The following is a 47,665-nucleotide window of genomic DNA, read 5'->3' as shown; positions in this document are numbered from 1 at the left end:
CCAGCCGGAGACCGTGGCCCCCTGCGGTCGGCCGCCGCGCACGAACGGCGGGAAGCCGGGGTACCCGGCATCGGCCGGCGCGTCCTCGGCGGTGTACAGCGGACGGGCACGGAGCCCGTCCTGGAGCTGGGTGGTGAGCGCGTCCTCTGCCTGCTCGCCGGTCACGTGCTGCGAACCGGATTTGCGCAGGACGCCTTCGACAAGGCGCTGCCACTGCTCACGGGTCGCATCAGGGAACTCGGCGGCCAGAGGAAGCCCTTCGGGCAGGACCGTCATGAGGAGAGGTTAAGGGCCGTTAGCATCGCCGCAGCAGAGGACGCGGGTGTGATCTCCCACTCGTTGCACTTCACGCCCTGTGAGGTGTCGCACACAGCCGGCGGAGCCCGTCGGCCGGCCCCTGTTTCGGCGGTGCCGGAAGCGGTGAGAAGGGGAGGAGCGGCACGGCGGGCCGGCCCCGGGCAGTGCCGCGCGACACCTGGGCCGTACCCGCCCGCCGCCGGCTGACGGGCGCTCACGCCCTTCCACCGTACGGCGGGGGCTCGACGGGCGGGCCCGTGATCCAGCAGGGTGAGGACATGAACAGCAGCGTGCGGACGGCGGGCGGTCCCGTCACGGGCCGGCGGCGCCGGCTCCGCTTCGCCGGACCCGGCCAGGCCCGGGCCGGCCGGGAGTTCACCGCTGCGGCGCTCCGCGGCTGGGGCCTCGACGACGCCGGGGAGTTCGGGAACGACGTCCGCCTGGTCGTCTCCGAGCTCGTCGCCAACGCCTGCCGCCACGCCGACGGCGCGACCGGCCTGCTGCTCGTGCTCACCGACCGCACCCTGCGCATCGAGGTCGCCGACGAGGGCACCGGACTGCCGGAGCACCGCGCCCCGCACAGCCCCGCCCGGCCCGGCGGCCACGGGCTGCACCTGCTCGACCGGCTCGCCGTCTGGGGCGTCGCCCAGGCCACCGCCGGCAAGACCGTCTGGGCGGAGATCACCCTCCCCGCGCCGCCCGGCTGACCCTCCCTCCGGACGCTGCCGGAACCTCCGCGTGGAAACCGCGGCACCGGGTAGCCGAGCGGCGATCCCGCGACCGCGGGCACCGTGACCCCAGGAGGGGACCATGCCGCTGATCGGTGACGCGCCCGTCGTCCGCGAACCCGCCGCACCCCCCGCACCGGACGCCGCGCAGAAGGCCGTACGGCTGCGCCGCCGCCTGGAGCGCCTCATCGGCATCGCCGCCACCGAGGGCAACGCCCTGCACCCCCTGCGCAACGGCGACGAGATCTTCCCCGCCATGCTGGAGGCCGTGGCCGCCGCCGAACGCACCGTCGACATGATGACCTTCGTCTACTGGCGCGGCGCGATAGCCGAGCGTTTCGCCGAGGCACTGGCCGAGCGGGCCCGCGCCGGGGTGCGGGTGCGCCTGCTGCTCGACGGCTTCGGCGCCCGGCTCATCGAGAGCCGGCTGCTCGACCTGATGGCCGCGGCGGGCGTCGACATCGCCTGGTTCCGGCGGCCGCTCCGGCTCTCGCCGTTCAAGCAGAACCACCGCTGCCACCGCAAGGTGCTGGTGGTCGACAGCCGGGTCGCCTTCACCGGCGGCGTCGGCATCGCCGAGGAGTGGTGCGGCGACGCCCGCGACGAGCGCGAGTGGCGCGACACGCACGTGCGGGTCGAGGGCCCGGCGGTCGACGGGATCGCCGCGGCCTTCGCCCAGAACTGGGCCGAGTGCCGGGAGGTGCTCTTCGACGAGGCCGACCTCTTCGACGGCCACCGCCCGGCCGGGAAGGCCGTGGTGCAGGTCGTCCGGGGCTCCGCGTCGGTCGGCTGGCAGGACCTGCAGACGCTGCTGCGCACCGTGCTGGAGTCGGCCGAGGAACGGGTCCGCCTGACGACGGCCTACTTCGTGCCGGACAAGTTCTTCGCGGGGCTGCTCGCCGCCACCGCCGAGCGGGGCGTGGAGGTCGAGATCCTGCTGCCGGGCCGGCACACCGACAAGCGGGTCTGCCAGGTCGCGGGGGAGCGCTACTACGAGCAGCTGCTGGCCGCCGGCGTGCGGATCCACCACTTCGATCCCACGATGATGCACGCGAAGATCATGACCGTGGACGGCGTGGCCGCGCTGATCGGCTCGTCCAACCTCAACCGGCGCTCGCTCCAGCACGACGAGGAGGTCGTGCTGACCGTCCTCGACGAGGGCTTCACCGCCGAGCTCGACCGCGACTTCGACCACGACCTCACGCGCAGCACCCCCATCGAGGAGTCGCGCTGGCGGCACCGCCGCAACCGCCAGGTGCTGCTGGAGCTCCTGACGGCGCCCGTCCGCCGCTTCCTCTGAACGCCCGGCCGGGGCCCTCGTCCCCGGGGGCCCCGGCAGGGCCGCCAGGGCTCGGGCAGGGGCTCGGCGGGCAGGGCTCGGCGGGCGGGGCTCAGGCGGCCGCCGGACCGGCCACCGGGCCCTCCAGCCGGATCGTGGCGTGCACGATCTTGCCCGGCCGGGCGGTGCGCACCCCCCACTCCTGGGAGACGGCCTGCACCAGCGCCAGCCCCCGGCCGGACACCGCGTCGGGATCGGGACCGCGCAGCACCGGGCTGCCGGAGCCGCCGTCCTGCACCTCGATGCGCAGGCTGTTCCCGGCGACGCGCAGCCGCAGCCGGACGGGCGGGCCGCCGTGCCGGAGCGCGTTGGTGACGAGTTCGGACACGGCGAGCTCGGCGTCCGCGACCGCCTCGGCGACGTCCGCGCAGTCCCCGCCCGCGCAGTCCCCGCCCGCGCCGTCGTCGGCTCCGGCGTCCGCACCGCGCAGGGCGGCGTCGACCGTCCGGCGCACCAGCGTCCGGGCCGCGTGCGGCGCCCACGGTGCCGCCGGCACCGCCACCGCGACCGCGACCCGGCGGGCCCGTTCCTTCCCGGTCATCCCGATCACCTTCCCGTTGTGTGCGAGGTCTCCTCGGAACTCTGCTTGCCGCGTTCCGGGGCCTCACACGTACGCGGGCCGGGATGCGTCAGGGGCGCCAGCCGAGATGGAGGATGGCCAGGTCGTCGGAGTGCCGGCCGCGGTTGAGCGAGTCGGCCCGCAGCACCAGGTGGTCGAGCAGCCGGTCGGCCGGCAGCGGGCCGGCCGCGCCGATCAGCCCCAGCAGGCCCTCGGTGCCCAGGCGTTCGCGGCCCTCGTCGACGTGACCCTCGATCAGCCCGTCGGTGAACATCATCAGCGCGCCGTCCGCGGGCAGCCGCAGCCGGGTCGCCTCCCACTTGCCGAAGCCCGGCAGCATGCCGAGGGCGATGCCGTGGGCGGTCTCGGCGGCCTCCCAGCCCGTCCCGGTGCGCAGCAGCGGCGCGTGATGGCCCGCCAGGTGCACGGTCGCCGTGGTCAGGTCCGCGGAGAGGGTCAGGGTCGTGCAGGTCGCGAAGACGTCCGGTCTGGTCCGTTCGGCGACCAGCACCTCCTCCAGCAGGGCCAGCAGCTCGGTGTCGCGGTGCCCGGCGAGGGTGAGGGCGCGCCAGGTGATGCGCAGGCACACCCCGAGGGCGGCCTCGTCGGGGCCGTGCCCGCTCACGTCGCCGATGAGGGCGTGCAGGCGGCCGTCGGCGGTCTGCACGACGTCGAGGAAGTCGCCGCCGAGCAGGGCCCGTTCGCGGCCGGGCAGGTAGCGGCTGGTCACCTCCACCGCGGTCGAGGTGAGCAGCGGGGCGGGCAGCAGGCCGCGCTCCAGGCGGGCGTTCTCCTCCGCACGGATCTGGTTCTCGCGCAGTTCGGCGGTGGCCCGTTCGGCCTGCTTGCGGTGCACGGCGTAGCGCACCGCCCGCTGCAGCAGCTGCGCGTCGACCAGGCCCTTCACCAGGTAGTCCTGGGCGCCGGTGGCGACCGCCCGGGAGCCCGCGCCGGCGTCGACCAGGCCGGTCAGCACGATGACGGCCGCGCGGGGCGACGCCTGCTGCACGGCCGAGACCCCGCCGATGCCCGAGGCGTCGGTGAGGTGCAGGTCGAGCAGCACGCAGTCCGCCCGGTGGGCGGCGAGGTGCGCCTGGGCGGCGGCCATGGTGGTGCGGTGCACCAGCGTGTAGCGGAGGTCGGTGTCGGCGAGCATCTCCTCGACGAGGAGGGCGTCGCCGGGGTCGTCCTCGACGAGCAGCACCCGGTAGTGCTCCTCCTCGGGTGCGCTGCGCTGCGGCGGGGCGGCCGGGGCACGGTGCACCTGCGCGGGCAGCGTGCGGTCGCCGGGGATCACCGGAGCACCCCCTTCGCGAGGGCGGCCGTTCCGTCCGCGGTGCTGGCGGGCTGCGGGTCGTCCGCCGTGTCGTCCCGCACGGGCAGGGTGAAGACGATGCGGGTGCCGGGGGTGTGCCCGCGGTCGATGCCGATGGTGCCGCCGTGGAACTCGACGATCTTCTTGCACATCGCCAGCCCGATGCCGTTGCCCGGGTAGGCGTCGCGGGTGTGCAGGCGCTGGAAGATGACGAACACCTTCTCCTCGAACTCCGGCGCGATGCCGATGCCGTTGTCGGACACGGCGACCTCCCAGTTCCGCCCGGCCCGGCCGACCGAGACGTGGACCTTCGGCGGGCGGTCGGGGGAGCGGAACTTCACCGCGTTGCTGACCAGGTTCTGCAGCAGGATGCCGAGCTGGGTGCGGTCGCCCTCCACCGTCGGCAGCGGGTCGTGCGTCACCACGGCGCCGGCCTCCTCCACCTGCACGCCGAGGGCGTCCTCGGTGGAGCCCAGCAGGGCCTCCAGGTCGACCGTCGCGTGGCTCTTGTGGACGCGGCCCACCCGGGAGAACTCCAGCAGGTCGTTGATGAGGGTCTGCATGCGGTTCGCGCCGTCCACCGCGAACGCGATGTACTGCCGGGCCCGGTCGTCGAGCTGCTCCGCGTAGCGGCGCTCCAGCAGCTGGCAGAAGCTCGCCACCTTGCGCAGCGGCTCCTGGAGGTCGTGCGAGGCGACGTAGGCGAACTGCTCCAGCTCCGCGTTGGACCGCTGGAGGTCCGCCGTCTGCTCGGCGAGCCGGGCCCGGGCGCGGTCGGCGGAGGCGATCTCGTCGACCAGCCGGTGCCGCATCGCCTCGACGCTGCGGGCGAGCCTGCGCAGATCCTCCGGGCCGGTCGCGCCGATGGCGTGGTCGAAGTCGCCGCCCGCGACGGCGTCGGCGTCCTCGTTGAGCCGGCCGAGCGGGCCCGTCACCCCGCGGCGCATCGCCTCGAACACGAGGACGGCCAGGGCCAGGATCACCGCGGCGATCGAGCCGAAGACGACGTTGCGCTGCGCGCGGACGTCGTCGAGGGCCCGCCGGTCGTGCACCCGGTCCTCCCGGAGGCCCGCCTGCAGCCGGCCGGTGGCCGTGCGCACGGCGTCGAACGACCGCTTGGCCTCCTCCGCGGAGCTGCCGCTCACGGCGACCGGGGCGCCCGGCGGTGCGGACGCCACCGGGGCGGCCACCTGCCGCTGCCACGCGCCGGCGGCCCGCTGCAGCGCGTCCAGGCTCGCCGCGGCGTCGTCGTCACCCGCCAGGAGGCCGCGCAGCGTGCCCTCCTCCTGCCGCTGGGCGGCCAGCCCCAGGGTGTACGGCTCCAGGAACTCGGCACGGCCGGTCAGGCTGTAGCCGCGAATGCCGGACTCCTGGTCGACGAGCGCGGTCTCCAGGCGGCCGGCGGCGATCAGCGCGGGGGAGGTGCGGTCGACCAGGCGGGTGTTCACCTCGCCGGAGTGCACGAACGTGGCCGCACCCAGCCCGCTCAGCGCGGCGAGGACGGCCAGCGCGACCGTGACGCCCACCCGCAGCCAGCGGCGGGTCGTCCATCTCCGCCGGCCGGCGGAGGACGTGTGGGGGTGACGTGCGTCACCGATGCCGCCGGCATCCGCACCCGAGGACTGGGCCACAGCCGTTCGCCTTCCGATCGTCGCTCGCCCCGGGCCCGGGTGCGAGACCCCCGCCGCCCGGTCCGGCGGCGCACCACACGTTAGCGTCTCGCCCGACGGCGCTTGTCGGGCGAGACTGTCGATCAATAGAGTTGCCGTATGCCGGGTACCCGCATCGCTCGTGTTCTCACGGGTCGTCCCGGGGAAAAGACCGGCGGCGGCGTTCCGGCTCGTCGGTGCCCCGCACGGCGCCGTCCGGGACGGGCCGTCCGACGCCGCCCCTCCGTGGCCCGGCAGGCCGGTGCCCCACCGCCGTCGGGGTGAGGACCCCCGTGCGCCGCCCGACGACCTCGGCCCCCGAACACCGGAGCAGACACATGACCGCCGCCGTGCCTTCCGTCCCCTACCGCGTACTGCTCGTCGAGGACGACGCCGCGGACGCCATGCTCATCGAGGACGCGCTCCTCGACGGCGGTGCCGTCCGAACCATCAGCCAGGTCTCCGACGGCATCGCCGCCCTCGACCACCTCCGCTCGGAGGACGAGGCGCGGCCCGACCTGATCGTCCTCGACCTCAACATGCCGCGGATGAGCGGCACCGAGCTGCTGTCCGTGCTGAAGAACGACGACGACCTGAAGACCATCCCGGTCGTCGTCCTCACCACCTCCGCCGCACCCGACGACGTGTCGACGGCCTACCGCCGGCACGCCAACGCGTACGTCACCAAGCCGGTCAACCTCGACGACTTCACCCGCGCCGTCCGCAGCATCGAGACGTTCTACCGCGAGACGGCGGTGCGCCCCGCGGAGTGACCGCGCCCGGTCCGTGCGTGCCGACCGGGCGCCGCAGCCACCCCGACGGACCGTCCCGCATGTGTGGAACCCGCGGGACCGGGCAGACGCGGTGTCGACCGCGGCCTCCCGGCCGCGCGAGAGAGGAGCCGGCCATGAGTGGCAGCGACAAGGTGCAGAACGTCGCGCAGAAGGCGAAGGGCAAGGCCGAAGAGGCGGCCGGCAAGGCCGTCGGCAACGAGCGACTCACCGCCAAGGGCAAGGCCGATCAGACCGGCGCGGACATCAAGCAGGCCGGTGAGAAGGTCAAGGACGCCTTCAAGGGCTGACACGCGGCAAGGGCGGGGCGTCACCGGCTGCGGTGGCGCCCCGCCGCCGTGCCCGGCCTCCCCCGGCCCCCGGCGGCCCCGCCACCTCGCCCGGCTGCGGGCCGCCCTCCGGGCGTCCGCGGCGCAGCACGGCTGCCGGATCGTGGCGGTCGGCGCGACACCGTTCGGCACCGGCGGGCCCGTGCCCGTCACCTGCGGCGCGCGCCACCGGACCGCCCGCCGAGGGCAACGGCGCCGACCGGCAGCGCGCCCGGTACGCCGGGGGCGGCCGCGACGGCCTCACGGCGGGCCTGCTCGCCGCGGCGGTGACAGGATGAGCCCGGACCCGCCATGAACCGCCCGCCCGCCCCCGAAGGCCCGCCCCGGCAGCCCCGCCGGGCGGCCGGGGTGCTGCGCGCCGTGTGGCGGCGCGGCCGGCAGATCGAGCTGATGCACCGCTCGATGGCGTTCGCCGCCCTGTGCTTCGTCACCGTCGTGCCGCTCCTCGTGGTCGTCGCCGCCGCCTCGCCGACCAGCGGCGCCGGGATCGCCGACTGGATCGTCGACGGCCTCGGCCTCTCCGGGGCGTCCGCCCGCGCCGTGGACGACCTCTTCGTCTCCCGCCGCGAGGTGCTCAGCACCACCACCGCACTGAGCCTGGCCGCCCTCGCCGTCTTCGGCGTCTCGTTCCTCGGCGCCGTGCAGAACGCCTACGAGCGGATCTGGCTCCGGACCCCCGGCGCCTGGCACGCCGCCTGGCGGCAGGTCGTCGGCCTCGCCGCCCTCGTCGCGTACGTGCTCGCCGCGGCCTGGAGCCGCGTGCCGTGGCACGGCACCCCCGCCCAGCCCGCCCTCCAGCTCACCACCGCGCTCGGCGGCGGCGTGCTCTTCTTCTGGGGCCTGCAACGCCTGCTGCTCGGCTCCCGCGTGCCCTGGCGGGCCCTCCTGCCGGGTGCGGTCGCCACCGTGGCCGCCCTGGCCGGACTCCGCGCCTTCTCCCGGTACGTCTTCGCGCCCCTCATCGTCGCCAACGCGTTCTCGTACGGCGTGATCGGCACCGTGCTGGTGGTGCAGTCCTGGCTGATCGGCGTCGGCTTCTGCGTGTACGGCGGCGCCCTCGCCGGGCACGCCCTGCACGGCGCGGCCCGGGTGCCGCGGCGCCGCGGCCCGCGCTGATCCGCCGGTCCGGGGGCGTGAGCCGGGCCGACCGGGGCAGACGGCCGACCCACGGGCGAGCGACCGCGCCGCCCGCGACGGAGAGGGGACCACCGTGGCATCACTGCCGTTCGCCCGGGCCTCGCACGAGGGCCGGCCGTCCGCCGCCCCGGGCGGCCGGGACGCCCTGCGGGCCGCCGGCAAGGCCGGATTCGCCGCCCGCGGCGTCGTCTACGTCCTGGTCGGCCTGCTCGCCGCGGGCATCGCCCTCGGCCGGGAGGCCGACGAGGCCGACCGGCAGGGCGCCCTGCGGGAGATCGCCGCCCGGCCGTTCGGCACCGTCCTGCTGTGGCTGCTCGTCGCCGGGTTCGCCTGCATGACGCTGTGGCGGGCCTCCACCGCCGTCCGCGGCGAGGCCGGCGAGGCCGGCGGGAAGAAGACCGGCAAGCGGCTGCTCAACGCCGGCCGCGCCGTGTTCTACGCCACCGTCTGCTGGGGCACCGCCGCCTTCGCGCTCGGCAGCGGCGGGCAGTCCGGCAGCGACAGCAGCTCCAAGGACTGGACGGCCACCGCCCTCGGACTGCCCGGCGGCCGGTTCCTCGTCGCCGCCGCGGGTGCCGTCCTGGTCGGTGTCGGCGCGGGCATCGCCGTCCGCGCGGTGCAGCGGAAGTTCCTCCGCAAGCTGCGGACCGGCGGGATGGGCCGCCGCACCCGCCGCGCCGTCACCGCCAGCGGCATCGCGGGGAACACGGCCCGCGGCACCGTCTTCGCCGCCGCCGGGGTGTTCGTGCTGGTCGCCGCCGTGCGCTTCGACCCGGACCGGGCCAAGGGCGTCGACGACACCCTGCGCAGCTTCACCGGAACCCCCGCCGGACCGTGGCTGCTCCTCGCCGTCGCGCTCGGCCTGCTGCTCTTCGGCGTCTTCTCGCTGGCCTGCGCCCGCTGGCGCCGCACCTGACCCGCCCCCCCCAGCGCCCAGCGCCCAGCACCCCGCGCCCCGCGCCCACCGACCCCGGAGGCCCCCGCGTGTCCGTCCTCGTCCTGCTCCTCGCCCCGCTGCTCCTCGCCGGCATCCTCGCGCTCGGCGCGCTGCGCCGCCGAACGCCCCGCTACGGGGCCGCCGGGCCGACGTCCGTCGGCGCGACCCGGCGCCGCCTCGCCCGCCGGCACGCCCGGCCCGACGGCGCACGGCAGGACCGGCCCGCCCGCCCCTGAGCGGACGGCCACCCACGACCCGTACCGCACCGCCGGTGGCCCCACCGGCGACCGACCCACGGAGGACGCCCATGACCCGCCCCAGGATCGTCGTGGTCGGCGGAGGCTTCGCCGGCGCGGAGTGCCTGCACCGGCTCGAACGCCGGCTCGCCCCCGCGGACGCCGAGCTGACACTCGTCTCCCCGACCGACTACCAGCTCTACCTGCCGCTGCTGCCGCACGTCGCCTCCGGCATCCTCACCCCGCAGTCCGTCGCCGTGTCGCTCCGCCGCCGTCTGCGCCGCACCGGCATCGTGCCCGGCACCGCCGAGCACGTCGACCCGGCCGCCCGCACCGTCACCGTGCGCCCGCCCGCCGGCGAGCCCCGCACGCTGCCGTACGACCACCTGGTGCTCGCCGCGGGCAGCACCACCCGCACCTTCGACATCCCCGGCCTGACCGACCACGCCTTCGGCATGAAGACCCTCGCCCAGGCCGCCTACCTGCGCGACCACGTGATCGCCCAGCTCGACCTCGCCGCGGCCGCCACCGACGAGACCGAACGCGCCGCCCGGATGCGCTTCGTCGTGGTCGGCGGCGGCTACGCCGGCGTCGAGACCCTGGCCGCCCTGCAACGTCTCACCGCCGCCGCCACCGGCCGGTTCCCCCGGCTCGACCCGCACCTCCTCGCCTGGCACCTCGTCGACGTGGCGCCCGCCCTGCTGCCCGAACTCGGCGACCGGCTCGGCCGCAAGGCCCTCGACACGCTGCGCCGCCGCGGCGTCGAGGTCTCCCTCGGCACCTCCGTGCGCCGCGTCGCCCCCGACGCCGTGGAACTCACCGACGGCCGCACCCTGCCGACCCGCACGCTCGTCTGGACGGCGGGCGTCGCCGCGAGCCCGCTCGTCGCGACCCTGGGCACCGCGACGCTGCGCGGCCGGCTCGTCACGGCCGCCGACCTCACCGTGCCCGGCGCGGACGGCGTGCTCGCCGTCGGCGACGCCGCGGCCGTGCCCGACCTCGCGGTCGGCGGCGACGCCGTCACCCCGCCGACCGCCCAGCACGCGCAGCGCCAGGGCCGCGCCGCGGCGGACAACCTCGTGGCCCGGCTGCGCGGCGCCGCCCCGAAGCCCTACCGGCACCGTGACCTCGGCCTGGTCGTCGACCTCGGCGGCACCGAGGCCGTCGCGAAGCCGCTCGGCGTGGAGCTCTCCGGGCTGCCCGCGCAGGCCGTCGCCCGCGGCTACCACCTGCTGGCACTGCCCACCGTGACCGCCCGCACCCGGGTGCTGGTGAACTGGCTGCTCAACGCCACCACCGGCGACGACTTCGTACGCACCGGCCTGCAGCAGGGCCGCCCCGCGACGATCCCCGACTTCGAGCCCACCGGCCGGCCCGCACGGCCCCGGCCCGCGGAGCAGCCCCGGCAGGGGGAGCCCGTGGGGCCGTGACCGACCCGCCGGCCGGTGCGGGGCTCCCGGCCGGTGCGGCGGTCCGCCGTCCGGGGCGCGGCAGCCCGCATGATGCTGCGCAGCGGCGGGCCGCGATCCGCCCGCACCCTTCGGAAGGCGGAGCGATGACCACCCTGCACGACGTCCTGGCCGCGCACGTCCGCCCGGGCGGCCCGCCCGGCGCGGTGGCCCTGGTCGCCCGCGGCGACGCGGTGGAGGTGGCGGCCGTCGGCCGCACGGAGGCCGGCGGCCCGGTGCCGATGGCGCGGGACACGCTCTTCCGGGTCGCCTCGCTCACCAAGCCGGTCATGGCCGCCGCCGTGATGGTGCTCGTCGAGGACGGCACGCTCGCCCTGGACGCGCCGGTCGCCGAGTGGCTGCCGGAGCTCGCCGCGCCGAGGGTCGTCCGCACCCCGTCGTCGCCGGTCACCGACACGGTGCCCGCCGCCCGGCCGGTCACCGTGGCCGATCTGCTCACCTCCCGCGCCGGGTACGGCTTCCCCGCGGACTTCTCGCTGCCCGCGCTGGCGCCGCTCTTCGCCGAGCTGAAGCAGGGGCCGCCGCAACCGCAGGCCGTCGTGGCACCCGACGAGTGGACGGCGGTGCTCGCCCGCATCCCGATGCTGCACCAGCCGGGCGAGGCGTGGCTCTACAACACCTGCTCCGACATCCAGGGCGTGCTGGCCGCCCGGGCAGCGGGCCGCCCGCTGCCGGAGCTCCTCGCCGGGCGGCTGTTCGGGCCGCTGGGCATGGTGGACACCGGCTTCGCGGTGCCGCCCGCGGAGCTCGGCCGGTTCACCGGCTACTACCGGTCGGGACCGTCCGGCGGTCTCGACCGGGTCGACGGCCCCGACGGGCAGTGGAGCAGCCCGCCGGCGTTCCCCTCCGGCGCGGGCGGCCTCGTCTCGACCGTCGACGACCTGCACGCCTTCGCCCGGATGCTCCTCGCGGGCGGCGAGGCCGCCGACGGCCGGCGGCTGCTGTCCGCGGAGTCGGTGCGGCAGATGGCCACCGACCACCTGACGGCGGCGCAGCGGGAGGCCGGGTCGCTGTTCCTGGAGGGGCAGGGCTGGGGGTTCGGCGGGTCGGTCGACGTCGCCGCCCTCGACCCGTGGAACGTCCCGGGCCGCTACGGCTGGATCGGCGGCACCGGAACGGCCCTGCACGTCACGCCCGCGACCGGCGCCGTCTCCGTGCTGCTCACGCAGCTGGAGCTGGCCGGGCCGACGCCGCCCGCCGTGATGCGGGACTTCTGGCGGTACGCGGCGGCCGCCTGAGCGCCCCGCGGGCCCGGCCCGGGCCCGGCTCAGGCCGGGTCCGGCTCAGGCCGGGTCCGGGTCCGGCTCAGGACGGCCCGGCGAGGCCGAACAACCGCTCCAGGACGACCGCGACACCCTCCTCGTCGTGGCCGGGTGCCACCTCGTCGGCGACGGCCTTCAGCGCGGGGTGCGCGCCGGCCATGGCGACCCCGTACCCGGCCCACTCCAGCATCGGGGTGTCGTTGGGCATGTCGCCGAAGGCGACGGTGTCGAGGCCCCGCAGGCCGAGCCGCCGGGCCGCGAACGACAGCCCGGTGGCCTTGCTGAGACCGGCCGGGAGGATCTCGACCTCGCCCGGTCCCGCCGTCGTGATGCCGACGAGGTGCCCGGCGGCCTCCCGGGCGGCCGCGGCGAGCGCGTCCTCGCCGAGCCCGGCGCACTGGGCGTAGAACTTGCGCACCGGTTCCTCCCAGACCTCGTCGGCGTGCCGGGCGTGGACGACGGGCAGGCCGTCGGCCGGGTCCGGGCGGTAGCCGGGGGCGGCCACCACCCGGCCGTCCAGGCCGTCGCGGTCGGCGGCCAGCAGCAGCGGGCCGACCTCGGCCTCGATCCGGTCGACGGCGAGGCGGGCGAGCCGCCGGTCGAGGGTGACGGAGGCGAGCTGCCGGTGCGCGGCCGCGTCGTAGACCTGGCCGCCCTGCCCGCAGACGGCGAGGCCGGTGTAGCCGAGGTCGTCGAGCACGTGCCGGGTCCAGGCGACGGACCGGCCGGTGGCGACGACGTGCCGGGCGCCGCGCGCCGCGGCCCCGGCGAGGGCGGCCCTGGTCCGCGGGCCGACGGTGCCGTCGGAGCGCAGCAGCGTGCCGTCGAGGTCGGTGGCGATCAGGGCGAACGGCGGCCGGAGGATGCCGGGGGAGGTCACCGGGTCACCCGCCCGTGCTCCGGTAGTGGCGGAGGTTCCAGTTCCACAGCCGCTTGGAGCCGAGGAACAGCAGCAGGCACACCGCCGGCGACCACTCGGCGAGCCAGGCGCTCGGTCCGTGCTGCGGCGCCCGGTCGAGCAGGACGAGCACGGGGAGGTAGGCGACGAACGCGAGCGGCAGCACGAAGGTGAACACCCCGCGCAGGGCGGCCGGGAGGATCGACAGCGGGTAGTTGCCGATCGTCGCCATGATGTCGTCGATCCACTTGCCGACGCCGTGCGCGAACGGCGAGCGCAGCAGCAGCGCCGCCAGCGGCAGCTGCACGGCGGCCTCCAGGAAGACGCCGCCGACGATCGCCGCGCACAGGTAGAGCACGCGCGCGGGCGTCCAGTCGACCGGCGCGGACGACACCGCCATCGCGCAGACGGTGACGCCGACCGAGAAGTCGCCCAGGGCGTTGATGTTGAAGCGGCTGATCAGGATCTGTGTCAGCACCGACATCGGACGCAGGAAGTACCCCTCGACGCGGCCCTCCTCCACCAGCTCCAGCAGTGCGTCGGAGAGGTTGCCGAAGACCATCGTGAAGAGCCCGTGCGACATCAGCCGCATGCCGACGATCAGCAGCACGCCGCCCGCCGGGAAGTCGCCCAGGCCGTCGAAGCGCATGAGCAGCACCGCGGCGAAGGCGAGGGTGGAACTCTGCCACAGGATGCCGAAGACGATCTCGAACGCGAAGTCGCCCGGGTACTCCAGGCGGCCGCGGATGTTCACGGCGGTCGTTCTGAGCACGATCCGCGTGGTGCGCGCGGTGCGGGCGGCACGGCCGCGCCGTACGGGCTGCCGCGGGCCGTCGAGGGTGGTGGTCATGGCTCAGCCTCCTTGCGAGGTCACACGCCGGGCCGCGCGCGACCAGACGAACTTGGTCAGGACGGCGAGGGCGACGACCCAGCAGAGCTCGCGGACCAGCGTCGCGGGGGCGTCCGAGAGCGGGATCCGCCCGACGTAGAGGGAGATGGGGTCGTTGATCGTCGCCGCGAAGGGCAGCACGGAGGCCGTCGTCAGCAGCCAGCCGGGCAGGAACCACAGCGGCACGAAGACCCCGGAGAGGAGGTCCTGCACGAAGCCGTACATGCGGGTCAGGCCGGTGTTGGAGACCAGCCAGAACGTCGCGAGGTCGACGAGCTGGCCGAGGTAGTAGAGGATCATCTGGCCGAGCACCAGGCTGACCGCGAACACCGCGCCGACCGCGGCCGAGGCGGGCGGCCGGACGACGCCGGTGGCCAGCACGACGAGGTAGCCGAGCAGCGCCCAGGCGCCGCCGTACCCCATGTCGCCGATCGCGCGGAACATGTAGTAGCGGCCCGGGGAGATCGGGCGGAGGAACCAGTAGATGATGGTGCCCTCGCGGGTGCGCTGCGGCAGCGAGTCCTTCGAGACCATGCGGTTCGTCCACCGGATGCGGCCGATCAGGATCGCCAGCGTCGCGTAGCCGACCGCCTGGTCGACGTCGAGGCCCGCGACGGGGCCCCGGCCGGCGTACACCGCCGTCCACAGCAGGTAGTAGATGTACACCTGCACGCCGAGCATGAACGGCGCGAGGAAGAACCGGCCGCGGTAGGCGATCGTCTGGTAGAGCGGGACGATCCGCCAGATCCGCCAGGCGCGGCCGCTGCGGCCCGCCCGGGCGGCCGCGGCAGCGGGGGCGGGGGCAGGGGCGGGGGCGGTGGCGCTCATGCGAAGAGGCTTTCGTTCTCGGCCTCGTACGCGGCGCGCATCAGCTCCTCCAGGTCGGTCTCCTCGACGGTCAGCCCCACCACCGGGAACCGGGCGATCAGCGCCCGCACGACGTCCTCCGGGGTGTGGTCGCCCACCGGGGCGACCACCGCCTGCGTGCCCTCGTGCGACACCACCCGGGCGCCCGGCACCTCGACGCGGGCGACCGGCTCGCCGAAGGTGACGTGGACGACCCGCCCGGCGCCGTGCTCGCGCTTCATCTCGTCGAGGGTGCCGTCGAACATCAGCCGGCCGTGGTTGATCAGCAGGACGCGCTCGCACAGCCGCGCGACGTCCGTCATGTCATGGGTCGTCAGCACGACCGCCCGGCCGCGCTCGTGCACCTGCTGGAGCAGGAAGGCCCGGGTGCGCTCCTTCGCCACGACGTCCATGCCGATCGTCGGCTCGTCGAGGAAGAGGATCGCCGGGTCGTGCAGCACCGCCGCCGCCATGTCGCAGCGCACCCGCTGGCCGAGCGACATCAGCCGCACCGGGGTGTCCCAGAACTCCGAGATGCCCAGCACCTGGTCGACGTCGCGCAGCTGCCGGGCGTAGTCGGCGGCCGGGATGTCGAAGATGTCGCGGATCAGGCCGAAGGAGTGCCGGGCGGGCAGGTCCCACCACAGCTGGGTCTTCTGGCCGAACACCGCGCCGATGGAACGGGCGTTCGCCGAACGGTCCTTCTGCGGCACCCGGCCGTCCACCCACACCTCGCCGGAGGTCGGGGTGAGGATGCCGGTGAGCATCTTGATCGAGGTCGACTTGCCGGCGCCGTTCGGCCCGAGCAGGCCCACCAGCTCGCCGCGGCCCACGGAGAGCGACAGGTCGCCGACCACGGTGAGCTCGTCGCGCGCCCGGTCGACGAGCGAGCGGACCGCGGCGAAACGCCCGGTCACCGGGCGCCTGACCCGGTACGTCTTCGTCAGGCCGCGGGTCACGATCGCGGCGGATGTGTCGGGCATTCCTGGTCCCTTCGAGTGCGGAGCCGGACGGGATCGTCCGTCGGTACGTCAGCGCGCGTACAGCGAGCTCAGGGTGGGGATGTCCGGCAGCGCGTCCGGAAGGCCCGGGTGCTCGACGGCGGCCAGACCGGTCTCCCAGGCCTCGCACGCCTCCCCGGCCGGGCCGGGCAGGGCGCCGGGCCCGGGGGGCTGTCTGTCGACGCCGTCCCAGGTGAGACCGTGGAACGGCAGGCCGAGCCGGGCGCAGACCGAACGCACGGCGCTCTCCGCGGCGAGCGGCGCGAGCGTCAGCTTCGACGGGCTCGTCACCACCACCCGTCCGCCGAGGAAGTCGCGGCTGAACTCGTGCGCCACCGTGCCGCTGCTCGGCAGCAGGCCCGACTTGACGGCCGCGTACCCCGACACCGCCCGGACCTCCGCCAGCACCGGCGCGTCCACCACCCGGCGCAGCGTCGTCAGCAGCCGGTGCGCCCACCACCCGGCGAGCTGCCGGGGGTCGCCGTGGCCGCCGTCGAACGACTGGAAGTCGGAGACCAGCCAGGTCGTACCCGCCGGGTGCCCCGTACGGCTGGCCAGGAACAGGCCGTGCTCCTCCCGCTCCGGGAAGACCGCGCCGACCACCGGCAGCGCACCGCGCAGCACCAGCATGAACGACTTGCGGCAGTACACGACCGGCGGCAGGCCCGACCGTGCCAGCAGGGCCGGCGATCCGGCACCCGCCGCGACGACCACGGCCCGGCCGTGCACGGTGACGGCGGTGCCGTCCGGCCGGACGAGCTCCGCCCGGACGCCCGCCGCCTCCTCCGTGACCGCCGCGATCCGGCCCGGCACGGACTCCACGCCCGCGGCGGCGGTGCTCCGGCCCAGGCAGCGCAGGATGTGGCCGAAGTTGTAGGTGAGTTCGTCGCTGCGGAAGCACGACGTGAAGCCCGGCCCGAGCCAGCCGGGGGCCCGCACCGGCCGGACCGGCAGCCCGGAGGCCTGCCAGTACCGTTCGGCCCGCAGCCGGGCCGCCTCGTTGGAGAACGCCACCGTCGCCCCCGGCGTCTCCGGCGTCAGACCGGCCGTCAGCTCGCCCCAGTGCGCGCGGGCGCGCCGGAACAGCGCCGGGAGCTGCGGCTCGTCCGGCCCGTACGCGTAGCCCTGGTGCAGGTAGCCGTGAGACTGCCCGGACTGCCCGCCGCCCAGCCGGTGCTGCTCGACGAGGAGCACGTCGAGCCCGCGCCCGGCCAGCGCGAGGGCCGTCAGCACACCGGCCATGCCGGCCCCGGCGACGACGACGTCCGTACGGAGCGCCGCGGGTCGCCCCGGCGCGGCCGGACGCCCCTCAGCGGACGACATCGAGCGACTCCACCAGTCCCGACGCCTCGGAGATCCGCAGGCGCCACCGCGCGCCGTCCGCGGTCTCCAGCAGCAGACCCGCCGGGCCGTCCGGCACGGCGGAGCGCAGCGGACCGAGCCCGGCCAGCAGCAGCCGCTCCCGCGAGCCGGCGGACGGCGCCACGACGTCGCCGGTGGCGAGGTCGACCCGGACGTCGATGAAGAGCGGGACCGCGACCTCCGCGGTGCTAGGCGGCATCGTCGTCCTCCCCGAGGAGTGCCAGGGCGGCGAGCGTCGCGGAGTCCTGGATGCCGCCGCGGCGCGCCAGGGCGAGCAGCTCGCGGCGGGCGAGCACCCGGACCGCCAGCCCCGCCTCGAACGGGTCGTCACCGGCCGGGCCGCCCGCTCCGGCTGCTCCGCCGGTCACCTCGGCCGCGCCGGTCACCTCGGCCGCGCCGGTCACGTCGGTCACGCCGGGCGGCCCGGCCGCCTCGGCGGTGAACACGTGGCAGGAGGTGGTCGCGAAGCCGCTGCTCTCCGCGAACGAGCCGCGGTGCCGCAGCCCGGTCACGTGCAGCCCGGTCTCCTCCAGCGCCTCCCGGCGCGCGGCCTCCTCCGGCGACTCGCCCGCCTCGATCCCGCCCTGCGGGAACTCCAGCCCCGGCACGCCGCCGAACGTCGGCCGCTGCAGCTCGACGAGGACCAGGCCGCCGCCGCGGCGCACGACCACCAGCACCGAGTCGGGCTTGCTGACCATGTAGTAGGGGTGCAGCCCGCCCGCCGGGTCCTCGTACCGCCGGCACACCACGGAGAACCACGGGTTGCGGTGCACGGTCTCGCTGTCGATCTCTCGCATGGCGGGCCGGCTCACGCCAGAGGGGTGAGGTAGGTCTTCGCGAGGGCGTGCTCGCCGCGGCACAGCCGGGCGTACTCCTCGGCGAGGGCGCGGGCGCAGGCGGCGCCCGGTCCGTGGCCGGCGGGGACGCCGTCGACGGTGTCGACCGGCCGCAGGCCCATCAGGGTGCCGGCCAGCAGCACCTGGCTGCCGTGGAGCTCCTCGCGCAGCACGCCGCGCTCGGAGACGGCGTAGCCGAGGCCGCGGGCGAGGTCGAGGACGATCCGCTTGGTGATCGAGTCGAGGACACCGGTGTCGACCGACGGCACGAGCACCTTCCCGTCCCCGACCAGGAGGATGGCGGCGCCGTCCGCCTCGGCGACGTTGCCCCGGTCGTTGAGGATCAGCACGTGCTCGACGCCCCGCTCCAGCCGCTCACGCTCGAACACCCGGAAGTCCAGGTACGAGCCGCCGGACTTCGCGCCGGCGCCGATCGGGCCGCCGAACCGCCGGTGGCTGCTGACGACCGCCCGCACCAGCGGCGGGCCGCCCGGCGCGTACGGGAAACCGCCGATGTACATCGCGCCCTCGCTGTCGGCGGCGAGGGTCGAACGGCCGCGCGCCGCGTAGAACGTGGGGCGCAGGTAGACGTCGGTGCCGGGCAGCTCCCGGGCGACCGCGGCGAGCGCCGCGCGGACCTCCTCCGCCGAGGCGGGCGCCGGGATGTCGGCGGTCCGCGCGGACCGGAAGAGACGCTCCAGGTGCTCCTCCCCGGCGAGGACGCGGTGCTGCTGCTCCGCGTCGTCCCAGAAGGCCGTGACGCCCTCGAAGACGTTGGCGCCGCGCAGCGCCAGTTCGTCCCAGACGTGGACCCGCGCGTCCTCCCACGGCACGCAGGCCCCGTCGAACCACATGATTCTCTTGCCCATGGCTCCACACCTCGGTGTCCGGGGCAGGCAGCGCCGTGCCCCCAGGGGATTCGGTCAGTGTTCGTCGTCGTGCGGCGGCAGCAGGCGGACCCTGCCGATGTCGAGGCGGGCCCGGCCCTCCGTCCACAGCTGGAAGGGCACGTCGACGTGGTCGAACTCCATGCCCTCCGCGGCGAGTTCGGCGAGCGGGAACTCCAGCGTCGTCCACTCGCCGAACGGCTGCGCGCGCAGCCGTCCGGCGATGTCCAGCGCGGGCTGCTGCGGGTAGTCGTCGTGACAGGCCAGGTGGAACGGCCCCGTCGGAGGCTCGACCACCCGCACGTCGAGGGCCAGCCGGCCGCCCGCCGCGACCAGGCCGCGCAGATCCCGGTGGCTCCCGTCGCGGGACTGCGTGTAGACGAAGGTGCGGGTGCCCTTGAACGACAGCGACAGCGCACCGCAGCCCGAGGGGTGGCTCGCCGGCTCGGCGGAGACGAACGGGGTCGTGGTGCTCCGCCCGCAGGGCAGCTCCCGGGGACCGTGGTCGGTCGCACGGACCCGCAGCACGTACGCGAGATCCCCGGCGGGGCCCAGCTCGACCGGCGCGGTGAGACCGTGCGGCACGCCGGGCCCCGCGTCGTCCGCACCGTCCTCGTCCGGCGGCAGCGCGCCCAGCCGGGTGCCGGCCCCGTCGCCGCGCAGCGTCAGGCCGTGGCCGTACGGGAACAGCGGCTCGTCCGGACCGGTCGGCGCGCTCTCGCCCTCCGGCACCTCGTGGCCGGGGATGTGACGCGGCGTCCGGTTCACCGCGGCCGCGTGCCGCCGGCGCGGCCAGCCGAAGGCCAGCCGCCCCTGGAAGTCGTACGCCCCGGCGCCGTCGGCCGCCGCGAAGAGGAGGTCCGCGATGCCCGTGGCGTCCGGGCCGGGCAGCCACGCGGCGACGAACGCGTCGGAGAGGTTGATCTCCTCGGTCGTGTAGAGCGGCCGCCCGCTGTACATCACCGTGACGACCCGCACCCCGGCCGCCCGCAGCCGCCGCAGCGTCTCCAGGTCACGGGCGTAGGACGGCTTCAGCGCCGCGTACGCGATGCTGCGCCACGGCCTGATGCTGCCGAACATCTCCGCGTACGCGTCCTCGCCGAGCACCACCACGGCGACGTCGTGCGCCGCCGGGTCCGCGTGCTCCAGGAACGGGTCGACCGTGCACCGGTCGGCGCCGACGACCTCCGCCACCGCGGTCGCGAGGGTCGCGCCGCCGGGGAAGTCCTCGATGCCGATGTCGTCGCCCTGCCAGGTCACGGTGTAGCCGCCGGTCTGCTTCTGCACGGCGTCGGCCGCGCCGCCCGTCACCAGCACCCGCGCGGTGCGGGGGAGCGGCAGCGCACCGTCGTCGTTCTTCAGCAGCACCAGCGACTTGCGGACGGCCTCACGGGCCAGCTCCCGGTGCGCGGGCGCGCCGAGCACCGCCGCGTCGCCCGCCAGGGAACGGTCCTGCGGGCGCGGCTTCTCCCACAGCCCGGCGCGCAGCTTGACCCGCAGCACGCGCAGCACCGCGTCGTCGACCCGCTCCATCGGGATCGCGCCCGACCGGATCTCGGCGAGCGCCGCCCGGTGCACGGCCTGCCACTTCTCCCGCGTCGAGATCATCAGGACGTCGACGCCCGCCCGGATGACGTTGCCGGCCTCGCCGTCGCCGCACCCCTCGACGTACGGGTGGGCGTCCCAGTCGCCGATGACGATGCCGTCGAAGCCCAGGGCGCCCTTCAGCACGTCCGTCAGCAGGTAGCGGCTGCCGTGCATCCGGGGTTCGCTGCGCCCGGATCCCTCCCAGCCGCTGTACGAGGCCATGACGGACTGCGCGCCGGCCTCGATGCCGGAGAAGAAGCCCATCGCGTGGACGTTGCGCAGCACGTCCTCGGTGCAGCGGGCGATGCCGCGGTCCTCGCCCTCGAAGGTGCCGCCGTCGCCGACCCAGTGCTTGACGCACGCGAGCACCCGGGTGTCGGAGCGGAGCCCGTCGGTGTCGCCCTGCAGGCCCTCGACCATGGCGCGGGCGTACTGGTGGACGATCTCCGGGTCCTCGGAGTACCCCTCGTAGTGGCGGCCCCAGCGGCGGTCGCGCGGGGTGGTGACGGTGGGGGCGAACGTCCAGTCCATGCCGGTGGCGACGATCTCGCGGGCGGTGGCCTCGCCGATCCGGCGGATCAGCTCCGGGTCGCGGGCCGCGCCGAGACCGATGTTGTGCGGGAAGACGGTGGCGCCGTACACGTTGTTGTGGCCGTGCACCGCGTCGGTCGCCCACATGAAGGGGATGCGGAACGGCCGGTCGCGGAAGGCCTCCTCGGACGCCTCCCAGAACGCGCCGACCGTCTCGGCCCACTCCCGTGCGCCGGCCCGCCGGTTGCCGCCGGGCCACCGGCCGGCGCCGTTCAGCGCGGAGCCGATGCGGTAGGTCCGCACGTCGTCGGCGGTCAGCTCGACGAGGTCCGGCTGGATCATCTGCCCGAGCTTCTCCTCGGTGGTCATCTGCGCGAGGATGCCGAGCGCGGCCTCCTCGACGGCCGGATCCCGGGGGACGTCCGACTGCAGCGCGGGCCATTCCGGAAGGTGGTCGAGCCGGATCACATGATCCTCCGTGACGTGCGGATCCGAGGACGGGTGGTCGTGCGCGGGTGCCGCGCCGGGTGCGGGTGCGGGTGCGGGTGTGGTGCGGGTGAGCACGGCCGGGCACCGGGTGGCGCGGGCCGGGCCGGGCCGGTGCGGTCGGTGCGGGTGCCGCAGGGCGGTGCGTGCGGGTCGCGCAGGCGGTACGGCGGTACGGGCGGTACGGGTGCGTGGCCGGCGGTAAGGAGAGCGCTCTCCGGTCCGCGCTGAACTTTTGCACCCGCCTGAAGGGCTGTCAACCCTGATACGGGGCCGGGTGCGGGGTGGAATTCCCAGGCCGGGGGCCCTGTTCCCGGGCCTTCCGAGGGTGTAGGGGAGAGCGCTCTCCTCTTGGTGCCCCCTTGTGTCGCGGGGTGCCGCCGCGCCCCGCGCGCGCCCGGCGCGCATACCGGGTCCGGCTCTTCCGGGAGGGGCGGGGGAGGTCGGAGTCGTGCCCCCATCCTCTTGACGGTGGCTTTTCTCACAGGTTAAATCATGGCTCGAAGTAACTCGGCGGGCCGCAAATCCGCCCGCCGGGAGTCTTCTTGATCAACCGTCAGCGACAGTGGTGCCGACCGGGCCGTCGGCAGATCGCCCCTGGTGGGGGGCGTGCACCGCCGACGACCGTCCCGTCCGCCCCGCCGTGCCGCCGTGCTGCGCGGCGCGTCCGGCGCCGGTGGATCCATCCCCCGAGCACCACCGACCGCCCGCGCGACGGCCCCCCGCCGCCGCGCCGTGCACCCCGGAGAGCTCGCAGGTGCGCACCCGCCCACCCGCACCCCCGGCTCCCCACCCCCGGCTCCCACCCCGCCCGCCCCGGTGCCGTCCGCGGACCGCCGCGCCGAGCCCGGGGGTCGTCCCCCGGACCCCGGCGGACGACGCTCCACGACCCCTGATGAGAGGCACCTCGTGAACGACCTCAGCGCTTTCCCCGACGACTTCGTCTGGGGCGCCGCCACCGCCGCCTACCAGATCGAGGGCGCCGCCACGGAGGACGGCCGGGCCCCGTCCATCTGGGACACCTTCTCCCACACCCCCGGCAACGTCGACAACGGCGACACCGGCGACGTCGCCTGCGACCACTACCACCGCTGGCCGGAGGACCTCGCCCTCGCCAAGGAGATCGGCCTCGACTCCTACCGCTTCTCCATCGCCTGGCCGCGCGTCGTCCCGCAGGCCGACGGCCGGGTCAACGAGGCCGGCCTGGCCTTCTACGACCGGCTCACCGACAACCTCCTCGAAGCCGGCATCACCCCCTTCACGACCCTCTACCACTGGGACCTCCCGCAGGCCCAGCAGGACCGCGGCGGCTGGCCCGTCCGCGAGACCGCCGAACGCTTCGGCGAGTTCGTCGAGGTCGTCGCCGACCGCCTCGGCGACCGCATCAAGCACTGGGCCACCCTCAACGAGCCGCTCTGCTCCGCCTGGATCGGCCACCTCGAAGGCCGGATGGCCCCCGGTCTCACCGACCTCACCGCCGCCGTCCGCGCCTCCTACCACCTGCACCTCGGCCACGGCCTCGCCGTCAAGGCGCTGCGCGAGCGCATCCCGGACGCGCAGATCGGCATCGTCAACAACCTCAGCCCGGTGCTGCCCGCCACCGACAGCCCGGCCGACCGCGCCGCCGCGCTGCGCATGGACGGCCACGTCAACCGCTGGTGGCTCGACGCCATCCACGGCCGCGGCTACCCCGAGGACATGGTCAAGCTCTACGGCGTCGAACTCCCCGTCCAGGACGGCGACCTGGACCTCATCTCGGCGCCCCTCGACTGGATCGGCCTCAACTACTACTTCCGCCAGATCGTCACCGACGACCCCACGGGCCCGGCCCCGTACGCCCGCATGGTGCCCGGCCCCAACGAGGAGCGGACGTACATGGACTGGGAGGTGCACGCCCCCGGCCTGGAGAGCCTCCTGCTGCGCCTCACCAAGGAGTACGGCGCGCAGAAGATCTTCGTCGCCGAGAGCGGCGCCGCCTACCACGACACCGTCGCCCCGGACGGAACCGTCCACGACCCCGAGCGCACCGCCTACCTGGAGTCGCACCTCGCGGCCTGCGCCCGCGCCGTCGCCCAGGGCGCCCCGCTGGCGGGCTACTTCGTGTGGTCCCTGATGGACAACTTCGAGTGGTCGTACGGCTACGACAAGCGCTTCGGCCTCGTGCACGTCGACTACGAGACCCAGCGCCGCACCGTCAAGAGCAGCGGCCGCCGGTACGCCGAGCTCATCGCCGAGCACCGCCGCCGGACGGCCCGCTGACCGGAGCCCGTCCCCGCACCAGGGCCCGCCCCCGCACCTCGGACACGGTGCGGGGGCGGGCTCGTCACCGTGGTGGGCCGCCGGTCGGGCGGCGGTCCGGCCCGGATCGGCGGTCCGTCACCGGTCGGGGGCCGACCCGGCGGAGGTCCGGGCGGCGGGGAAGAGGCGCTGGACGGCGGTGACGACGGCCGCCCGGCGGGCCGCGGCGAACTCGGCCTCCCGGCCGGGCGGCCGGGCGCCGGCGAGGTCGGTCTGCCCGGCCCAGGCCATGGCGAGCTGGTTGAGGAGCACCAGGATGTCGAGCGGATCCCAGTCGGGGTCCAGGTGCCCGGCCTCCTGGGCGGCGCGCAGCTGCCCGACCTTGTGGGCGACGGCCAGCTGCACCGGATCGTCGGCGGGTGCCTCCGCGCCGTTCAGCTCCAGGCGGCCCCAGGCCATCAGGCGCTGGCGTTCGGGGTGGGCGGCGAAGTAGTCGTGGACGCGGCCGGCGTAGCCGGGCAGGTCGGTGGGGTCCAGGCGGGTGGCCTCGGCGACCGCGGTCAGCTCCCGGGCGGTGACGTGCCGGTAGAGCTCCTCCTTGCTGCTGAAGTAGGCGTAGACGCGTTCCTTGCTGGTCCTGGCGGCCTTGGCGATGCGGTCGACGCGCGCCCCGGCGATCCCGTGCCGGGCGAACTCGGCGGTGGCCGCGGCCGTGATGCGGTCGCGGGTGGCCTCGGCGCCGGGCTGCGGTGTCATGCCCCCAGCCTACCGAACCGTTCGGTTTGGCGGTGGGCCGACCTCGGCGTACTGTCGAACCGAACAGTTCGGTTCGACCAGGAGGTGCGTCATGCAGCACAGGACCCTCGGCAGCCAGGGCCTGGAGGCCTCCGCCCTCGGCTACGGCTCGATGGGCATCTCGATCGCCTACGGCCCCGGCGACACCCGGCAGGGCGTCGCCGCGATCCGGCGGGCCCACGAGCTCGGCGTCACCTTCTTCGACACCGCCGAGCTCTACGGCTGGGGCGAGAACGAGCGGATCGTCGGCCGTGCGGTGGCCGGCTTCCGCGACGAGATCGTGATCGCCACGAAGTTCGGCTTCACCCACGACTACGGCACCGACAGCCGCCCCGCACACATCCGCGAGGTCGTCGACCGCAGCCTCGCCAACCTCGGCATCGACACCATCGACGTCCTCTAGCAGCACCGCGTCGACCCGGACGTGCCGATCGAGGACGTCGCCGGCACCGTCAAGGAACTGATCGAGGCGGGCAAGGTGAAGTACTTCGGCCTCAGCGAGGCCGGACCCCGCACCATCCGCGCGGCGCACGCCGTGCAGCCGGTCTCCGTCCTGCAGACCGAGCACTCCCTCTTCGAACGCGACGTCGAGCAGCTCTTCCCCACCCTGGACGAACTCGGCATCGGCTTCGTCGCCTACTCCCCGCTGGGCCGGGGCTTCATCACCGGCACCGCCAAGCCCGCCGGCCGGTACGACCCCACCGACATGCGCAACCGCGACCCCCGCTGGCAGCCCGGCAACTTCGAGAAGAACCTCGCCGCCGTCGAACAGCTCGCCCGGCTGGCCGCGGGCAAGGGAGCCACCGTCTCCCAGCTCGCCCTGGCCTGGCTCCTCACCCGGGGCGAGCACATCGTGCCCATCCCCGGCACCCGCAGCCCCGAACGCGTCGCGGAGAGCGCGGCGGCCGCCGACCTCACCCTCACCGCGTCCGACCTCGCAGCCGTCGACGCGATCCTTCCCGGCGGCGGCTTCGGCGACCGCTACGCCGCCGGCATGCCCACCTGGGTCTGAGCCGCGGGGCACCCGGCCGGCGCGGGCGGGGGAACGGGCGACGGCACTCCCGGCGGCGGCACCTCCGGCCGGGCCGTCCCGGCGGCCACCGGTGTGCCGGGACGCCCTTCGCCGGACGGCTCGCGCACAGTGGAGAGCGGCCGCGACCCGGCCGCCCCCAGCGGGCACCGCACACCGTGCGGTGCCCGACCACCGACCTCAGGACCGGGAGTCCCATGACCGACGACCACACCCCCGCCGCTCCGGTGCTGGAGCGCGCCGCCGCCGAGTTCGCGGAGGCCACCGCCGACCCGCCGTTCCTCTTCGAGCTGCCGCCCGCCGAGGGCCGCAAGGCCGTCGACGAGGTGCAGTCCGGCGGGATCGCGAAGCCCGGGGTCGACGAGGAGTGGATCACCGTCGACGGCGGGCCCACCGGCTCCGTCCGCGCCCGCATCGTCAGGCCGGCCGGGGCCACCGGCCCGCTGCCCGTCGTGTTCTACATCCACGGCGCCGGCTGGGTCTTCGGCAACGCCCACACCCACGACCGCCTCGTGCGCGAACTCGCCGTCGGAGCCGGTGCCGCCGTCGTCTTCCCCGAGTACGGCCTCTCGCCCGAGCACCGCTACCCGGTCGCCGTCGAGCAGAACTGGACCGTCGCCCGCTGGGTCGTCACCGACGGTGCCGCCAAGGGCCTGGACGCCACCCGGATCGCCGCCGTCGGCGACTCCGTCGGCGGCAACATGACCGCCGCCCTCACCCTGATGGCCAAGGAGCGCGGCGGCGTACCCCTCGTCCAGCAGGTGCTGTTCTACCCCGTCACCGACGCGTCGTTCGACACGCCCTCGTACCGGCAGTTCGCCACCGGCTACTTCCTGCGCCGCGACGGCATGCAGTGGTTCTGGGACCAGTACACGACCGACCCCGCGCAGCGCGCCGAGATCACCGCCTCCCCGCTGCGCGCCACCACCGAGCAGCTCGCCGGCCTCCCGCCGGCCCTCGTCATCACCGGCGAGGCCGACGTGCTGCGCGACGAGGGCGAGGCGTACGCCGACAAGCTCCGCCGGGCCGGGGTGCCCGTCACCGCCACCCGCTACCCCGGCATCATCCACGACTTCGTCATGCTCGACGCGCTGCGCGGCACCCACGCGGCCGAGGCCGCCATCACCCAGGCCGTACAGACCCTGAAGGCCGCCCTCCACCCCGCCTGACGGCCCGTCGGCGCCACGCGCGGGGCCGCGCGCTGGGCCGCGGGCCCGGGACCGCCCACGGGGCAGGCCCGGGCCCGCGGCCTGCGGTGCAGCTGCGTGCGACGCCGCCGGTTAATCGCTTGCCCGGGGTGGACGCACTCCGGCAGAGTCTCGGCATCGGCACCGGCCGGCGAGGAGCCCGGCCGCACGACGGCCGACCGGCACAGGAGAGGGGACAGCACCGTGCACACCACGACCGACCACGCGTCGTACCGGCGCCCCTCCTATGCCCGCGGCCGGATCTGACGCCGCATCCGCGACCCGCGCACCGGGCCGGAACGACCCGCGACAGCACATCACCCCACCGAGGGCGAGCTGGGCATCGGTGAGCCCAAGGGCCTGTAAAGCCCCCGCTCCGGCTGTGACGGTTCGAATCCGTCCTCGCCCACCCCGACGACACCCGCCGACCGCCGCACCCGCCGCCGGCCGAGGCGGGCTCGGACGGCGGGGCGGCGGCCGGTCACTGGCCCACCCTGCCGTCGACGCGTTCGCGCAGCAGGTCGGCGTGCCCGCAGTGGCGGGCGTACTCCTCGATCCTGTGCACCAGCAGTTCCCGGACGGCGATGCCGTCCTTCCCCAGCCGCTCGCCCAGGTCGGGGTGCTCGGCCAGCACCGCGTCGGTCGCGGCCTGCTCGCGCGCCAGTGCGGAGTAGGCGGCGTCGACCACGGCCTGCTCGGCGACGGCTCCGTCGAAGTCCGCGTCACGCACGCCGTACAGCTTCGGCAGCGGATCGCCGTCGGTGATCCAGTTGCGCCAGTCCCGTTCCACCTCGGCGAGGTGCCGGACGAGGCCGAGCAGCGACATCGTCGACGGCGGGACCGACCGGCGGGCCAGCTGCTCGGCGTCCAGGCCCTCGCACTTCATCCGCAGGGTCGCGCGGTAGTTCGTCAGGAAGTCCTGCAGCGTGGCGAGTTCACCGTCCGGGCTGTTCCCCTCGCTGTTGCGGGGGTCGTCACTCGGGTCGGCCCACATGTCGGGGTGGACGGTGGCCTGGGTCCAGCGCTCGGGTTGATCGTTCATGGGTGCATGGTCGTCCGTGGTCACCGCCGCCGCCAGTGCTTTTCGGATGGCGTCCCCTCGGGGCGGTCCGCCTCGTAGCGGGAAGGCGACCGCAGGCGGTGCCCCGCGCCGTCGCCGACGGCCGCTCGGCGGCTCCTATGCTCGATGCATGGCCCCGACCGCTCCCGTGCCCGCCGTGGAACCCGTCACCGCCGACCCCGCGCGGGCCGTGCCCGGCACCCTGCTCACCCAGTCGTGGCTCGACCTCACCTTCCTCCACTGGGCCGTGGACCCTGCGGACGTGGCGCCGCTGCTCCCTCCCCGCACCCGCCCGGACGTGCTGGGCGGGGTGACGTACGTGGGCCTGGTGGCGTTCCGGATGCACCGGGTGGGCTGGTTCCGGCTGCCGGGCGTGCCGTACCTCGGGACGTTCCCGGAGACGAACGTGCGGCTCTACTCGGTGGACGAGCACGGGCGGCGCGGCGTGGTGTTCCGCTCGCTCGAAGCCGCCCGCCTCGTTCCGGTGGTGACGGCCCGGCTGGGCTTCCGCCTGCCGTACGTCTGGGCCCGGATGGCGATCGACCGGCAGGGCGACACCCTCACCTACACCAGCAGCCGGCGCTGGCCCGGGCCGCGCGGCGCGCACAGCCGGATCTCCGTGCGGATCGGCGACCCTGTCCGGGAACCGACCGAGCTGGAGCACTTCCTGACCGCGCGCTGGGGGATGCACAGCACCTTCCTCGGCCGCCCGGTGTACCTCCCGAACACCCACCCGCGCTGGCCGCTGCACCGCGCCGAACTGACCGGGTGCAGCGAGGACCTGGTGGTCGCCGCCGGGCTCCCGGCGCCGGTCGGGGCGCCGGTCAGCGTCCTGTACTCGCCGGGTGTGCCGGTGCGGTTCGGCGGCCCGCTGCGCCCGCCCGGCGTGCCGGCGTCCTGAGCGGTGAAGAGGCCCCGGTGAAGGGCCCCGGGGCCGCGTGGCCGTGACCCGCGTCTCCCGTCGGCCTGTCCGTCAGGATGACTGAAAGCGCTCTCTTCCCGAGGGGTGGATGCGCCACCGGGCGGCGGTCGAAACCCCGCGGGCGACCTTCGTCCGTGGTGCGGAGCCGGGCGGGAGGTGGTCGCCCACGGCCGCGGAGTGGCCCGTCCGCCCGGCGGGTGGGCGGTGGATTCCCTGGTCAGCGGCCCAGGTGAGACCGGAGGAGCGGCCGGTCGTCGTGGCGCCCGGGCCTGCCGGTGGGCGTCCGCCCGCGCCGGTGCGGTGCGGGCGGGGTCGGTCTGCCGGCCGGGTTTCCCGCGGCGGCGGCGGTGCTGGGGAAAGAATCGGTCAGGTCCCTTGGCTGGTAGGGAAGTTGCGAGCCAGAAGCGCGGACGCCTTTCTCGTGCTGCCCCTTGGCCGCCCCGTCGGCGGCTGGTACCGTCCTGGAACTGAGAGCGCTCTCACCACGCGTCGTGGCCCACCTCGCGCGTACCTGCACCCCCACCCCGCACCACCGGGCGCACTCGGCCCCCACCCACCCCACCCATCACTGCTCCGGCCCGCAGAGCCCACTGCGGCGCTCCCTGCCCGGACCGCCTCCACCAGCGGTCCGCACGGATCCCGCCGGGACCTGGCGCAGCGATGCACGTCACGAAGGAGAAGGCCATGCCTTCCTTCACCACGGCCCCGGCCAGGATCTGCGTGCCGCCCGCCCGGTCACGCCCGGCGACCGCCGGGAGACCCCTGACGCCGTAGGCGTCCCACCGACCGGGGCTGCCGCCGCGCCCGCCCGGCCCCGACCGGGCGTGGTCAGGCGTGCCCCGCGCGTGGCACCTGCCGGGGGCCCCTCCCGCCGTGCTCGTGCCGCTGCCCAGCGACCGCACCCATGGAGCAGCGCTCGCCCGTGTCCCGGACTCCGGCCGGACCCCCGCAGGGGCCGTCCGGTGCCGTCCCGTGCCGTCGCACACCCCCGCACCGCGATGAACAGGGAAGGACCACCCCCCATGACGCTCCACAGAACTCTCCCGCGCCTCCCGCGCCCACGGCAGGGCGCCCGCGGCGTCCCCCTGCTGCTGGCCGTCCTGGCGCTGCTGCTCGGCGGGCTCGGCCTCGTGCCGACGGGTACGGCCGCCGCCGCGGACCCGGACTACACGCAGAGCGTGACCGCGACCAGCACCACCCAGGCGAAGATCTCGTTCACCCCGACCACCGCGGCGGTCTACGTCGACGTGCACTACCTGGTCAACGCGGCCAACCAGCAGAACGTCCGGATGGTCAACGGCTCCGGCACGTGGACGCACACCGTCAGCGGCCTCGCCACGGGCAACGTCCTCGACTACTGGTTCACCTACGAGAAGAGCGGCCCGCAGTACGACACGCCGCACTTCAGCTACACGCAGGGCGGCGGCGGCACCGGCGGCCAGGTCGCGCAGCCGACCTTCAGCCCCGCCGGCGGGCAGTACGCCACGGCGCAGACGGTGACGATCTCCGACGCCACCGCCGGGGCGACCATCCGCTACACCCGTGACGGCTCCACGCCGAACAGCAGCTCCGCGGTGTACACCGGGCCGATCAGCGTCACCGCCAGCAGCACCGTCAAGGCCTTCGCCCAGTCGTCGGGCCTCACCGACTCCGCGGTGGCCACGGCGACCTACACCATCGGCGGCACCCAGACCGGCTGCCCGGTGCAGTCGGACACTCCGGACTTCGGTCCCAACGTCCACATCTACGACCCCAGCATGTCCGCCGCCACCATCCAGACGCAGCTGGACGCCCACTTCAACCAGATGAAGGACACCCTGTCGGCGCAGTTCAGCAACAACCGGGTGGCCGACCTGTTCAAGCCGGGCACGTACAACGTCAACGACAACGTCGGCTTCTACACCTCCGTGGCGGGCCTCGGCCAGAACCCCGGTGACGTGACCATCAACGGCAACATCACCGTCGATGCCTTCAACGCCTCGGACGCCGGCAACGCCACCCAGAACTTCTGGCGCAGCGCCGAGAACCTCGCCATCAACCCCGGCGGCGGCACCAACCGCTGGGCGGTGGCGCAGGCCGCGCCGTTCCGGCGGATCGACGTACGCGGCAACCTCGCCCTCTACCCGGCCAGTTACGGCTGGGCCAGCGGTGGCTACGTCGCCGACAGCCGGGTCACCGGCCAGATGGCGTCGATCTCCCAGCAACAGTGGTACACCCGTGACAGCGGCCTCGGCAGCTGGGACGGCGGCGTGTGGAACATGGTCTTCTCCGGCGTCCAGGGCGCCCCGGCCAACACCTTCCCCACCCCGCCCGAGACGGTGCTCGCCACCACCCCGGTCTCCCGTGACGTCCCGTACCTGTACGTCGACAGCGCCAACCGCTACCGCGTCTTCCTGCCGAGCCTGCGCACCAACGCGACGGGCCCGAGCTGGGCCGGCGGTAGCACCCCCGGCAGCTCCCTGCCGATGAGCCAGTTCTACGTCGTCAAGGCCGGTGACACCGCCACCACCATCAACAACGCCCTCGCCCAGGGCTGCAACCTGTTCGTCACCCCGGGCGTCTACCACCTCAACCAGACGCTCAACGTCAACCGTGCCAACACGGTCGTCCTCGGCATCGGCTACCCGACGTTCGTCCCCGACAACGGCGTCAACGCCATGCAGGTCGCCGACGTGGACGGGGTCCGGCTCAAGGGCCTGCTCTTCGACGCCGGCACCACCAACTCCCAGGCGCTGCTGACGGTCGGCCCGTCCGGGTCCACCGCCGCCCACGCCGCCAACCCGACCACCGTCCAGGACGTGTTCTTCCGGATCGGCGGCCAGCTCGCCGGCAAGGCCACCAACAGCCTGGTCGTCAACAGCAGCAACACGATCATCGACCACATCTGGGCCTGGCGCGCCGACCACGGCAACGCCGGAACCGTCGGCTGGACCGTCAACACCGCCGACACCGGCCTGATCGTCAACGGCAACAACGTGCTCGCCACCGGCCTGTTCGTCGAGCACTACCAGAAGTACGAGGTCGTCTGGAACGGCCAGGGCGGCCGCACCATCTTCTTCCAGAACGAGAACCCCTACGACGTGCCCAACCAGGCGGCCTGGAAGAGCTCGGCCTCGGTCAACGGCTACGCCGCCTACAAGGTCGGCAACAACGTCACCAGCCACGAGGCGTGGGGCCTGGGCAGCTACTGCTACTTCAACGTCAATCCCGCGGTGGCCAACTACCACGCCTTCGAGGTGCCCAACAACAGCGGCGTGCGCTTCCACTCGCTGCTGACCGTCTCGCTGAACTACCAGGGCACCATCACCCACATCATCAACGACACCGGGGCCGTCACGCCCACCGGCACCGTCCCGGTCAACCTGGTCTCGTACCCGTGACCCTGATCTGACCTGACCTGACCCCGGTCCGCAGTGCACCGCACTGCAACTGCACACCGTGTCGTGGGGCGGCCCCCCCCCCCCGCGGGGGGGGGCCCCCCCGGGGGCCGGGGGGGGCCGCCCCCCCCACCCCCCCCCCCCCCGGGGGGGCCCCCCCCCCGGGGCGGGGGGGGCCCCCCCCACCACTGTGTTCCCGGGCTTCCCCGACCCGACCCCACCCGACCGGGGCCCGACCCGACCTGGGCACGGGCGGGCCCTTGCAGGCGGCGCCGCCGGATCCCTCCCGCACCCGGATGTCAGACCTCGGTGGTCTCCGCGCCTGTCGCGGCCCGGGCGCAGTCCCTGCGGGCCGTCCTGGTGGTGCGGGTCGCCGGGGTGCTCCGGGGCTTTCCCCGCGGGCGCGGCCGGCGGGGTTCGGCCGGCTCCGGCCCCGGCGGGATGCCGAGGAGGCGGGTGGCCGTCGCGGTGGTGTCCAGGGCGAAGAGCGCGCAGGCCAGCGGCAGGCCGAAGAGGTCGGGGGCCGGTGACGTGCCGTGCGCGGGGCGTTCGGGTTCACCATGCATGGGAACAGCCTCCCCCGGGGCGGTCGAGGGCTGATGGAGTCGGGCTGCACCCCTCACCGCACGCGTTGTGCCGACTGCCTTCCAGGTGTGTCGGACCGGGCCCGCGGCCGGGTCTCCTCGCCGCGGGCCAGGCCGAGCCGCGCCATGCCGATCGGCCCTTCCGCGTACGCGCGGTGCGGAGCGCCGTCGGTGCCCGCCCTGCCCGTGCCGGTCCCCTCCCGCGGTCAGTAGTTGCCCAGCCCGCCGCAGACGTTCAGGGCCTGGGCCGTGATGGAGGCGGCGACGTCGGCGGCGAGGTACCCGACGAGGCCGGCGACCTCCTCGGGCGTCGAGTAGCGGCCGAGCGGGATCTTCGCCTCGAACCTCGTCAGCACCTCCTCCTCCGTGGTGCCCCAGTGCGCCGCGTAGCCCTGGCGCACCCGTTCGGCCATCGGCGTCTCCACGTAGCCGGGGCAGACCGCGTTGACGGTGATGCCGGAGCGGGCGAGCTCCTTGCCGAGCGCCTTGGTGAAGCCGATGACGCCGTGCTTCGACGCGGAGTAGGGGGCGGCCAGTTCGACGCCCTGCTTGCCGCCCGTGGAGGCGATGCTGACGATGCGGCCGTGGCCGCGCTCCAGCATGCCGCCGCGGGCGAGCACCTCGCGGGTGACCCGGAAGACGCTGTTGAGGTTGGTCTCGATGACGGACTCCCACAGCTCGTCCGGGAGTTCGGCGGTGATCCCGCCGCCGCCGCGCCCCGCGTTGTTGACGAGCACGTGGACGGGGCCGAAGCGTTCCACGGCGGCGGCGACCAGCCGCGGGACGTCCTCCTTCGACGTGACGTCGGCGGCGGTCCCGTCGGCCTCGAAGCCCTGGCCGCGCAGCTTGTCCACGGCGGCGGCCACCGTGTCGGCGTTCCGGCCGCACAGGAACACCGCGTGGCCCTGCTCGGCGAGGAGTTCGGCGACGGCGAAGCCGATGCCGCTCGTTCCGCCGGTGACCAGGGCGACCCGTCGTCCGCCCGGCTGCGCGGTCTCGTCCTGGGCGACTGCTTCTGCCACTGCCATGGTGGGTCCTTTCGGGACGGTTCTCACGGTTGTCAGGGGAGGTCCGGTGCGGGGCGGTGCGCGGGGCGGTGCAGTACGTGCCGCAGGGCGTGCTCGATCTCGGCCGCAGGGTCCGGTCGTGCTCCGGCGGACCGCCACGCGACGAACCGGTCCGGCCGCACCAGCGCGGCCCCGTCCGCGCCGATGCCGTACGCGGCGGCGAACTCGCCCCCACCGTCGACCAGTCCGGTGCCGGGACCGATGCGGTGCACGTGGACGGCGATCCCGAGGGCGGCCGCGGCCGTGGCGGCGCCGTCGGCCCACGCCGTGCCGTCCGGACCGGTCAGCAGTACGAAGGCGCGGCCGAACAGGGCGGTGGTGGAGGCGGCCGTGCCGTCCGGCCGGGTGAGCGGTACGTACGGGGCGTGCGAGCCGGGCCGGCCGGTGGGCCGGGCCGGGTCCTCGAACAGCTCGCCCGGGTCGCCGGGTTCGGTGACGACGGCCCCCTGCGGGACACGGTGGCCGAACGCGATCACCGGTGGCGGCAGCGGTACGGCGAGCGAGTCGTCGGCGAGCTCGGGCGAGATGCGTTCCACGAGGTTGGTGAACTGCTGCTCGACCAACTGCACGGCGTAGGGGCGGCGTTCGGTGTCGTGGCTGTCGAGCAGCGCGTCGCCGGCGGTGCCGTCCAGTACGGCCGCGAGTTTCCAGCCCAGGTGGAGACCGTCCAGGTACGCGGTGTTGCCGCCCATGCCGCCGGTCGGTGGCATGACGTGGGCGGCGTCACCGACGAGCAGCACCCTGCCCTCGCGGAAGCGTTCGGCGACACCGCAGGAGATCTCCGTCGCGCCGATCTCCTCGATCTTCAGCGTGGTGCCCGGGATGCCGAGGTCGGTGCGGATCTGCGCGGCGACGGTCTCCTCGTCCTTCCACCAGCCGTCCGGGAGTTCGGGCGTGAGGTTGCGGAAGTAGCCGTACAGGCCGGGGACCTCGGTGTTGAACAGCACCGCGTGCCCCACGTGCAGGGCCGTGAAGCGGCGGCCGTCCGAGGCGCCGTCCGTGTGCGACAGCGGCTCGGTGAGGTCGGCCTCGAAGAGGACGCGCAGCACCGTGCCGACCGTGCCCCGGCCGTGCACGGGGATGCCGAGCGACTGCCGGACGCCGCTGCGCCAGCCGTCCGCGGCGACCAGGTACGCCGCCCGGACCGTGCGGCGCTCGCCGGTGACCGTGTGCTCGGTGACCGCGGTGACGCCGTCCGGGTCCTGGTCGAGGGAGACCAGGCGGGTGGAGAAGTGCAGGCGCGCGCCGAGCTCGGCTGCCCGGTCGGCGAGCACGGCCTCCACGGTGGACTGGCTGGCCGTGCCCCAGTCCTCCGGCGACACGTGCCGCATGCTCAGCTGGTCGCCGCTCATCAGCGTGCGCAGCACCGGCCCCGCGAGGGTCTTCGCGACCACCATGTGGAAGTCGCTGCGGTACGCGCGCCCCCGCTCGCGGACGGTCCCGGCGACACCCGCGACGGCCAGGGCCTCCATCGTGTGCGGGTACTGGCCGGTGGCCTTCACCGCGGTCGAGGTGCCCGGGTGGCGTTCGACCACCGAGGCCGCCACGCCGTGCAGGCCGAGGAAGACGGCGGTGCTGAGCCCGCCGGGTCCGGCGCCGACGACCAGGACGGGGACGGTTTCGTCGGGCGCTGTCGCTGTCGCTGTCGCTGTCGCTGTCGCGGGCGCGGGGCGGGGCTCCGGTGACGGGCGGTCGGCCGGATCGGGCCGGTGCGCTGTCTGTGGCACGGGACGGGCTCCCTCGGGTTCGGGCTGCGGGCTCACGGGCTCACGGGCTCAGGGGAGGAGGACGACGCGGCCCGACTGCGACCGGCTCTCGATGACGCGGTGGGCCTCGGCCGCCTCGGTCAGCGGCAGCGTGGTGTGCACGGCGACGCGCAGGTCGCCGGACGCGACCAGCCTGACCAGTTCGCCGCGGGCCTCGGCGGCCCGGGCCGGGTCGGCCTTCGCCCAGGCGTCGAGCGAGGTGCCCACCACGTAGGTGAGACCGAGGAGTTCGGTCATGGCCACGCTCGCGACCTGGCCGCCGGCGCCGGCGAATCCGTAGTAGACGAGCCGCCCGTAGGGCTTGAGCAGCCGCAGGCCGTCCTTGAAGACGGCGCCCTCGACACTGTCGAGCACGACGTCCACGCCGTGGCCGCCGGTGAGTTCGCGGACGGTGTCCGCCCAGTCCGGCTGCCGGTAGTCGACCACGTCGTCGGCGCCGTGCGCCCGGACGAAGCCGGCCTTCGCGGGCGAGCCGACCGTGCCGATGACCCGGCCGGCGCCGCGCAGCTTCGCGAGCTGGGTGACGACGTGCCCGATCGCGCCGGCCGCCGCGTGCACGAGCACCGTCTCGCCCTTGGCGATGCGGGCCGCGTCGAGGACGCTCCACGCGGTCTGGGCGGTCGAGCCGAGCACGGTCGCGGTGGCCGCGTCGAGGTCCCCGGGCACGACGAGGGCCCGCTCGGCGTCGACGACGACGTGGTCCGCGTACGCGGCGGGTACGCCGTACGCCGCGACGCGGGTGCCTTCGGCCGGGCCGTCGGTGCCGGGGCCGAGCGCCTCGACCCGGCCCACCACGTCACCACCGGGCCGGCCGGGCAGCGGGGAGGGGAACGGCGCGGTGCCGCCCCGCAGTTGTGTCTCGATGAAGTTGACGCCGACGGCTTCGGTGCGCAGCAGCAGCTGTCCGGGACCGGGCGTGGGCGTGGGCACGTCCTCGATGCGCAGGACGTCGGGGGAGCCGTGCTCGTGGTAGCTGATCAGTCGCATGGTGACCTCGCGGTGCAGTGACGGGGAGGGGTTCCGCGGCGCGGCGGCGCGGCGGCGTGCCGGTGCGGCCCGGCGGAGGGCGGAGGACGGGAGGCCGAGGGCGGGAGGCGGAGGGCGCAGGCGGGCGGGTGCGTACGGTGCCCGGTGCCTGCTGCCGGAGGTGCCGCGCGGTCACATGGAGAGCACGATCTTCCCGTTGACCTCGCGGGAGTACAGGGCGTCGATCGCGCGCTGCGGGTCGGTCCAGGGCGTGAGCAGGCCCGGCGAGGCGGTGAGCCTCCCCGCGACGACCAGGTCGAGGAGGAGGGTGAGGTCGGCCGGTACGTCGCGCCGGGTGACCTCGTCGAGCAGGTACAGGTATTCGATGCGTACGCCCGGCCGGGCGTGGCCCCAGTCCGCGGGGAGCCGCAGCTCGGCCCGGACCGTGTTGCCGAAGACGGTCGCAACGCCGCCGGGCCGAAGGAGTCCGTAGCCGGTGCTGAACACCTCGCCGCCGACGCTGTCGACGAGGATGTCGACCGGTGCGGTGGGCGGCTCGTCGTAGCCCGTGACGACCTGTGCGCCGAGGGCGGCGAGGCCCTTGCCGCGGGCGGCCGAGCCGACCCAGGCGGTCACCTCGCTGCCGCCCGCGCGGGCGAGTTGCACCGCCGTGCGGCCGACGCCGCCGCTCGCGCCGGTGACGAGGGTGTGCCTCCCGAGCAGCCAGCCGGCCCGTCGGAGCGCGTACAGGGCGGTGAGGCCGGCGACGGGGAGCGTGACGGCGTCGGTGTCGGTGACGCCGTCCGGAATGACCGTCAGGCGGTCGGCGCGGACCGCGGCGAGTTCGGCCCAGGCGTTGTTCGCCGCCAGACCGGTGACGCGGGCGCCCGCCGCGGGGCCGGTGCCGTCGGAGGCGGGGCGCAGGACCGTTCCGACGACGTCCAGCCCGAGGGGGGAGCCGGCCGGGCGGCGGGCCGCGAGGAGGAGGTCGGCCCTGTTCAGGGCGGTGGCGTGGACCTCCACGAGGACCTCGTCCGGGCGGGGGCGGGGGTCGGGTACGGAGCGCAGCTCCAGGGTGAGCGGGGCCGGTGCGGTGGTGACGAGTGCTTTCACGGTGTCCTCGGGTACGGGCGGCTGTGGTGGCTTCCCCCAGGTGTAGGCGGTGTCGCTGGATTCCTGGTCCAACATCCATGGGGCGTGGGGCTTTCCGTCGCCAGGGGCGTCCGGGTGTCCGGGTGCCCGGGTGTCCGCCGGGACGCACGGAACCGGCCCGCCCGGGGGAGGTTCGGGCGGGCCGGTGACGGGAGGGGGGAGAGGGGTCAGACGGGGGCGGACTCGGGGACGGCGCTCTCGTCCGTGTCGGTCTGCTGCGGCGGGGCTTCCGCGCGGAAGGAGCCGGGGAGGAACAGTGCGGCGAGGGCCGCGACCACGCTGAAGGCGATGATCACCCAGTACGAGCTGCCGTACGCCGCGGCCGGGTGGCCGTCCGTGCCGTCGAGCCGCGTCTGGAGGACGATCGCGATGACCGCGATGCCCAGGGCGCCGCCGATCTGGTTGACGATGAACAGCGCGCTGGTGGCCCGGGGCGCCCGGGCCTCGCCGACGGCGCGGTACATGAACGCCATGGTGCCGGGTGCGGTCAGGCCGATGCCGTAGCCGGTGAGGGCGAGTGCGACGGACAGCCAGGCCGTGTTCGTGCCGGAGCCGATCTGCGAGTAGGCGAGCGCGCCGGCCGCGGTGACCAGCATGCCGATCGTCGAGGTGAGCCGGGCGGTGACCTTGTCCGCGGTCTTGCCGGAGGTGATGGCGCCGGCCGCGCCCAGGATGCCGGAGGGGATCAGCAGCAGGCCGGCGTGCAGGGCGCCGAAGCCGCGGGACTGCTGGTAGTACAGCGGGGTCAGGAGCAGCAGGGAGTTGGCGACGGCGCCGACGAAGAACATCGTGACGACGGCCATCGTGAAGCCGCGGGCGGTGAACATGCGGAGGTCGATGAGCGGTTCGATCCTGGTGCGCAGGGCGTGGACGGCGTACCCGGCGAGCAGCAGTGCGCCGCCCGCGAAGGAGGCGATCACCTGGGGGGAGGTGGCGTCGCCGGAGTGCGCGGCGGTGGTGAGGCCGTAGACGAGTGCGGCGAAGCCGGGGGAGAGCAGCAGCAGGCCGAGGACGTCCAGGCGCTTGTCGGGGCGGCCGGCGTACCGGTCGGCGGGCAGGGTGCGCAGGGCGAGGAGTACGGCGACCAGGCCGATGGGCAGGTTGATCAGGAACATCCAGCGCCAGCTGACCGTGTCGACGAGGACGCCGCCGAGGACGGGGCCGAGGATCGGGCCGAGGGTGAGCGGCAGGGAGATCAGGGCCATGGCCTTGGCGACCCGGGAGGGGCCGGCGGTCGTGGCGAGGACGCTCTGGACGACCGGCACGATCATGCCGCCGCCGATGCCCTGGAGCACCCGGAAGGCGATCAGCGACTGGATCGACCAGGCGGAGCCGGACAGGGCCGAGCCGAGGACGAACAGCAGGACGGCGGTGAGCCACATCGTGCGGCCGCCGAAGCGGTCGACGGCCCAGCCCGCGAAGGGCGTGGCGGCGGCGACGGCGAGGAGGTAGCCGGCGGTGACCCACTGGACGGTCGCGAGCGGTGAGTCGAACTGTCCGCCGAGAGTGGTGAGGCCGACGTTGACGATCGTCTCGTCGAGCAGCGCCATCAGCAGGGCGAGCAGCAGGACGGCGGCCATGCGCAGGAAGGCCGGGTCGAGGTCGCTGCCCGCCGCAGGTGCGGGCTCCGCCGTCGCAGGACCGGTCTTCGAGGGCGGTGCCGTCGTCTCGGAGGCTGTGAGGGGTTCGGGGGTTCCGCGGGTCATGGGTACCGCCTCGGGTCGGTGGGCAGTCGGGAGCGGGCGCCGGCGGCGTGCTCTGTGGGTTCTCTCACCGTAGAGGAAGAATGCAGGCGCCTGCATCTACTTCGCCCGGATCCGCCTGTGTGCCTTGCCGAATTCCGCCCTCCTGGGGCAGGCTGGAGGCGAAGGCCGTTGAAAATGTCTGCACAGACATGCATCTCGTGTGGAGATGGCTATAGTGGAGGGGGAGCGAACGAAGGGGAGGCGGACATGTCGGCCGATGACCGCGCCGGGCGTTCCGGCGAGTTCGACCTGTGGCGCCGGCTGGGGCTCATGGTCGGTCAGCTCAACCAGTCCCTGGAGAGGATGCTCGCGAGCGAGTACCAGATCTCGCTGCCCGAGCTGATGGTGCTGATCGAGCTGCGGCACGGTCACCTGCGCGGCACCCGGGTGCAGGAGCTGTCCACCGCGGTCGGGCTCGACCAGTCGTCCATGAGCCGGCTCGTCACCCGCCTGGAGAACAAGGGCCTCACCACCCGGGTCTCCTGCGAGCACGACCGCCGCGGCGTCTACTGCATGCTGACCGCCGCGGGAGCCGAGCGCGGCGAACAGGCCGAGACCCGCTGCCGCGAGGAGCTGACCGGACTGCTCGACGTCGCCTCGTTCGACGACCGCTGGGCATCGCTCGTCGCCCGCTTCCGGCACTCCGCCGCCGGCGCCGCCACCCCTTGATCGCGTCACCCCTCCTTCCGGCCCCGACCGAGAAGGAGACCAGCGTGAAGCTGTCCGTCCTGGACCAGTCCATCGTGCCGGAGGGGTCGACCCCGGCCACCGCCCTGCACAACTCCCTCGACCTGGCGCGCCGCGCGGACGCCCTCGGCTACCACCGCTACTGGCTCGCCGAGCACCATGCCACGCCCTCGTTCGCGGGCCCGGCGCCCGAGATCATGGTGGCCAGGGTCGCGGCCGAGACCCGGCGCATCCGCGTCGGCTCGGGCGGGGTGCTGCTGCCCTACTACAGCCCGCTGAAGGTCGCCGAGACCTTCCGGGTGCTCAGCGCGCTCTCGCCCGGCCGGATCGACCTCGGCCTGGGCCGCGGCGTGGGGGCCGGCAGCATCGAGGCGCACGCCCTCTCGACCGGTCCCACCGGCGGCGGGGGCGACGCCGGGTTCCCCGGCAAGCTCGCCGAGCTGCTCGCCTTCCTGTACGGCGGCTTCCCCGCCGGGCACCCGTACCGGCCGATCGAGATCATGCCGGCCGCCGGCGCGCCCGAGATATGGCTGCTGGTCGCGAGCCCCGGGAGCGCCGAAGCCGCCGGACGGCTCGGACTGCCCATCTGCATCGCCCACTTCGGCCGCCCGCAGATCACCCGTACCGTCGTCGAGGCCTACCGCGGGGCCTTCGACGCCCGCGGCGGATCCCGGCCGCGCGTCCAGATCGGCATCGGCGTCTACTGCGGGCCCACCGAGGACGAGGCGCAGCGGGTCTTCGCCAGCCAGCGGCTGTTCCGCCTGCGCATGGGCCGCGGGCTGCTCCTGCCGCTGCCGTCCCCGGAGGCGGCACTCGACGGGCTGCGCGGGGAGGTGGAGCCGCTGGCCGACGAGGAGGCGGAGTGGCCGAGGTGCGTCGTCGGCGACCCCGACCACGTGCACAAGGTGCTCACGTCGATGACCGAGGAGCTGGAGGCCGACGAGTTCATGGTGCTCTCGACGATCCATGCCCCCCGGGACCGGGTGCGCTCCTACGAACTGCTGGCGCACCGCTTCGGGTTGACGGCGGAGGGCGGCGGCGGCGAGGGGGCCGGCCGGACCCCTCCGCCGTGACGCGAGGCCGGCCGGCCGTGGCCCGGCCGCACCACTTTCGCTCCGCCGTGTGACCTGGATCACATGGTGGTGGCCCGTGTGCGGGCTCGTTCTATTGTGTCGCTGAGCACGACCGTGACGCTGGGCACAGTCGATCATGCACACGGCGACCGAACGGGCAGGTGTCCGCTTGAACGAGGAACACGCTCCGATCTACGACTTCCGGATACTCGGGCCCCTCTCCGTCCGCGCAGAGGGGCGGGAGCTGCCCGTCTCGTCGCCCAAGCAACGGGTGCTCCTCGCCTGCCTGCTGCTGCGGGTCGACCAGGTGGTCACGCCCGACGAGCTCATCCGCAGGCTCTGGGACGACCGGCCGCCACGGGACGCCCGCGCCGCGCTGCACGTCCACACCACCCGGCTGCGCGCCCTGATGCGCCGGCAGCCCGGCCCCGGCGGCCGCTCGGTCATCGAGACCCACCCGGGCGGCTACCGGCTCGCGACGGACCCCGCCGCCCTCGACCTGACCCGCTACCGCAACGCGGCCGGCGAGGCCCGCACCGCCCGCAGCAAGGGGCACGCCGAGGCCGAACTCGACGCTCTCGAAAGGGCTTTCGCCGAGTGGCGCGGCGACCCCTTCGGGGCGGTGCCCTCCGTCTCCCTGCAGACGGAGGTCGCACCGCAGCTCGTCGAGGAGCACCTCACCCTCGTCGAACGGCGCTTCGCCCTGCTGCTCGACCTCGGGGGCGGTGCCGACATCGTTCCGCAGCTGCGCGCCCTCACTGCCGAACACCCCGTACGGGAACGGCTGCGCGAGTACCTGATGCGGGCGCTGCACCGCACCGGACAGGCCGCCGCGGCCCTGGGGGAGTACCGCGACTACTACCGCACGCTCGACCGCGAACTCGGCATGCTGCCGGGGCAGGAGCTCCAGGAACTGCACCGGACCCTGCTCGCCGAGACGGGCGAACTCCACGGCCGCCGGGACGGCCCGCCCACCGCCCGTCCCACGGCCGGGGCCCGCCCGCCCCACCGGCTCGCCGGCACGAGGCCCGTCAACCCCGGCGCGCCCTGGGTCGTGCAGCGTCAACTGCCGCCGGAGACGACCCATTTCGTCGGTCGGGAAGAGCTGTCGGAGAAGGTCGCCGCCGCGCTCACCCCGAGTCGGCGGGCAGCCGTGCCGCTCGTCAGTCTCATCGGGCCGCCCGGCATCGGCAAGACCGCGCTCGCGCTGCGCGTCGCCCACCGGCTCAGCCCCGCCTACCCCGACGGGCAGTGGTACGTACGCCTCCGCGACGCGCGCGGCGGCAACCGGACCGTGCAGGACGTCATCGCCGAACTGCTGCACGCCTCCGGCGCCGACGTCTCGGCGCTGCCCGCCGACCGGCACCAGCTCGCCGGAGTCCTCCGCAGCCGGCTCGCCGACCGCAGGGTGCTCATCGTCATCGACGACGTCAACGACTGCGCACAGATCCCCGACCTGCTGCCCGGCTCGCCCAGCTGCGCCGTGATCGCCCTGCACCGCGAGTACCGGCCCGACCTCGTCGCCGTCCACGGCGCACGGGGCTTCACCCTCGACCTGCTGTCGCAGCAGGAGAGCGAGGAAGTCCTCACCGCCGTCCTCGGCCGGGCCCCGGAGTCGCTCTCCCCGACGGCCGTCGCCGAACTCGTCACCCTGTGCGGCCGACTTCCGCTCGCCCTGCGCATCGCCGCCGGGCATCTCGCCGGACGCCCCTGGCGATCCGTCGAATCCTTCGCGGAGGCGCTGCGCGAGGGCGATCCGCTCGATCTCCTCGCCCTCGGCGACAGCCCCTCCACCGCCGTCCGGGCCGCGTTCGGCGTCGCCTACGAGTCGCTCCCGGCGCTGTCCCGCCGGTTCTTCCGCCAGCTCGGCCTCGTCGACGACATGTCCTTCACCGCCGGCACCGCAGCCCGGCTCGCCGACTGCGAACCCCAGGTGGCCGACCAGCTCCTCGACAAGCTCGCCGCGGCCCAGCTCGTCGAGGTCGCGTCGCCGGGCACGTACCGCTTCCACAACCTCATCGCCCGGTACGCGGCCGAGCGCGCCGTGAAGGAGGACGGGCCCGCGGACCGGCGGCAGGCCCTGAACCGGCTGTGCGACTGGTACCTGCGCCGCACCGACGAGGCCGTGCAGTCCTGCTACCCGGGGTTCCTGCGGGTGTTCCAGCCCGGTCCCCACGTGCAGCGGCGCCGGATCGGGCCCACGGCCGCGCAGGACTGGCTGCGCGCCGAACAGCCCAACCTCGTCGCCCTCGTCGTCCGGACCGCCGAGGAGGAACTGGAGGAGGTGTGCGTCCACCTCGTGGACATGCTCCGCGGCTACTTCGCGCTGGGACGCCTCCAGGCCGACTGGCTCACCATCGCCCGGGCCGGGCTGCGCGCCGCGATCTCGATCGGCGACCCGGGAGTCGTCGCCGTCATGCGGCTCAGCGTCGGGACCGCCCTGCAGGGCCTCAACCACCTCCCGGAGTCCGCCCGCGAACTGCGCACCGCACACCGCACGTTCATCCGCCTCGGCATGCGGGACTTCGAGGCCGTCACCATCAACGCCATCGCGATGAACCAGCTCCAGCAGCCCACCAAGCACATCGACAGCGCCATCACCCTGCTGGAGCGCGGTCTGGGGATCAGCAGGCGGCTGGAGCTGAGGCACGTCGAGGCCCGCGGACTGACATGCCTCGGCATGGCCCGGCACAGCCAGGGCCGGCTGCGCCTGGCGGAGGCGCACTTCGGCGAGGCCGCCGAGATCCTGGACGGGAGCGGCGCCGAGCGCTCCCGCCCCGAGGTGCTGGCGCGCCTCGGCTCCGTCCGGGCCGACCTCGGCGAGTGGGACGCGGCCCTGGCCGACCTCAGCCTCGCCCTCTCCCTCGGCAAGGAGTTCGGGGCCACGCACACCACGGTCCTCGCCTCCTGCGGGCTCGCCCAGGTCCACGCGTGCAACGGCTCCGTCGACCTCGCGTACGAGTACGCGGAGAGTGCGGTCGCCGTCGCCCGTGACCACGGCTACACGGCCCTGGAGGCCAACGCCCGCAACATCCTCGGAGGCCTGCACCTCATCCGGGACCGGTCCGCCGACGCACGTGAGGAGTTCGGCCGTGTCCTCGGCATCGCCGAACGCATCGGCCACCCCCAGTCCGAGGCGCACTCCCTCATCGGCCTGGGCCGGCTCGAACTCGCCGACGGGCGTACCGCCGAGGCGTACGAGCTCGGCATGCGCGCCGCCGCCGTCGCCGACAGGTCCGGTCTGCTGCTGCTCCGCGCCCGGGCCGACGAGCTGTGCCGGCGCTCCGGCCGCGCACCCGGCACGGGGACGGACGTGCCCGGGGTGCCGGGAAGCGTCCGCACGCCGTTCCCGGAGTGTGCGTGAACCGCACACGGACGCCGCGGCCCTCCACGAAGCGGCGCGCAGGCAGGAGGTGACAGGGGCGCTCCGTGCAGGGGTGCCCCTGGACCGTTCCGTGCGCATTTCGTCAACACCGTATTGCGCCTCGTGAAGATCCCGGCCCGCCGGGGCCGGCGAAAGGAGACGGCCGCCGCGGTGAAAGGCCGTCGCAAGGGCCAGGGCACACCATGGTGCCCGTACCCCACCCGGCCAGTCCTGGAGGCGAGATGTACGCACGGATCCTCGGCCCGCTCACCCTCACCGACGACCTTCGCACCGTCACCCCGCGTGCCCCGAAGCAGCGCCAGCTCCTGTCACTGCTGCTGTTCCACGCCGGGCAGGTCGTCACCGTCGACGAGTGCGTGGACGAGCTCTGGGCGGACTCGCCCCCGCACAGCGCCCACTCCACCCTCCAGACCTACGTGATGCAGCTCCGCAAGATCCTCAGAAGCGCCGCACCCGCGGCCGCACCCGCGGAGATGAACCTGGAGACCCGCGACCGCGGCTACCTCCTGGCCGTCGGCGCGGGCCGGCTGGACCTGCACCAGTTCGAGAGGTCCGTCGAGCAGGCGTCCGTGGCCCGGCTCGCCGGCGACCACGTCCGCGAGTCCGAACTGCTGCACCACGCCCTCGCCCTGTGGTCCGGCAAGGCACTGGCCGACGTCACCTGCGGACCGCTGCTGCGCACCCGGCTCAGCGGACTGCGCGAGACCTGGCTCGGTGCCCTGGAACAGCGCATCGACGCCGACCTGCGGATCGGCCGCCACCACCGGCTCATCGGCGAACTCAGCGTGCTCGCACGGCAGTACCCCACCTCGGAGAACCTGCACGCCCAGCTGATGATCGCGCTCTACCGGTCCGGGCGCACCGCCGACGCCCTGGAGGCGTTCGCCCGGCTCCGCCGCACCTTCGGCGACGAACTCGGCCTGGAGCCCTCGGCCCGGATGCGCGCCCTGCACACGGACCTGCTCAACTCCGCGCCCGTGGCCGAGTCCGTGTACCTGCCCGGGCCGGAGACCATGCCCGTCTCCCTGCGCCCGGCCGGCTGACCACCGCACGGGCAGCCGCCGGGCACCGCCACGTCGCCGCACCGCCACGTCGCCGCACGGCCGCATCGCCGCATCGCCGGGTGGAGCCGGACTCCACGCCCGCTCCACCGACCCCGGACAACCTGGCCCGGACCCCGGGCGCCCGACCGGCGCACCCGAACCACAGGAGGAAACCGTGACGCGGACCGCATCGCCGGACACCAGGACCGTGCCGGACTCGGACTACGCGGCCATCATCCAGTTCTACGCCGGGCACGCACAGCTGCTGGACGCCGGTCGGGCGGAGGAGTGGGCCGAACAGTTCACCGAGGACGGCACCTTCGCCCAGAACGTCAAGCCCGGGGTCAAGCGCGGCCGGGCCGACATCGCCGCGGGCATGCGCAAGGGCATCGACGCGCTCGCCGCGCGGGGCCTCGTGCGCCGCCACTGGTTCGGCATGGTCGCCGCCGAACCCGACGGGCCCGACACCGTCCGCACCCGCTACTACGCCGTCGTGTTCGAGACCCCGCGCGGCGGCGAACCCCGCCTCTACCTGAGCACGACCGCCCACGACGTCCTCGAACGCCGGGACGGCACCTGGTCGGTGCGCAGCCGCTACATCAGCCACGACGGAGCCGAGACGATCACCGGCATCGAGGCCGTCGACGAGGCCGGCGCATGAGCGGCCTGTTCGACGCAGTCCCGCTGGGCGGCCTCGACCTGCCGAACCGGCTCGTCATGTCCCCGATGGGCCGTGGCCGTACCACCCCCGACGGCACACCGCTGGCCGTCATGGCCGAGTACTACGCGCAGCGGGCAGCGGCCGGTCTCGTCATCAGCGAGGCCACGCACCCCAGCCCGATCGCCGTCGGCCACGCCCACAGCGTCCGGCTGCACACCGCCGAACAGGCCCGCGCCTGGGCCGGGATCGTCGACGCCGTCCACCGGGCCGGCGGCCGCATCTACCTCCAGATCATGCACGCGGGCCGGATCAGCCACCCCGACCTGCACGGCGAGACCCCCGTCGCACCGTCCGCCGTCCAGGCCGACGGCACCGCCCGGGTGTTCCACGGCACGCCCGCCTACCCGGTACCGCGACCCCTGACCGGCGACGACATCGCAGCCACGGTACGGGACTTCGCGCACTGTGCCCGTACCGCCACCGACCTCGGCTTCGACGGCGTCGAGATCCACGGCGCCAACGGCTACCTGCTGCACCAGTTCCTGTCGTCGGCGACCAACCTGCGCGACGACCCGTACGGCGGCGACGCCGCGGGCCGCATCCGGTTCCCCGTCGAGGTCGCCCGGGCCGTCGCCGCGGAGATCGGGCCCGAACGCACGGGCATCCGGCTCTCCCCGGGCTTCCGGCTCAACGGCATCACCGAGCCGGACCGCGCCGAGGTCTACCCCGCCCTGCTCGACCGGCTCGACGAACTCGGCATCGGCCACGTGCACTTCGTCGCCGGCAGCGACCCCGACCTCGTGCACGGACTGAGCCGGCAGTGGCGGCGCACCGTCATCGTGAACCTCGGGACGGGCCCGCTCGACACCGATACCACGCTCGCCGCCGCCGACAAGGCCCTCGCCGACGGTGCGGACCTGCTCTCCTTCGGCCGGCAGTTCCTCGCCAACCCCGACCTGCCCGAACGGCTGCGCACGCGCGCCCCGCTCAACTCCTGGAACCCGCGGTTCTTCTACGAGGGAGGCGCCCAGGGCTACACCGACTACCCGGTCCTCGCCGTGAGCGCGGCAGGGGCCGTCGACTGACCGGCGGCCCGCCCCGGGCGGGCCGTCCCGACCGCCTGCACACCATCACACCGGAGGAGCCACCATGGCCGTCGTGTTCGTCAACAAGCTCACCCTGATCGGCAGCGCCGAGGAGTTCGAGAACCTCTACGAGGCCGTCGGGGCCTTCATGGAGACCCAGCCCGGCCTCATCCGCTACTCCCTCGTACGGTCCTCCAAGGACGCCGCGGTCTACTTCAACATCGCCGAGTGGGACGACGAGGAGACCTTCCGGACGGCCCTCGCGGAGCCGGAGTTCCGCCGCCGGCTCGACGCACTCACCGGGCTCATCAAGGGCGAGCCGCACCTGAGCGTGCCGGTGCGGGAGGGCCGGGCCGCCCAGGTCTGAACCGGACCGGACCGGGTCGGACCGGTCCGGTCCCGCAGGGGGGGCGGGGGGGGGGGCCCCCGGGCCCCCCCCCGGGCGCCCCCCCCCCCCCCGCCCGGGCGCCC

General features: G+C 74.7%; 41 protein-coding genes, 1 tRNA gene and 1 pseudogene. 22 read left to right on the top strand and 21 right to left on the bottom strand.

Translation table 11 applies throughout. The annotated features are described in order from the left end of the window. On the bottom strand, positions 1-276 hold a 276-nt coding region (locus SNE206_RS29400; RefSeq protein WP_407916547.1), incomplete at its 3' end, for a methylmalonyl-CoA mutase family protein. A gap of 299 nt (positions 277-575) precedes the next feature. On the opposite strand from SNE206_RS29400, the gene SNE206_RS29395 reads away from it, so the two are divergent. Together SNE206_RS29395 and SNE206_RS29390 are read left to right on the top strand one after the other, a co-directional pair. Continuing rightward, positions 576-1,004, top strand: a complete 429-nt coding sequence (locus tag SNE206_RS29395; RefSeq protein ID WP_407916546.1) for an ATP-binding protein — start codon at positions 576-578, stop codon at positions 1,002-1,004. A 103-nt stretch (positions 1,005-1,107) separates the two neighbouring features. Next, complete coding sequence (locus SNE206_RS29390) at positions 1,108-2,325, top strand: phospholipase D-like domain-containing protein (RefSeq protein ID WP_407916545.1); 1,218 nt, start codon at positions 1,108-1,110, stop codon at positions 2,323-2,325. A gap of 91 nt (positions 2,326-2,416) precedes the next feature. Here the strand turns inward: SNE206_RS29390 and SNE206_RS29385 are convergent, their stop codons facing one another. The 3 genes from SNE206_RS29385 to SNE206_RS29375 form a co-directional block, all read right to left on the bottom strand. Further along, positions 2,417-2,905, bottom strand: a complete 489-nt coding sequence (locus SNE206_RS29385; protein ID WP_407916544.1) for an ATP-binding protein — start codon at positions 2,903-2,905, stop codon at positions 2,417-2,419. Between the two features lie 88 nt (positions 2,906-2,993). After that, positions 2,994-4,217, bottom strand: a complete 1,224-nt coding sequence (locus SNE206_RS29380; protein ID WP_407916548.1) for a PP2C family protein-serine/threonine phosphatase — start codon at positions 4,215-4,217, stop codon at positions 2,994-2,996. Then, the gene (locus SNE206_RS29375; RefSeq protein ID WP_407916543.1) at positions 4,217-5,869 is read right to left on the bottom strand and encodes a sensor histidine kinase; all 1,653 of its coding nucleotides are present in this window, start codon (positions 5,867-5,869) and stop codon (positions 4,217-4,219) included. Before SNE206_RS29375 ends, SNE206_RS29380 begins: the two co-directional genes overlap by 1 nt. 356 nt (positions 5,870-6,225) lie before the next feature. On the opposite strand from SNE206_RS29375, the gene SNE206_RS29370 reads away from it, so the two are divergent. The 7 genes from SNE206_RS29370 (at position 6,226) to SNE206_RS29340 (ending at position 12,024) form a co-directional block, all read left to right on the top strand. After that, positions 6,226-6,660, top strand: coding sequence for a response regulator (locus tag SNE206_RS29370; RefSeq protein WP_407916542.1), 435 nt, complete (start codon positions 6,226-6,228; stop codon positions 6,658-6,660). 134 nt (positions 6,661-6,794) lie between these two features. Next, positions 6,795-6,968 (top strand): CsbD family protein, encoded by a 174-nt coding sequence (locus tag SNE206_RS29365; protein WP_407916541.1) that lies wholly within the window; start codon positions 6,795-6,797, stop codon positions 6,966-6,968. A 330-nt stretch (positions 6,969-7,298) separates the two neighbouring features. Continuing rightward, complete coding sequence (locus SNE206_RS29360) at positions 7,299-8,123, top strand: ribonuclease BN (RefSeq protein ID WP_407916540.1); 825 nt, start codon at positions 7,299-7,301, stop codon at positions 8,121-8,123. 94 nt (positions 8,124-8,217) lie between these two features. Then, entirely contained in the window at positions 8,218-9,060 is an 843-nt protein-coding gene (locus SNE206_RS29355; protein ID WP_407916539.1) for a DUF1206 domain-containing protein, read from the top strand. Positions 9,061-9,128: 68 nt separating this feature from the next. Beyond that, positions 9,129-9,317, top strand: coding sequence for a hypothetical protein (locus tag SNE206_RS29350; protein WP_407916538.1), 189 nt, complete (start codon positions 9,129-9,131; stop codon positions 9,315-9,317). A gap of 71 nt (positions 9,318-9,388) precedes the next feature. After that, the gene (locus SNE206_RS29345) at positions 9,389-10,747 is read left to right on the top strand and encodes an NAD(P)/FAD-dependent oxidoreductase (protein ID WP_407916537.1); all 1,359 of its coding nucleotides are present in this window, start codon (positions 9,389-9,391) and stop codon (positions 10,745-10,747) included. A gap of 125 nt (positions 10,748-10,872) precedes the next feature. Then, complete coding sequence (locus tag SNE206_RS29340) at positions 10,873-12,024, top strand: serine hydrolase domain-containing protein (protein ID WP_407916536.1); 1,152 nt, start codon at positions 10,873-10,875, stop codon at positions 12,022-12,024. Between the two features lie 67 nt (positions 12,025-12,091). On the opposite strand, the gene SNE206_RS29335 is transcribed toward SNE206_RS29340, so the two are convergent. From SNE206_RS29335 to SNE206_RS29295, 9 genes are read right to left on the bottom strand one after another with little or no spacing between them, the layout of a single operon-like run. Beyond that, complete coding sequence (locus SNE206_RS29335) at positions 12,092-12,928, bottom strand: HAD family hydrolase (RefSeq protein ID WP_407916535.1); 837 nt, start codon at positions 12,926-12,928, stop codon at positions 12,092-12,094. A gap of 4 nt (positions 12,929-12,932) precedes the next feature. Beyond that, positions 12,933-13,796, bottom strand: a complete 864-nt coding sequence (locus SNE206_RS29330; RefSeq protein WP_407916534.1) for an ABC transporter permease — start codon at positions 13,794-13,796, stop codon at positions 12,933-12,935. Between the two features lie 3 nt (positions 13,797-13,799). Further along, on the bottom strand, positions 13,800-14,663 hold the full coding sequence (locus SNE206_RS29325) for an ABC transporter permease (protein ID WP_407916533.1): 864 nt from the start codon (positions 14,661-14,663) through the stop codon (positions 13,800-13,802). Continuing rightward, on the bottom strand, positions 14,660-15,664 hold the full coding sequence (locus tag SNE206_RS29320; RefSeq protein ID WP_407916532.1) for an ATP-binding cassette domain-containing protein: 1,005 nt from the start codon (positions 15,662-15,664) through the stop codon (positions 14,660-14,662). Before SNE206_RS29320 ends, SNE206_RS29325 begins: the two co-directional genes overlap by 4 nt. A gap of 48 nt (positions 15,665-15,712) precedes the next feature. Beyond that, positions 15,713-17,005 carry an NAD(P)/FAD-dependent oxidoreductase gene (locus SNE206_RS29315; protein ID WP_407916531.1) on the bottom strand — a complete coding sequence of 431 codons (1,293 nt, stop codon included), beginning with the start codon at positions 17,003-17,005 and terminating at the stop codon, positions 15,713-15,715. Next, positions 16,992-17,243: a hypothetical protein gene (locus SNE206_RS29310; RefSeq protein WP_405010139.1), complete on the bottom strand. Its 252-nt coding sequence runs from the start codon at positions 17,241-17,243 to the stop codon at positions 16,992-16,994. Before SNE206_RS29310 ends, SNE206_RS29315 begins: the two co-directional genes overlap by 14 nt. Then, entirely contained in the window at positions 17,233-17,841 is a 609-nt protein-coding gene (locus tag SNE206_RS29305; protein WP_407916530.1) for an NUDIX domain-containing protein, read from the bottom strand. Before SNE206_RS29305 ends, SNE206_RS29310 begins: the two co-directional genes overlap by 11 nt. 11 nt (positions 17,842-17,852) lie before the next feature. Next, positions 17,853-18,749, bottom strand: coding sequence for an aminotransferase class IV (locus SNE206_RS29300; RefSeq protein ID WP_407916529.1), 897 nt, complete (start codon positions 18,747-18,749; stop codon positions 17,853-17,855). A gap of 54 nt (positions 18,750-18,803) precedes the next feature. Then, on the bottom strand, positions 18,804-21,449 hold the full coding sequence (locus SNE206_RS29295) for a glycoside hydrolase family 3 N-terminal domain-containing protein (RefSeq protein WP_407916528.1): 2,646 nt from the start codon (positions 21,447-21,449) through the stop codon (positions 18,804-18,806). Between the two features lie 831 nt (positions 21,450-22,280). Between SNE206_RS29295 and SNE206_RS29290 the strand changes: the two genes are divergently transcribed. Continuing rightward, entirely contained in the window at positions 22,281-23,630 is a 1,350-nt protein-coding gene (locus SNE206_RS29290; RefSeq protein WP_407916527.1) for a GH1 family beta-glucosidase, read from the top strand. Positions 23,631-23,747: 117 nt separating this feature from the next. Here SNE206_RS29290 and SNE206_RS29285 read toward each other — a convergent pair whose 3' ends face one another. Next, on the bottom strand, positions 23,748-24,365 hold the full coding sequence (locus tag SNE206_RS29285) for a TetR family transcriptional regulator (protein ID WP_407916526.1): 618 nt from the start codon (positions 24,363-24,365) through the stop codon (positions 23,748-23,750). A 91-nt stretch (positions 24,366-24,456) separates the two neighbouring features. Between SNE206_RS29285 and SNE206_RS29280 the strand changes: the two are divergent. The 3 genes and pseudogenes from SNE206_RS29280 to SNE206_RS29270 all read left to right on the top strand — a co-directional run bounded on the left by SNE206_RS29280 (position 24,457) and on the right by SNE206_RS29270 (position 27,030). Continuing rightward, positions 24,457-25,416 (top strand): annotated as a pseudogene (locus tag SNE206_RS29280) (aldo/keto reductase). A gap of 215 nt (positions 25,417-25,631) precedes the next feature. Further along, positions 25,632-26,603: an alpha/beta hydrolase gene (locus tag SNE206_RS29275; protein WP_407916525.1), complete on the top strand. Its 972-nt coding sequence runs from the start codon at positions 25,632-25,634 to the stop codon at positions 26,601-26,603. A 347-nt stretch (positions 26,604-26,950) separates the two neighbouring features. Continuing rightward, positions 26,951-27,030 (top strand) — tRNA-Tyr (locus SNE206_RS29270). A gap of 72 nt (positions 27,031-27,102) precedes the next feature. Here the strand turns inward: SNE206_RS29270 and SNE206_RS29265 are convergent. Then, the gene (locus tag SNE206_RS29265; protein WP_407916524.1) at positions 27,103-27,663 is read right to left on the bottom strand and encodes a DinB family protein; all 561 of its coding nucleotides are present in this window, start codon (positions 27,661-27,663) and stop codon (positions 27,103-27,105) included. Positions 27,664-27,811: 148 nt separating this feature from the next. Here SNE206_RS29265 and SNE206_RS29260 point away from each other — a divergent pair, with 148 nt between their 5' ends. Continuing rightward, complete coding sequence (locus tag SNE206_RS29260; protein WP_407916523.1) at positions 27,812-28,582, top strand: YqjF family protein; 771 nt, start codon at positions 27,812-27,814, stop codon at positions 28,580-28,582. A 1,043-nt stretch (positions 28,583-29,625) separates the two neighbouring features. Next, a complete protein-coding gene (locus tag SNE206_RS29255) occupies positions 29,626-31,983 on the top strand; it encodes a chitobiase/beta-hexosaminidase C-terminal domain-containing protein (protein ID WP_407916522.1) in 2,358 nt (785 codons plus the stop codon). 296 nt (positions 31,984-32,279) lie between these two features. On the opposite strand, the gene SNE206_RS29250 is transcribed toward SNE206_RS29255, so the two are convergent. The 6 genes from SNE206_RS29250 to SNE206_RS29225 all read right to left on the bottom strand — a co-directional run bounded on the left by SNE206_RS29250 (position 32,280) and on the right by SNE206_RS29225 (position 39,221). Next, entirely contained in the window at positions 32,280-32,546 is a 267-nt protein-coding gene (locus SNE206_RS29250; protein ID WP_407916521.1) for a hypothetical protein, read from the bottom strand. Between the two features lie 224 nt (positions 32,547-32,770). After that, complete coding sequence (locus tag SNE206_RS29245; protein ID WP_407916520.1) at positions 32,771-33,592, bottom strand: SDR family NAD(P)-dependent oxidoreductase; 822 nt, start codon at positions 33,590-33,592, stop codon at positions 32,771-32,773. Between the two features lie 32 nt (positions 33,593-33,624). After that, complete coding sequence (locus tag SNE206_RS29240) at positions 33,625-35,358, bottom strand: FAD-dependent monooxygenase (protein WP_407916519.1); 1,734 nt, start codon at positions 35,356-35,358, stop codon at positions 33,625-33,627. Positions 35,359-35,406: 48 nt separating this feature from the next. Further along, a complete protein-coding gene (locus tag SNE206_RS29235) occupies positions 35,407-36,384 on the bottom strand; it encodes a zinc-binding alcohol dehydrogenase family protein (RefSeq protein WP_407916518.1) in 978 nt (325 codons plus the stop codon). A gap of 171 nt (positions 36,385-36,555) precedes the next feature. Next, the gene (locus SNE206_RS29230; protein WP_407916517.1) at positions 36,556-37,551 is read right to left on the bottom strand and encodes a zinc-binding dehydrogenase; all 996 of its coding nucleotides are present in this window, start codon (positions 37,549-37,551) and stop codon (positions 36,556-36,558) included. Between the two features lie 131 nt (positions 37,552-37,682). Then, positions 37,683-39,221, bottom strand: a complete 1,539-nt coding sequence (locus tag SNE206_RS29225) for an MDR family MFS transporter (protein WP_407916516.1) — start codon at positions 39,219-39,221, stop codon at positions 37,683-37,685. Between the two features lie 246 nt (positions 39,222-39,467). Between SNE206_RS29225 and SNE206_RS29220 the strand changes: the two genes are divergently transcribed. The 7 genes from SNE206_RS29220 to SNE206_RS29190 all read left to right on the top strand — a co-directional run bounded on the left by SNE206_RS29220 (position 39,468) and on the right by SNE206_RS29190 (position 47,561). Then, positions 39,468-39,929: a MarR family winged helix-turn-helix transcriptional regulator gene (locus tag SNE206_RS29220; protein ID WP_407916515.1), complete on the top strand. Its 462-nt coding sequence runs from the start codon at positions 39,468-39,470 to the stop codon at positions 39,927-39,929. A 44-nt stretch (positions 39,930-39,973) separates the two neighbouring features. Continuing rightward, on the top strand, positions 39,974-41,020 hold the full coding sequence (locus SNE206_RS29215) for an LLM class flavin-dependent oxidoreductase (protein WP_407916514.1): 1,047 nt from the start codon (positions 39,974-39,976) through the stop codon (positions 41,018-41,020). A gap of 169 nt (positions 41,021-41,189) precedes the next feature. Beyond that, positions 41,190-44,384, top strand: coding sequence for an AfsR/SARP family transcriptional regulator (locus SNE206_RS29210; protein ID WP_407916513.1), 3,195 nt, complete (start codon positions 41,190-41,192; stop codon positions 44,382-44,384). Between the two features lie 242 nt (positions 44,385-44,626). Continuing rightward, positions 44,627-45,448 (top strand): BTAD domain-containing putative transcriptional regulator, encoded by an 822-nt coding sequence (locus SNE206_RS29205; RefSeq protein ID WP_407916512.1) that lies wholly within the window; start codon positions 44,627-44,629, stop codon positions 45,446-45,448. Positions 45,449-45,623: 175 nt separating this feature from the next. After that, positions 45,624-46,109 (top strand): nuclear transport factor 2 family protein, encoded by a 486-nt coding sequence (locus SNE206_RS29200; RefSeq protein ID WP_407916511.1) that lies wholly within the window; start codon positions 45,624-45,626, stop codon positions 46,107-46,109. Next, a complete protein-coding gene (locus SNE206_RS29195; RefSeq protein WP_407916510.1) occupies positions 46,106-47,194 on the top strand; it encodes an alkene reductase in 1,089 nt (362 codons plus the stop codon). Before SNE206_RS29200 ends, SNE206_RS29195 begins: the two co-directional genes overlap by 4 nt. A 64-nt stretch (positions 47,195-47,258) precedes the next feature. After that, complete coding sequence (locus SNE206_RS29190) at positions 47,259-47,561, top strand: antibiotic biosynthesis monooxygenase family protein (protein ID WP_405010117.1); 303 nt, start codon at positions 47,259-47,261, stop codon at positions 47,559-47,561. The last annotated feature ends 104 nt before the right edge of the window (positions 47,562-47,665 follow it).

This window comes from Kitasatospora sp. NE20-6, assembly GCF_045862635.1.
This window is presented reverse-complemented; position numbering and strand designations above follow the sequence as displayed.

Coding starts and splice junctions, on each gene's coding strand:
- SNE206_RS29395 (WP_407916546.1), top strand. CDS start 576: ATGAACAGCAGCGTGCGGACGGCGGGCGGTCCCGTCACGGGCCGGCGG.
- SNE206_RS29390 (WP_407916545.1), top strand. CDS start 1,108: ATGCCGCTGATCGGTGACGCGCCCGTCGTCCGCGAACCCGCCGCACCC.
- SNE206_RS29385 (WP_407916544.1), bottom strand. CDS start 2,905: ATGACCGGGAAGGAACGGGCCCGCCGGGTCGCGGTCGCGGTGGCGGTG.
- SNE206_RS29370 (WP_407916542.1), top strand. CDS start 6,226: ATGACCGCCGCCGTGCCTTCCGTCCCCTACCGCGTACTGCTCGTCGAG.
- SNE206_RS29365 (WP_407916541.1), top strand. CDS start 6,795: ATGAGTGGCAGCGACAAGGTGCAGAACGTCGCGCAGAAGGCGAAGGGC.
- SNE206_RS29360 (WP_407916540.1), top strand. CDS start 7,299: ATGAACCGCCCGCCCGCCCCCGAAGGCCCGCCCCGGCAGCCCCGCCGG.
- SNE206_RS29345 (WP_407916537.1), top strand. CDS start 9,389: ATGACCCGCCCCAGGATCGTCGTGGTCGGCGGAGGCTTCGCCGGCGCG.
- SNE206_RS29340 (WP_407916536.1), top strand. CDS start 10,873: ATGACCACCCTGCACGACGTCCTGGCCGCGCACGTCCGCCCGGGCGGC.
- SNE206_RS29330 (WP_407916534.1), bottom strand. CDS start 13,796: ATGACCACCACCCTCGACGGCCCGCGGCAGCCCGTACGGCGCGGCCGT.
- SNE206_RS29325 (WP_407916533.1), bottom strand. CDS start 14,663: ATGAGCGCCACCGCCCCCGCCCCTGCCCCCGCCCCCGCTGCCGCGGCC.
- SNE206_RS29320 (WP_407916532.1), bottom strand. CDS start 15,664: ATGCCCGACACATCCGCCGCGATCGTGACCCGCGGCCTGACGAAGACG.
- SNE206_RS29315 (WP_407916531.1), bottom strand. CDS start 17,005: ATGTCGTCCGCTGAGGGGCGTCCGGCCGCGCCGGGGCGACCCGCGGCG.
- SNE206_RS29310 (WP_405010139.1), bottom strand. CDS start 17,243: ATGCCGCCTAGCACCGCGGAGGTCGCGGTCCCGCTCTTCATCGACGTC.
- SNE206_RS29305 (WP_407916530.1), bottom strand. CDS start 17,841: ATGCGAGAGATCGACAGCGAGACCGTGCACCGCAACCCGTGGTTCTCC.
- SNE206_RS29300 (WP_407916529.1), bottom strand. CDS start 18,749: ATGGGCAAGAGAATCATGTGGTTCGACGGGGCCTGCGTGCCGTGGGAG.
- SNE206_RS29285 (WP_407916526.1), bottom strand. CDS start 24,365: ATGACACCGCAGCCCGGCGCCGAGGCCACCCGCGACCGCATCACGGCC.
- SNE206_RS29275 (WP_407916525.1), top strand. CDS start 25,632: ATGACCGACGACCACACCCCCGCCGCTCCGGTGCTGGAGCGCGCCGCC.
- SNE206_RS29265 (WP_407916524.1), bottom strand. CDS start 27,663: ATGAACGATCAACCCGAGCGCTGGACCCAGGCCACCGTCCACCCCGAC.
- SNE206_RS29260 (WP_407916523.1), top strand. CDS start 27,812: ATGGCCCCGACCGCTCCCGTGCCCGCCGTGGAACCCGTCACCGCCGAC.
- SNE206_RS29255 (WP_407916522.1), top strand. CDS start 29,626: ATGACGCTCCACAGAACTCTCCCGCGCCTCCCGCGCCCACGGCAGGGC.
- SNE206_RS29250 (WP_407916521.1), bottom strand. CDS start 32,546: ATGCATGGTGAACCCGAACGCCCCGCGCACGGCACGTCACCGGCCCCC.
- SNE206_RS29245 (WP_407916520.1), bottom strand. CDS start 33,592: ATGGCAGTGGCAGAAGCAGTCGCCCAGGACGAGACCGCGCAGCCGGGC.
- SNE206_RS29235 (WP_407916518.1), bottom strand. CDS start 36,384: ATGCGACTGATCAGCTACCACGAGCACGGCTCCCCCGACGTCCTGCGC.
- SNE206_RS29230 (WP_407916517.1), bottom strand. CDS start 37,551: ATGTTGGACCAGGAATCCAGCGACACCGCCTACACCTGGGGGAAGCCA.
- SNE206_RS29225 (WP_407916516.1), bottom strand. CDS start 39,221: ATGACCCGCGGAACCCCCGAACCCCTCACAGCCTCCGAGACGACGGCA.
- SNE206_RS29220 (WP_407916515.1), top strand. CDS start 39,468: ATGTCGGCCGATGACCGCGCCGGGCGTTCCGGCGAGTTCGACCTGTGG.
- SNE206_RS29205 (WP_407916512.1), top strand. CDS start 44,627: ATGTACGCACGGATCCTCGGCCCGCTCACCCTCACCGACGACCTTCGC.
- SNE206_RS29195 (WP_407916510.1), top strand. CDS start 46,106: ATGAGCGGCCTGTTCGACGCAGTCCCGCTGGGCGGCCTCGACCTGCCG.
- SNE206_RS29190 (WP_405010117.1), top strand. CDS start 47,259: ATGGCCGTCGTGTTCGTCAACAAGCTCACCCTGATCGGCAGCGCCGAG.